At 29.3% G+C, this 57,671-nt stretch carries 51 protein-coding genes, 1 tRNA gene, 1 pseudogene and 1 riboswitch (2 of these 54 cut by a window edge); of the genes and pseudogenes, 10 read left to right on the top strand and 43 right to left on the bottom strand.

What is annotated here, in order from left to right; translation table 11 throughout:
* Both L3B96_RS16935 and L3B96_RS16930 read right to left on the bottom strand, forming a co-directional pair.
* On the bottom strand, positions 1 to 2,087 hold the 5' portion of the coding sequence (locus tag L3B96_RS16935) for an efflux RND transporter permease subunit (RefSeq protein ID WP_238948154.1). 988 nt of this gene lie to the left of the window's left edge; only the first 2,087 of its 3,075 coding nucleotides appear in the window; its start codon is at positions 2,085 to 2,087; its stop codon lies off the left edge, out of view.
* Between the two features lie 11 nt (positions 2,088 to 2,098).
* Entirely contained in the window at positions 2,099 to 3,391 is a 1,293-nt protein-coding gene (locus tag L3B96_RS16930) for an efflux RND transporter periplasmic adaptor subunit (protein ID WP_077830258.1), read from the bottom strand.
* 261 nt (positions 3,392 to 3,652) lie between these two features.
* On the opposite strand from L3B96_RS16930, the gene L3B96_RS16925 reads away from it, so the two are divergent.
* Positions 3,653 to 4,807 carry a sensor histidine kinase gene (locus tag L3B96_RS16925; RefSeq protein WP_077830259.1) on the top strand — a complete coding sequence of 385 codons (1,155 nt, stop codon included), beginning with the start codon at positions 3,653 to 3,655 and terminating at the stop codon, positions 4,805 to 4,807.
* A 31-nt stretch (positions 4,808 to 4,838) separates the two neighbouring features.
* The gene (locus tag L3B96_RS16920; protein ID WP_238948153.1) at positions 4,839 to 5,501 is read left to right on the top strand and encodes a response regulator transcription factor; all 663 of its coding nucleotides are present in this window, start codon (positions 4,839 to 4,841) and stop codon (positions 5,499 to 5,501) included.
* Between the two features lie 782 nt (positions 5,502 to 6,283).
* On the opposite strand, the gene L3B96_RS16915 is transcribed toward L3B96_RS16920, so the two are convergent.
* The 6 genes and pseudogenes from L3B96_RS16915 to L3B96_RS16890 form a co-directional block, all read right to left on the bottom strand.
* Positions 6,284 to 7,630 carry a radical SAM protein gene (locus L3B96_RS16915; RefSeq protein WP_077830262.1) on the bottom strand — a complete coding sequence of 449 codons (1,347 nt, stop codon included), beginning with the start codon at positions 7,628 to 7,630 and terminating at the stop codon, positions 6,284 to 6,286.
* Between the two features lie 33 nt (positions 7,631 to 7,663).
* Positions 7,664 to 7,882: pseudogene (locus L3B96_RS16910) on the bottom strand (DUF2975 domain-containing protein); the annotation flags it as partial.
* A gap of 84 nt (positions 7,883 to 7,966) precedes the next feature.
* Positions 7,967 to 8,176, bottom strand: a complete 210-nt coding sequence (locus L3B96_RS16905; protein ID WP_017209228.1) for a helix-turn-helix transcriptional regulator — start codon at positions 8,174 to 8,176, stop codon at positions 7,967 to 7,969.
* 56 nt (positions 8,177 to 8,232) lie between these two features.
* Complete coding sequence (locus L3B96_RS16900) at positions 8,233 to 8,709, bottom strand: DUF2975 domain-containing protein (protein ID WP_077830263.1); 477 nt, start codon at positions 8,707 to 8,709, stop codon at positions 8,233 to 8,235.
* Positions 8,710 to 9,099: 390 nt separating this feature from the next.
* A complete protein-coding gene (locus L3B96_RS16895; protein WP_238948167.1) occupies positions 9,100 to 9,798 on the bottom strand; it encodes a LiaF domain-containing protein in 699 nt (232 codons plus the stop codon).
* 2 nt (positions 9,799 to 9,800) lie between these two features.
* A complete protein-coding gene (locus L3B96_RS16890; RefSeq protein WP_017209231.1) occupies positions 9,801 to 10,256 on the bottom strand; it encodes a LytTR family DNA-binding domain-containing protein in 456 nt (151 codons plus the stop codon).
* 265 nt (positions 10,257 to 10,521) lie between these two features.
* Here L3B96_RS16890 and L3B96_RS16885 point away from each other — a divergent pair, with 265 nt between their 5' ends.
* Entirely contained in the window at positions 10,522 to 10,986 is a 465-nt protein-coding gene (locus tag L3B96_RS16885; protein WP_238948152.1) for a redoxin domain-containing protein, read from the top strand.
* A 200-nt stretch (positions 10,987 to 11,186) separates the two neighbouring features.
* Here L3B96_RS16885 and L3B96_RS16880 read toward each other — a convergent pair whose 3' ends face one another.
* From L3B96_RS16880 to L3B96_RS16855, 6 genes are all read right to left on the bottom strand, one after another.
* Complete coding sequence (locus tag L3B96_RS16880) at positions 11,187 to 11,864, bottom strand: cell wall-binding protein (RefSeq protein ID WP_238948151.1); 678 nt, start codon at positions 11,862 to 11,864, stop codon at positions 11,187 to 11,189.
* 309 nt (positions 11,865 to 12,173) lie between these two features.
* Positions 12,174 to 14,057, bottom strand: a complete 1,884-nt coding sequence (gene ftsH, locus L3B96_RS16875; protein WP_238948150.1) for an ATP-dependent zinc metalloprotease FtsH — start codon at positions 14,055 to 14,057, stop codon at positions 12,174 to 12,176.
* Between the two features lie 90 nt (positions 14,058 to 14,147).
* On the bottom strand, positions 14,148 to 14,831 hold the full coding sequence (locus L3B96_RS16870; protein ID WP_238948149.1) for a zinc metallopeptidase: 684 nt from the start codon (positions 14,829 to 14,831) through the stop codon (positions 14,148 to 14,150).
* Between the two features lie 371 nt (positions 14,832 to 15,202).
* Positions 15,203 to 16,090 (bottom strand): fructose bisphosphate aldolase, encoded by an 888-nt coding sequence (locus tag L3B96_RS16865; RefSeq protein WP_238948148.1) that lies wholly within the window; start codon positions 16,088 to 16,090, stop codon positions 15,203 to 15,205.
* Positions 16,091 to 16,237: 147 nt separating this feature from the next.
* Positions 16,238 to 17,068, bottom strand: a complete 831-nt coding sequence (locus L3B96_RS16860; RefSeq protein WP_077830270.1) for an SUMF1/EgtB/PvdO family nonheme iron enzyme — start codon at positions 17,066 to 17,068, stop codon at positions 16,238 to 16,240.
* 283 nt (positions 17,069 to 17,351) lie between these two features.
* Positions 17,352 to 17,996: a glycoside hydrolase family 11 protein gene (locus L3B96_RS16855; RefSeq protein ID WP_238948147.1), complete on the bottom strand. Its 645-nt coding sequence runs from the start codon at positions 17,994 to 17,996 to the stop codon at positions 17,352 to 17,354.
* Between the two features lie 739 nt (positions 17,997 to 18,735).
* On the opposite strand from L3B96_RS16855, the gene L3B96_RS16850 reads away from it, so the two are divergent.
* A complete protein-coding gene (locus tag L3B96_RS16850; protein WP_017209239.1) occupies positions 18,736 to 19,053 on the top strand; it encodes a hypothetical protein in 318 nt (105 codons plus the stop codon).
* A gap of 402 nt (positions 19,054 to 19,455) precedes the next feature.
* Here the strand turns inward: L3B96_RS16850 and L3B96_RS16845 are convergent, their stop codons facing one another.
* From L3B96_RS16845 to L3B96_RS16835, 3 genes are all read right to left on the bottom strand, one after another.
* A complete protein-coding gene (locus L3B96_RS16845; RefSeq protein WP_238948146.1) occupies positions 19,456 to 20,073 on the bottom strand; it encodes a DUF5105 domain-containing protein in 618 nt (205 codons plus the stop codon).
* Positions 20,074 to 20,321: 248 nt separating this feature from the next.
* Positions 20,322 to 20,406 (bottom strand) — tRNA-Ser (locus tag L3B96_RS16840).
* 13 nt (positions 20,407 to 20,419) lie between these two features.
* Positions 20,420 to 20,590, bottom strand: coding sequence for a Spo0E family sporulation regulatory protein-aspartic acid phosphatase (locus L3B96_RS16835; protein ID WP_238948145.1), 171 nt, complete (start codon positions 20,588 to 20,590; stop codon positions 20,420 to 20,422).
* Between the two features lie 291 nt (positions 20,591 to 20,881).
* Between L3B96_RS16835 and L3B96_RS16830 the strand changes: the two genes are divergently transcribed.
* On the top strand, positions 20,882 to 21,022 hold the full coding sequence (locus L3B96_RS16830; protein WP_155715502.1) for a hypothetical protein: 141 nt from the start codon (positions 20,882 to 20,884) through the stop codon (positions 21,020 to 21,022).
* A gap of 207 nt (positions 21,023 to 21,229) precedes the next feature.
* Here the strand turns inward: L3B96_RS16830 and L3B96_RS16825 are convergent, their stop codons facing one another.
* The 3 genes from L3B96_RS16825 to L3B96_RS16815 all read right to left on the bottom strand — a co-directional run bounded on the left by L3B96_RS16825 (position 21,230) and on the right by L3B96_RS16815 (position 25,001).
* On the bottom strand, positions 21,230 to 21,397 hold the full coding sequence (locus tag L3B96_RS16825; RefSeq protein ID WP_017209243.1) for a hypothetical protein: 168 nt from the start codon (positions 21,395 to 21,397) through the stop codon (positions 21,230 to 21,232).
* Positions 21,398 to 21,674: 277 nt separating this feature from the next.
* The gene (locus L3B96_RS16820; protein WP_238899668.1) at positions 21,675 to 23,396 is read right to left on the bottom strand and encodes a methyl-accepting chemotaxis protein; all 1,722 of its coding nucleotides are present in this window, start codon (positions 23,394 to 23,396) and stop codon (positions 21,675 to 21,677) included.
* A gap of 125 nt (positions 23,397 to 23,521) precedes the next feature.
* A riboswitch (cyclic di-GMP riboswitch) is annotated at positions 23,522 to 23,605 on the bottom strand.
* A 460-nt stretch (positions 23,606 to 24,065) separates the two neighbouring features.
* A complete protein-coding gene (locus L3B96_RS16815) occupies positions 24,066 to 25,001 on the bottom strand; it encodes an NAD(P)H-dependent oxidoreductase (protein WP_017209245.1) in 936 nt (311 codons plus the stop codon).
* 317 nt (positions 25,002 to 25,318) lie between these two features.
* Here L3B96_RS16815 and L3B96_RS16810 point away from each other — a divergent pair, with 317 nt between their 5' ends.
* On the top strand, positions 25,319 to 27,844 hold the full coding sequence (locus L3B96_RS16810; protein WP_238948144.1) for a helix-turn-helix domain-containing protein: 2,526 nt from the start codon (positions 25,319 to 25,321) through the stop codon (positions 27,842 to 27,844).
* Between the two features lie 403 nt (positions 27,845 to 28,247).
* Here L3B96_RS16810 and L3B96_RS16805 read toward each other — a convergent pair whose 3' ends face one another.
* The 16 genes from L3B96_RS16805 to L3B96_RS16730 all read right to left on the bottom strand — a co-directional run bounded on the left by L3B96_RS16805 (position 28,248) and on the right by L3B96_RS16730 (position 46,361).
* The gene (locus L3B96_RS16805) at positions 28,248 to 29,801 is read right to left on the bottom strand and encodes an ABC-F family ATP-binding cassette domain-containing protein (RefSeq protein ID WP_238948143.1); all 1,554 of its coding nucleotides are present in this window, start codon (positions 29,799 to 29,801) and stop codon (positions 28,248 to 28,250) included.
* Between the two features lie 152 nt (positions 29,802 to 29,953).
* Positions 29,954 to 30,229: a CD3324 family protein gene (locus L3B96_RS16800; RefSeq protein ID WP_017209248.1), complete on the bottom strand. Its 276-nt coding sequence runs from the start codon at positions 30,227 to 30,229 to the stop codon at positions 29,954 to 29,956.
* Positions 30,230 to 30,503: 274 nt separating this feature from the next.
* Positions 30,504 to 31,721 carry an HD domain-containing phosphohydrolase gene (locus tag L3B96_RS16795; RefSeq protein ID WP_238948142.1) on the bottom strand — a complete coding sequence of 406 codons (1,218 nt, stop codon included), beginning with the start codon at positions 31,719 to 31,721 and terminating at the stop codon, positions 30,504 to 30,506.
* Between the two features lie 68 nt (positions 31,722 to 31,789).
* Positions 31,790 to 33,181: an ATP-binding protein gene (locus L3B96_RS16790; RefSeq protein ID WP_238948141.1), complete on the bottom strand. Its 1,392-nt coding sequence runs from the start codon at positions 33,179 to 33,181 to the stop codon at positions 31,790 to 31,792.
* Entirely contained in the window at positions 33,165 to 33,881 is a 717-nt protein-coding gene (locus tag L3B96_RS16785) for a response regulator transcription factor (RefSeq protein WP_012059244.1), read from the bottom strand. The genes L3B96_RS16790 and L3B96_RS16785 overlap by 17 nt, the downstream gene beginning before the upstream one ends.
* A gap of 629 nt (positions 33,882 to 34,510) precedes the next feature.
* Positions 34,511 to 35,977 carry an FMN-binding protein gene (locus L3B96_RS16780; RefSeq protein ID WP_238948140.1) on the bottom strand — a complete coding sequence of 489 codons (1,467 nt, stop codon included), beginning with the start codon at positions 35,975 to 35,977 and terminating at the stop codon, positions 34,511 to 34,513.
* A gap of 47 nt (positions 35,978 to 36,024) precedes the next feature.
* On the bottom strand, positions 36,025 to 37,086 hold the full coding sequence (locus L3B96_RS16775; RefSeq protein WP_238948139.1) for an FAD:protein FMN transferase: 1,062 nt from the start codon (positions 37,084 to 37,086) through the stop codon (positions 36,025 to 36,027).
* A 228-nt stretch (positions 37,087 to 37,314) separates the two neighbouring features.
* The gene (locus L3B96_RS16770) at positions 37,315 to 37,494 is read right to left on the bottom strand and encodes a (2Fe-2S)-binding protein (protein ID WP_012059247.1); all 180 of its coding nucleotides are present in this window, start codon (positions 37,492 to 37,494) and stop codon (positions 37,315 to 37,317) included.
* A 154-nt stretch (positions 37,495 to 37,648) separates the two neighbouring features.
* Positions 37,649 to 38,269: a nitroreductase family protein gene (locus tag L3B96_RS16765; RefSeq protein WP_238948138.1), complete on the bottom strand. Its 621-nt coding sequence runs from the start codon at positions 38,267 to 38,269 to the stop codon at positions 37,649 to 37,651.
* Between the two features lie 81 nt (positions 38,270 to 38,350).
* Positions 38,351 to 39,052, bottom strand: coding sequence for a pirin family protein (locus L3B96_RS16760; RefSeq protein WP_238948137.1), 702 nt, complete (start codon positions 39,050 to 39,052; stop codon positions 38,351 to 38,353).
* A gap of 254 nt (positions 39,053 to 39,306) precedes the next feature.
* Complete coding sequence (locus L3B96_RS16755; RefSeq protein ID WP_012059250.1) at positions 39,307 to 39,753, bottom strand: MarR family transcriptional regulator; 447 nt, start codon at positions 39,751 to 39,753, stop codon at positions 39,307 to 39,309.
* Positions 39,754 to 39,920: 167 nt separating this feature from the next.
* Positions 39,921 to 41,366: an FAD-dependent oxidoreductase gene (locus L3B96_RS16750; RefSeq protein ID WP_238948136.1), complete on the bottom strand. Its 1,446-nt coding sequence runs from the start codon at positions 41,364 to 41,366 to the stop codon at positions 39,921 to 39,923.
* A gap of 184 nt (positions 41,367 to 41,550) precedes the next feature.
* Positions 41,551 to 42,489, bottom strand: a complete 939-nt coding sequence (locus L3B96_RS16745) for a DUF2935 domain-containing protein (protein ID WP_077830277.1) — start codon at positions 42,487 to 42,489, stop codon at positions 41,551 to 41,553.
* Between the two features lie 271 nt (positions 42,490 to 42,760).
* A complete protein-coding gene (locus tag L3B96_RS16740; protein ID WP_238899658.1) occupies positions 42,761 to 43,492 on the bottom strand; it encodes a TMEM165/GDT1 family protein in 732 nt (243 codons plus the stop codon).
* Between the two features lie 740 nt (positions 43,493 to 44,232).
* A complete protein-coding gene (locus L3B96_RS16735; RefSeq protein WP_238948135.1) occupies positions 44,233 to 44,736 on the bottom strand; it encodes a GNAT family N-acetyltransferase in 504 nt (167 codons plus the stop codon).
* A gap of 374 nt (positions 44,737 to 45,110) precedes the next feature.
* Positions 45,111 to 46,361 carry a polysaccharide deacetylase family protein gene (locus L3B96_RS16730; protein WP_238948134.1) on the bottom strand — a complete coding sequence of 417 codons (1,251 nt, stop codon included), beginning with the start codon at positions 46,359 to 46,361 and terminating at the stop codon, positions 45,111 to 45,113.
* A 177-nt stretch (positions 46,362 to 46,538) separates the two neighbouring features.
* On the opposite strand from L3B96_RS16730, the gene L3B96_RS16725 reads away from it, so the two are divergent.
* Positions 46,539 to 46,859, top strand: coding sequence for a hypothetical protein (locus tag L3B96_RS16725; RefSeq protein WP_238899655.1), 321 nt, complete (start codon positions 46,539 to 46,541; stop codon positions 46,857 to 46,859).
* A gap of 199 nt (positions 46,860 to 47,058) precedes the next feature.
* Here the strand turns inward: L3B96_RS16725 and L3B96_RS27485 are convergent, their stop codons facing one another.
* A complete protein-coding gene (locus tag L3B96_RS27485; RefSeq protein ID WP_343073101.1) occupies positions 47,059 to 48,099 on the bottom strand; it encodes an ATP-binding protein in 1,041 nt (346 codons plus the stop codon).
* 18 nt (positions 48,100 to 48,117) lie between these two features.
* On the bottom strand, positions 48,118 to 48,396 hold the full coding sequence (locus L3B96_RS16715) for a hypothetical protein (RefSeq protein WP_238948133.1): 279 nt from the start codon (positions 48,394 to 48,396) through the stop codon (positions 48,118 to 48,120).
* 352 nt (positions 48,397 to 48,748) lie between these two features.
* Here L3B96_RS16715 and L3B96_RS16710 point away from each other — a divergent pair, with 352 nt between their 5' ends.
* On the top strand, positions 48,749 to 49,150 hold the full coding sequence (locus L3B96_RS16710) for a ferritin family protein (RefSeq protein WP_238948132.1): 402 nt from the start codon (positions 48,749 to 48,751) through the stop codon (positions 49,148 to 49,150).
* Positions 49,151 to 49,633: 483 nt separating this feature from the next.
* Complete coding sequence (locus tag L3B96_RS16705) at positions 49,634 to 50,680, top strand: galactose ABC transporter substrate-binding protein (protein WP_238948131.1); 1,047 nt, start codon at positions 49,634 to 49,636, stop codon at positions 50,678 to 50,680.
* 219 nt (positions 50,681 to 50,899) lie between these two features.
* Here the strand turns inward: L3B96_RS16705 and L3B96_RS16700 are convergent, their stop codons facing one another.
* The 3 genes from L3B96_RS16700 to L3B96_RS16690 all read right to left on the bottom strand — a co-directional run bounded on the left by L3B96_RS16700 (position 50,900) and on the right by L3B96_RS16690 (position 52,359).
* Entirely contained in the window at positions 50,900 to 51,730 is an 831-nt protein-coding gene (locus L3B96_RS16700) for a GNAT family N-acetyltransferase (protein ID WP_238948130.1), read from the bottom strand.
* A gap of 230 nt (positions 51,731 to 51,960) precedes the next feature.
* Entirely contained in the window at positions 51,961 to 52,125 is a 165-nt protein-coding gene (locus tag L3B96_RS16695) for a hypothetical protein (RefSeq protein ID WP_238948129.1), read from the bottom strand.
* 6 nt (positions 52,126 to 52,131) lie between these two features.
* Positions 52,132 to 52,359, bottom strand: coding sequence for a hypothetical protein (locus L3B96_RS16690; protein WP_238948128.1), 228 nt, complete (start codon positions 52,357 to 52,359; stop codon positions 52,132 to 52,134).
* Positions 52,360 to 52,556: 197 nt separating this feature from the next.
* Between L3B96_RS16690 and L3B96_RS16685 the strand changes: the two genes are divergently transcribed.
* Positions 52,557 to 53,624 (top strand): galactose ABC transporter substrate-binding protein, encoded by a 1,068-nt coding sequence (locus L3B96_RS16685; protein WP_238899651.1) that lies wholly within the window; start codon positions 52,557 to 52,559, stop codon positions 53,622 to 53,624.
* Between the two features lie 354 nt (positions 53,625 to 53,978).
* Here L3B96_RS16685 and L3B96_RS16680 read toward each other — a convergent pair whose 3' ends face one another.
* Both L3B96_RS16680 and L3B96_RS16675 read right to left on the bottom strand, forming a co-directional pair.
* Positions 53,979 to 55,988, bottom strand: coding sequence for a PAS domain S-box protein (locus L3B96_RS16680; protein ID WP_238948127.1), 2,010 nt, complete (start codon positions 55,986 to 55,988; stop codon positions 53,979 to 53,981).
* A 101-nt stretch (positions 55,989 to 56,089) separates the two neighbouring features.
* Positions 56,090 to 57,671, bottom strand: partial view of an EAL domain-containing protein gene (locus tag L3B96_RS16675; RefSeq protein WP_238948126.1) — the 3' portion only. The gene runs 173 nt beyond the window's last position; the window shows 1,582 of its 1,755 coding nt (coding positions 174-1,755); its start codon lies beyond the right edge, outside the window; the stop codon is at positions 56,090 to 56,092.

Here is a 57,671-nt window from a genome sequence, read left to right as displayed (position 1 = left end):
ACTTGTGGTGTACCAGATTTACTGTTTGTACCAACATCCCTTGCATTAGGATCTTTAGCCATTTCTCCTGCCATTTTATCTGCAAAAGCCTGAAGTGCATCCCTGTCATCTCCTACAAGGTTGTAAGCTACATCCTTTCCTCCTCCACTTCCAGCACTTACTGTAATTTGAGTTCCTGAAATGCCTTTTAAATCTGCTCTAAGTTTATCTGCTATTGCCTGAGAACTTTCCTTACGTTCCTTTTTATCAACTAACTGAATTTTAACTGATGTCCCAGATTTTTTTACTGTAGAATACATAAACTTTACTTCTGGATATTTACTAATAACAGCTTCAAGCTGCTTAGTTTTTTGAGATGCAGCATCTAATGTAATTCCTGAATCAAAGTTAGCACTAACACCAACCTGACCATTGTCAGTTACCGGCATATTTTCAAATCCTAACAATGTAGCTAATCCAATACTTCCAACAAACATTATTCCTGCAATAATTAAAACCAATGCTCTTTTATGCAAAGTATATGCTAATAAATGTGAATACTTCTCTGCAAAAACATCAAATTTTTCATTAAACCACTTAAAAAACTTACCAATAAATGTACTACTTTCTTTTCTTTCTTGCTTTAACATCTTTGAAGACATCATAGGAACAAGGGTAAATGATACGAACAATGAAACAATCATACTAAACACAACTGTAAGTGCAAATTCAATTACGTATTTTCCTATTATTCCTTTTACCATTGCCATAGGGAAAAATACTGATACAACAGCTGAAGTTGTTGCTATTACTGCAAATCCAATTTCTGATGTTGCTTCTTTTGCTGCCTGCACAGGCGTTTTCCCCATATGAAGATGCCTTACAATATTTTCTATAACAACTATAGCATCATCAATTAAAAGTCCTACGGCCAGTGATAAAGCCATTAATGACATTGAATTTAACGTAAAATTCATAATCTTCATACATGAGAAGGTACTAATTACTGAAATTGGAAGTGATGTTGCACTTATAAGTGTACTTTCCCACTCATTTAAGAACAAGAATACTATAATAACTGCTAATATACATCCTTCAACGATAGTATTCATAACTTCATTTACACTATCTTCTATTGATGTTGAATTATCACTAACAATATCCATCTTTACACCTTCTGGTAAAGATGACTTAACCTCATCAAGTACTTTCTTAATTTCTTTTGCTACTTCAACAGTATTCGCACCAGATTGCTTAACTATATCAATACCAATTGCCTGGTTACCTTGAAAGTATGCAATACTAGTTTTATCTTGAAATCCATCTTCAACTTTTGCAATATCTTTTAATCTTATTTCTGTATCATTCTTTTTTGTTATTAAAATATTTTTAAAGTCCTCTATTTTTTTTATTCTACTATTTGTTGTAATAGAAATTTCGCTATTTCCATCAATAACTTTTCCAGTTGATTGATCTACATTATCTTTTTTTATACCATTTAACACATCACTTGGTGATAAACCATAAGTCAATAACTTATTGTTATCAAGTTTTATATGAATTTCTCTTGTATCCTCACCAGATACATCTACCGACCCAATTCCAGATACGTTATACAATTTCTTAGTGAGCACATTATCTATAAAATCTGACATTTTTTTAGTATCATCTGAACCATAAACTGCAACAGATAAAATTGATGAAGCTGATGAATCAAACTTAGATATAACCGGATCATTTATATCTGTTGGCAAATCCCCTCTAACAGATGAAACCTTATCTCTAACTTCCTGTGCTGCTACATCAGCATCTTTACTCAAATCAAATGCTATTGTTGTTTGAGATGCTCCTTCACTTATATTAGACTTCACTGTATCTATTCCTGAAATTTTTCCAACTGCATCTTCTATCTTTTTTGTAACTTTAGATTCAATTTCTTCAGGAGTTGCTCCTGGCTCTGTAACCATAACTGTAATATTGGGCATCTCAACATTTGGCATATCGTTAAGTGTAAGCTCTTTATAGCTCATATAACCTACAATAGTGAGGGCTATCATTACAACTGTTATAAATGCTGGTCTTTTAATACTTATATTTGCTATTTTCATTTGTATCCCTCCTATTTATATGCTGCTTCTGCATTATTACCATTTTTATCTGTAGTTTCTTCTTCGGAGTTATTTTCACTTGAAACAACCTCTATTTCATCGCCATCGTGGAGAGTTGCAGTATTGGTCCATATTACTTGATCTCCCTCTTTCATGCCTTCTGTAATTTCTACATTATTTTCATCAGTTTGTCCAACTGTAACTTTTTGTTTTGTAGCTTTTCCATTATTATTTATGAAAACTGAATAATCACCTTCACTTCCAACCAAAGCTGTAATGGGAACAGTTATTATTTCAGTTGTGTTTGATGTTAAAAGCTCCGCTTTTCCATAAACCCCTGGATATAATGATTTATCACTATTATCTATTTTTATCTTACAATTAAATACTCTAGTTGTGGCATCAGCAGATAAATCTATACTTTGAACAGTTCCATCATAGGTTTTATCATTTCCATCAACGGTTACTGTAGCTGATTGTCCTATCTGTATACCACCTATTTTTTCTTGTGGAACCTGTATTGTTGCATATACAGAGGATATATCATTTATTGTTGCAAGAGCTGTTCCTGACGATGCTATTTGCCCTACATTCATACTTTTACCGCTTATTACACCGCTTATTGGTGATTTAATTACTGTATTAGCTAAATCACTTTGATTTTTAGCTAAAGTTACCTTTTGTACTTCCAAATTTGCTTTATTGGTTTCAATAGTTGCCTGTGCTGATTGAATACTTGCATTTCCAGAATCGTAGTCAGCCTTCGCTGAGTTTAAAGTTTTTTCTGCTGCTTCAAGATCTGTCTGCGATATAGCTTTACTATCAAAAAGCTGTTTTTGCCTGTCATAATTACGCTGAGCATCATCAACATTGATTTTATATTTTTGCAAGGCTATCTGTGATGAATTTAGTGATTGCTCTGCTGCTTCAACTTGTTTTTCATATACTGTTATTTGAGCCTGTGCAGTCTTTATACTATTTTGTATATCTTGATCGTCTAACGTTGCTATTGTATCTCCTGCATTTACATATTGTCCATTTTCAACCGATACCGAAACGATCTTTGCTGCTATCTTGCTTGTCACTGTACCTTGTTGAATTGCTTCTATACTAGCTTTATATGTATCACCTGTATTTTTTTCTACTGTTTTAACTGTCTGCACTTCCACAGCTGTTTTGTTTACAGAAACTTGAGTAGCTTTAACTTTTTTACTTGCTGACAACTTAGATTTAACTACAAAAATTCCGCCTACTACAACGGCAACAACTACTGCGTATATAACTATTTTTTTTACGTTCTTCATTCTCATCCCCCTAGTTTCTTATATATAATATTGATGCTGCTATTGTTAATTTTACTAATTTATTTAATTGGGATTCTTTCATAATTAGTCACCTCATATATTGTGGAAAATTATTCATAGTTAAATTTTATTGATAAACTACTTTTAATAATAGTTACTTTAGCCACCAAAATGTATATTACTTTAGTAACATATTTTTATATAAGAATAATGCTATAATATAAAAAGAATACTTATAGCAAAGTAGGTGTTGTTAATTAAATGGAAAATTTCAGAAAGAGTATTATAATTTCAAAGTTAATTTTGTTATTATCAATATTTATTAGTATTTATTTCAAATATTATAGTTCTATTTTCATTATGCTTTTACTATTTGGTATTACTTCTATAGTAATAATTAATGATTATATAAGAACTTTTAAATTAAAAAATCAAAGTAAATATAACTTAATATCTATGCTAACTAGTATTTTAGCTACAGCAGTCTTACAACATTCTATACCCGGAATTAGAAGCACTATTTGTATGTATAGTTTATTGTTTGAAATTTTTCAGTTAGAAAAAAAACTATTAAAGTTTTTTTTACCTACACACTGGTTAATATATTTTTTAATCACTATATCAAACGGTGAAATTTATTCTAGCCATGGAAATATATACTTAAACTTAGGTATTAATTTATTATCTTACTTTGGTACATCTGGAATGTTATACAACCACAAAATACTTGCAATAGAAAAGGACGAAATAAAACATCTAAATGAAAAATTAAAATTAGCTAACATAAAACTTCAAGAATATGCTTCTAGAATAGAAGAAGTTACCATTTCAAATGAAAGGACACGGGTAGCGCAAGAACTTCATGATTCATTAGGCCATTCACTAATGGCTCTCACCATGCATCTAGAGTTTGCCAAAAAAATTTGTACTACAAAACCACAAAAAGTTGAGGAAGTATTATCACAGTCTGAAAAGATAGCAAAAGGTAGTATTAATAATCTTAGAAAAGTCGTTACTTTACTTAACTCCGAAAGTGAAATTATGGATTTAAACAGTTCAATAGAGAAACTAATAAGAAATTTTTACTTAGTTAGCAATTTAAAAATTTCTTACATAAAAGACGAGAGCATTAATAATTTGAGTGGAATTATTAAAACTTCATTATATAAAACCATACAGGAATCCGTAACTAATAGTCTAAAGCATGGAAATTCAACAGAAATAGATATAAAAATAAAAACATCCAATAAAAACGTAGAACTTATTATTACAGATAACGGAGTAGGATGTAATAATATTCTTAAATCAAATGGATTAAAAGGAATTGACAATAGAATAAATTCTTTAGGCGGTAGCACCTATTATTTTAGCCATAATAATTTAGGCTTTGGCATAAGAGCATCTATTCCCATATAAACATATAAATGAAATGAGGTAAATATAAGATATGATAAATGTTATTTTAGTCGATGACCAAAAAATAATACGCGAAGGAATTAAAATGATCCTAAGCTTAGATGATAAAGTAAATGTTATAGAAGAAGCCGAGAACGGTCGCCATTTACTTGAAATTCTAGATAACGGCATACTCCCAGATGTAATTCTTATGGATGTCAGAATGCCAGTAATGGATGGAGTTAAAGCTACTAAAATCATTAAAGAAAAATATACAAATATAAAAGTAATAATATTAACTACTTTTAATGAAGATGAGTACATATTTGATGGAATTAGAAACGGTGCAGATGGATATATATTAAAAGATGCTGGTTCTGATGAAATAATCAAAGCAATAAAAACAGCCTACAATGGAAATATACTTCTTAATCCTGAAGTAACAAAAAAAATAGTTGCAGCTTTTAATTCAATGTGTACTACTGAGCAAACTCCAATCCAATCAAATGAACAAGAAAGTAAATTAAAAACACTTACCCAAAGAGAGAGAGATGTTGCCAAGCTAGTTGCTCAAGGTAAGAGTAATAAAGATATTTGCCGTATACTATTTCTAACTGAAGGTACTGTTAAGAACTATTTAACAAAAATATTTGAGAAGTTAGAGCTAACTAACAGAACTGAACTAGCGCTATTTATTAATCAAATAGATGTATAATATAATTATTAAGCTTACTATTGAAATGGCAATCCTTATGTAGCATTTCAATTATAAAATCCTTCATTTAAGTAAAAGAACGTTAGCTAATAAAATATATTTTTTCTAAATATTCAATTGTGGCGGCATACTTATCTTTATTTGCTGTGAAGAATAAAAGTAGTTGGATTGGAGTGATATAAATATGAATTGGATTGTAAAATTACAAGAGTCAATAGTAAGGTTTACTGATAGATTTGTAATTTTAAAAAAGGTATTAATTCTGTGGGATATACTGTATGTTGGTGTTATTGGACTGAATAGCTATATTCTGCTAATTTATACAAACTCTAATGAACACAAAATGATGTATGTGATGTGTGCTATGGCTTTTGCATACACAGTGGTGTTAACCACCGTTTTTGTGAAATTAAGAAAAAATAAAAGAATGAGAAAAGTATTATACTCAGTAAAAAAAATATTTCGAGTAATTTACACGTTAACATATCTTACAATTATAATCCTACACTTAATACGACTTGGATTGTTTGAATCAATCTCAAATATTCAAAATATAGATGTCATATACAATATAGTAATGTTTCTCATCATCACTTTATTAGGTGCTCTATCTCTTTGGTGGAAAAAAATATTAAAATTTATTTTAAAACCAATTAATAAGTAATTTATTTAAGCTAAATTTATGCTTAGTTAAATAATCAAATTGGCTTTTACTATAAATGGCACTTTTATAATGCCTAACAATGTCAGGCATTAATTTCATCCATATACTCATCTACCAATTACTTTATCCTATAAGCAACCCATCTGGAAAGCCTTCCTATAACTTCAAAGGAAACAATATTACATACCAACTCAGTTAGCTTTCCAAACTTCCTATAAAGTAAATTAAAAGCTAAAAATGGAATCCATTGTTTTTTAGATTTAGGAAGTCTCTTTATTATATTCTTAAACGTATATACTTCTTTATATATCCATAGATAGCCATTATATAATTCTTCTGCTGTCATATTCTTTGGTTTGTATACAACATGCGAAGTATTATAATTAGATAAATTATAATCTACTATTCTATTTTTCTTTAATAATGATGAGTATAACTTTGTGCCAGGATAAGGAGTCATTATATGAGAAGTTACTGTTTCTATTTTATTTTTAACTATCCACTCTAATGTGCTCTTAAATATTGATGCATCATCTTCATCTAATCCAAAAACAAAGCTTGCATTTATCATTATTCCTCTTTTATGAATCTCATCTATAAGCTTCTCATATCTGCTTACACTATTTTGAACCTTATGTACGCTTTCTATTGACTTACTATTTATACTTTCAAACCCTATAAAAAGGCTTTGGCACCCTGATTCTTTCATCTCATCTAATAGATCACGCATATCCACTATATTAGATGTAACTGCTGCATTCCATTTCAACTTTAGAGGTTTTATTTCTTTTAATAATTCCTTAGTCCATTTAGGATTTCCAATAAAATTATCATCAATAAACATAATATGTTTTGTTTTTAGTACTTTAATGTCTTTAATTACATCTTCTATGGGCCTATTAATATAAGTTTTAATGGAATTAGTGCAGCTATTATAGCAAAAATCACATTTAAAAGGACATCCCCTGCTTGTACTAATTATATTAGTATATAAATATTTCTTATTATCTATCATACTATAATCAGGAGATACTATTTCGTTTCCATTAATATTTTCCATATCATAATATATTTTTTTTATTGAATTATTTTCTGTATCCTTAAGAACTTTCTCCCAAACCCTCTCAGCCATTCCTATAATGATTGCATCAAAGCTATTTACAGCTCCTTCTGGATCTGCTGTTATATGTATACCTCCTGCAATTACTTTTACCCCACGCTTTTGGAATTCCTTTGATATTTCTACTGCCCTATTCATAACATCTACAGTAACAGTTATAGCAACTAAATCAACATTTTCATCAAAATCTATCGTATCAACATTTTCATTTTCAATAATAATCTCATGTTCTTTAGGTGTAAGATTTGCTATTGTGAGTAGAGCTAATGAAGGAGACATTCTGGTCTTTAATTTTGTATCCATGGGCCTTGGTAGCATTGCAGGTTGAATTAATTTAATCTTCATATATTGCCTCCTTAACTAAAATTCACTTAACATTTAACTGATTCTATTGCTATGACATCTTTTTTCAAAAATATTAGCAAAGACTGCACTCATACTAGTGGAAAAAATGACTAATAATGCAAATAGTATTATTCCTAGGGCATCGTCTCCATCTGCCATGAGAAATAAGAGTGGCATGGATATCACATATAAAACACTGATTGTAATTCCACAGTATCTTATATTCTTTAAAGCCTTTATAGATAATTCTGATAAGACTTCGTTTCATAAAAAAAACTCCTGTATTCCTTATCTTTTATATAAAAATCATTACTATTTGTATCTCACTTTTAATCTTTATATATCATTTCTAAATTCTAAAATATCACCTGGCTGACAATCTAAGGCTTTGCATATTGCCTCTAAAGTTGAAAATCTAATAGCTTTTGCCTTGCCATTTTTGAGTATAGAAAGATTTGCCATTGTTATTCCAACTTTCTCAGTAAGCTCGGTCACACTCATTTTCCTTTTAGCTAGCATAACATCAATATTAATTATAATCGCCATATTATTTTCCTCCTGTATTCTTCATTCTGTACATTAAGATTATTAATCTTTACGCCTTACACTGTTAAATCATTTTCTGATTTTATGTCTATGGCTTCTTTTAAGAGCCTTTGAAGAACAGCAGAGAAAACTGCGATTACCAATGAAGCAAAGATAGGTATCATTCCAATTATTATTAAACCTGGAGCATCGTCTTTCTCTGCTAACAAGTAAACAAATGGAATTACCACCACATATAATGCAGATATTATAACTGCACAGTATTTTATATTCTTTAAAGCCTTTACAGATAACTCAGAAAACGCTATGTTTTTATCAATATACCCTAAAAGCTTTAAAGTCTGATACAATGCAGCAAAGAACGGCACAACTGATACAAGCATACCTGCTAAAATTGGATATATCATATTTGCATAGTCTGGATTTATTGGATTATTAGTCAATCGAATTGCCCCAAATATACATAAAGCAAGAACTGGAACTCCGATAAGAATAACAGCTATCTTTAAAAAAATCGTTGAATATCGTTTCATAAAAAGCACCTCACTTTTAAATTATATATATAAGATATCACATCATTTATCGTTTTTCAATAAATTTTTATTAATTTTCATTATTTATTTGTTTTTAAGCAAAAAAAGACCGGATCATCAACTCAATTGTAAAACGAAATGCCATTTTGTAAATCTAAATGCAATGTTTGTAATTGACAACTGAATATTTGTAAATGAAATGCAGTTTTTGTATGCGAAAAGCAAGTTTTGAATGTTAATTCAAAAACGAGATTAAAAAGCCTAATGGCCATATCTGAGCACAAAAAAGAACTACATCATTCGTGAATGCTTTGCCTTCATGGGTAGTTCCTAAACAAAAAAAGTGCTATATCTCATGATATTTAGCACTTTTTCTTAACATCTTCTTATTTATATATAAATTATTTCTACTCCTGAAAAACTAACATCTCCAACTAACGTTAATGTATTTGTCGATCTCTCATTGTTTCTATTTTTTTCATCAACAGAACCTAAAAATACATTAGTCTTATTATCAACCTTCCAAGTTCTTGGTATATATAACTCTACTCCTGAAAAAGAAGCATTAACTCTTACTATAGCATTTTCGCTGCTCATAACTGCATTGTCAAAATACACCTTCATAGCTCCAAATGAACAGTTAAGATCAGCTTGTTCAAATTCATTTGTATTTATATATTTAATACAAGCTCCAAATGAATTTCTAAATATAATATTACCTTCATCTTCTATGTCAATTTTTTCGAATTTATAATCCTCATGAACATGATTATGATGAATCCAATTAACATGTTTATGAAAAATCATGGAAAGGCCTATGCTACCAAATAGCGCTGCTATAAGCACAGTCCAAGGAGTAATAGCTGTAATTCCTAATTGTCTAGCATAGATTATACAAATAAATGCAATTGGAAATAGAATACCTGAAAAGTTAAGATGAGGTATACTTTTCGCAATGACTACTACTAAAAAAACTGTTAATATTAAACTAAATGCATTTATATCTGGGAAGTATCCAAGTTTACTTATAACCATAAAAATACCTGCTAGTATAAATAAAATTCCCCAGAAGACTCTTTCTTTTTTCATCATTATTTCCTCTTTTCTAATAATTTAATTTTTAATGGCTTGTAATAATATCTTGAAACATACACCTGTTTGTGAGTATTTTGAAATTCAACTCTGCTTGATGATGATATGCTTTTTGTTATGGAGTAAATATGATTTGTATTTAGTATTGTTGATTTTGAAACTCTCATAAAATATCCTGGCAATAATTCCTCGAGTTCATATAGCTTATACTTTACGTTATATATATTATTAATGGTATGTGCACAAATACCGCTTTCTTCAGTTTCAAAAAACAAAATTTCTTCCAGTGAAAGATAATACTCTGTTTCTCCTTTGTAAAAGGTTATATGCTTTTTTTGTGACAGCAGCTCACCAAGCACAATTTGGATATTTCTAACCTCTTCATTTAATTCATTACATTTAATAATAACTTCATTTTCTTTAATTTCATTATCAAGTTCAACCCGTATTTTCATATTTTCACTCCCCACATCTTTATTATATTGGCTGACTTTTACGTTGTAAACACGATAGCAGTAAGTGGTTAGTTATCACTTGTAAGTGGTATATTTTTATATACTTTGTGCATGGTCTTTGATTTTTCTAAAGCTTCACTTATTATTTATCTAGAATAATCTTTAGAGAAAATAACTCTTTTATACCTTTTCTTCTTAATTTTCATAAAAATTATTGTTTAGGGAATTCTATATTAAGAGAATTTAAAGAGAAAGGAAGATTATAATGACTCCAATTACAATGGGTGCAGATGCACCAGATTTTAAAGCAAAGGATAATAAAAAACAGGATATAAAGTTATCTGATTTTAAAGGAAAAAAAGTACTTCTTTCCTGGCATCCTCTAGCTTGGACACCAGTATGTACAGATCAAATGCGAGCATTAGAAACTAATTTTGAGAAATTTCAAAATCTCAACACTGTTCCACTTGGATTCAGTGTAGATTCTCAGCCTTGTAAAGAAGCATGGGCAACCGTTCTCCAAATTAAGAATGTTAGTCTTCCATCAGATTTTTGGCCTCATGGTAAAATAGCTTGTGACTATGGAATATTTGATGAAACTAAGGGAATATCAGCGCGTGCCAACATAATCATAAATGAAGATGGTAAAGTTCAATGGATAAAAGCTTATCCATCAGAACAACTTCCAGATATAAATGAAGTTTTACAGATTTTATCTAATAACCAATAACATATTAATGGAATTATTAAATGACTTGCCTATGATTTAGTAATGTTGTAATTGCATTTATGTATTATTCTTTAGCATATTCTTTAAGCATGAATTATAAAATTGTACACACTTAAAAATCCAAGGCTGATGAACCTTGGATTTTCATAATACAAATATATCTATAAACTCTTTAATGAAAAAATCAACTTTACTTAAAATTATTTATCTTTGTCTAAATCACGCCAGTTACCATCATATCCATAGCTATCAAGCCACTTATAAGTCTTTACTATTTCATTATTCTTTATTTGGTATATTGAAAGTCCTCCTTGATGTGGTACGCAATATACATTTTCACTTGTCTTCCCAACCATGTATCCACAGAATTCTGAATCATGAGAGCCTGTAAGGCTAAACACATATACATCCTCTACTGGTAGATTCCATTTATCGCTGGCTATGAACTTTTTAATATTCCCTTCAAGATATCTTTTGGTCAGCCTAGCTCCATAAGCATCATTCATTTTTGAAATATAATTACTGTCTTCTTTTAATATTAAATTTCTTGCTTCCTCAGCTTCTTTAGATGGTTTAATCCAAATTCCATCTTCATCTAATTCATATCCATCAACTACAGTACCATGTGCCATAGCTCCATCTTGATAAAAATAATGCCAAGTATCATAATAATTATCTTGCACCCATCCTGTTTTCATATATCCATTTGAATCAAAATAATACGTCTTTCCATTAATGTCTCTCCATCCCTTAGCATATGAATTTCCTTCTGAATACCACCAGCCATTATTATCTTGTCTCCATTCAGCACTAGCTCCAGTTGGACTTAAAACTAATACTGAAATTATCACTAAAGCACCAGATATTAACTTTCTCATTTTATTTCCCCCATATTTATTCATAACATGATTTTATGTTATTTATTATATTTATAAAATATTACTAATCATATTTTATGAACATTGAATGAAATTTATGAGCTTAAGCTGGTTATTAAATAATTATTATCACCTTGCTTTAATTTCACATACCTTTCTCTAAGATTGGCATTATTCCAGCATATTCTTAAGAATATATATGGTTTAGAATATATATTCTAGTATTCTTCAGAATATATACTCTAATATTCTGAAGAATATTTATTTTTTGAGTATCATAAAAATTTTTATCAGGAAACTTTCTTAATTTTAAACATTAACTGGCTCATCTATTTGAATTGAGTTTAGAATTTTCATAAATTCATCACCCATTATGGTTTCTTTGAAAATAAGATGCGATGATATTTTACCCAAAGCCTCCATATTAGCCTTTAAAAGATTTTTTGCCTTTTCGTAGGATTCATTGATTATATTCATAACCTCACGATCAACTTCAGCAGATATTTCATCTGAACAATTTCTTACTGGTCTGCCATCAAGATATCTGTTTTGAATTGATTCAAGTCCTATCATACCAAATTTTTCTGACATTCCATACATTGTTACCATTTGTCTTGCAATACTAGTAGCTCTTTCAATATCATTTGAAGCACCTGTAGTTATTTCATTAAACACAAGATCTTCAGCTGCTCTTCCTGCAAGTAGAACAACTATCTGTTCTAGCAATTCATCTTTAGACATAAGGTACTTTTCTTCCTCTGGCATCTGCATAGTATATCCAAGTGCTCCCATTGTTCTTGGAACAATGGTAATCTTATGAACTGGCTGAGTCTTTTTCTGAAGCGCTGAAGCTAATGCATGTCCAACTTCGTGAAATGCAACAAGGCTTTTCTCATTCTCAGTCATTACTCTATCCTTTTTCTCTTTACCTGCAATTACAGTTTCGACTGCCTCAAATAAATCATCCTGCCTAACTGTATCTCTACCCATTCTTACTGCTCTTAAAGCAGCTTCATTAACCATGTTTGCAAGATCAGCTCCAACAGCACCAGCAGTAGCAAGTGCTATCTCTTTTAAATTAACACTTTCATCCATTATTATATTCTTGGAGTGAACCTTTAATATATTTTCTCTTCCTTTAAGATCTGGTTTATCTACTATAACTCTACGATCAAAACGTCCAGGTCTTAATAGCGCTTTATCAAGGACTTCTGGTCTATTAGTGGCTGCAAGAATAACAACTCCCTTTGAAGAATCGAAGCCATCCATTTCAGCAAGTAACTGATTTAAGGTCTGTTCTCTTTCATCATTTCCACTTATATTACCTTCTCTACTCTTACCTATTGCATCAATTTCATCAATAAAAATAATACATGGTGCTTGCTTTTCAGCTTGAGCAAATAAATCCCTGACTCTTGAAGCTCCAACACCTACAAACATCTCTACAAAACCTGACCCAGAAAGTGAGAAAAATGGAACCTTTGCTTCTCCTGCTACGGCTTTTGCAAGTAATGTCTTACCTGTACCTGGAGGTCCTACTAAAAGTGCGCCCTTAGGCAGCTTAGCTCCTATCTTCGTATATCTTTCAGGTTTGTGAAGAAAGTCAACTATCTCCTTAAGAGATTCTTTAGCTTCTTCCTGACCTGCTACATCTTTAAAAGATACTCCTGTAGCCTTTTCAACATATACCTTAGCATTGCTTTTTCCGACGGACATAAATCCTCCTCCGCCTCCCCCAATTTTATTACTTAAAGACTTCATAAACCAATTACCTAACATATAGAATATAGCAAAAGGTATAATCCACGAAAGTATAAAACCGATAATTGGAGACTGAGTATTTTTTACGGGGGTAGTAAACTTTACATCTGCATTATATAGTTTGTCTACAAGTTGGGGATAATCTAAGTTGCCAGTATAATATAATTTTTTATTTATAGCTGAAGCATCCTCATCACTTTTTGGTGTTATAACAAGCTTGTCACTATAAATCTCAACTGATTCTACTTGTTTATTATTTACCATTGTAAGAAATTCACTATAATCAATTTGTTTATGATTTGACTGAGAAATCAAATTTATAACTATATTTATTACTAATGTAATTATAAGCGCTGCTATAATGTATTTCGGTAACTCCTTTTTATTGGGTAATCCATTTTTATTAGGCGACCCTTTTCTATTTTTAAACATTAACGTTCCTCCTTTAATATTAACAAATTACAGCCTTAACTAAATGGCCTGTATTGTATGACTTTAATACGATCCATGCCGGATAACCTATTATTCTCTATCACTGCTTCCCATGAATAAAAATACAAGGTGAAGTAAATTTGCAACAGCAGTTATTGCAGAAGCAACATAAGTCATAGCTGCTGCATTTAGCACCTTTTTTGCAGGCGCCATTTCATTGAAACTAAGTATCCCTTGTGATTCCAACTCTGATATTGCTCTTTTGCTTGCATTAAATTCTACTGGTAGAGTTACAAAATAAAATGCTACCGCACCAGTAAAAAACACTATACCTAGTTGTGCAAGCAAAGGAATTTGAAATATTAATCCAAAAATCGCCATATATGGTCCTGCCATTGAACCTATATTTGCAATTGGTACAAGCCCACTTCTTAAAGAAAGTGGTGCATATTGTACTTTATGTTGTATTGCATGTCCTGTTTCATGAGCTGCAACACCTATGGCTGCAACAGAATTGCTGTAATATACGGATTCAGATAATCTTACTACCTTTTTTCCAGGATCATAGTGATCTGTTAAACTACCTGCTATCGGAACTACAGCTATATCATAAAGTCCATTTCTATCAAGAATTCTCCTTGCAACATCTCCACCAGTCAATCCTCTAGCATTACCATAATTGCTATACTTGTCAAAGGTTCCTTTTACTTTAAATTGACAATAAAGCGAAAAAGCCAATGCCGGTAAAACTAAAATAATATAATAAATGTCCATGTTTATCCCTCCAATATATTTATTTCATGGTTTTAATTAAACAAAAAAGACCTTTGATCTGATTCAGTAACAACTAAATCGTATCAAAGGTCTTGCTTTCCATTTGGAGTATAGAACCAGGCATTTTTAATTGCCGGTTGTTGGCTCTATAGCTTATAAGCTACTCCCCTAAGTTATATGAAGTATATCATACCTTATTATATGGTGTCAATACATATTAATTCACAAATTTCTATTTTGTTTTAATTTTCACTACATTCCGACATTTTATAAATGTAACTAATTATTTTGGCACTAGAGAAAGAGTTCACTCCTCAATAAATAGTCACATAGTTTTATAAAACTAATTAATCACAATATATATTATTAAATTATTTTATTGATGCCTCATAGATTTCCTTAATTGATTTTGATATTGTTCCATTAAATTCTTCTTCAGTTTGCTGAGCAGTGAGCCCTTGAGATAAAGCTCTTGAAAAACTGGCAATTAATCCATGATTACGTCCGAGTCTTTCGTTTGCTTCTGCTTGACTATAACCACCTGATAAAGCTACTACTCTGACAACATGTGGATCATCTATTAAATCAATGTAGAAATTATCTTGAGTTGGTATTGAAAGTTTAAGCATCACTTTTGTTTCTTCATCAAGTTCTGATAATTGCTCTAAAATTTCAAGTTTTAAAAGTTTTTCAGATTCTTCCTTATCAGTGCTATGGATGTCAACTTCTGGCTCAATAATAGGAACAAGACCTGCTTCTACAATCTGTTTACCAATTTCAAATTGCTGATTAACTAACATTTTAATTCCTTTAGCATTTGCTTCCTTAATAACTGAGCGCATTTTTGTTCCAAAAATATTTTTTTCTACTGCCTGTTTTAAAAGGTCATCTAAATTACTTATTGGTTTCATGAGTTGGACACCATTTTCAATTTCAGTTAAGCCTTTATCAACCTTTAAGAAAGGGACAATATTTTTTTCCTTCCAAAGATAATCAGGTGTATATTGATTGTCAATAGTACGATACATTGTATCTTCAAATAATATAGCACCCAAAATATATTCTAACGTAAATGCCGGACTCTTTATTATGCGTTTTCTCATTTCATGTACTAATCCAAACATTTCATCCTCATTAGAATAACTGTTTTCTTTAATCCCATACTCAAGTAACGCTTTTGGAGTACTGCCACCACTTTGATCTAAAGCTGCAATAAACCCTTTACCTGTATGTATTCGGTTCATTTGATTTTCATTCATCTAATTCTCCTCCTTCTCTTTATCTTAGATTAGAATCATGTCTTACTTTTTATTATAGTGTCTTTCTCTATTAATTATGCGTTTGCTAATATCATAAATTTAAGTACATCTCTAATAATTATCATTTTTAGCTATAGCTCTTATCTCTTACTTACTTCGACACACTCGAAAACCTTGATCTGGAGCCTTGCCACTTGCATCATACTTTCCTCTAAACGCTGCCTCTCCACAAGTAACATCGCCAATCCAGCCTCCGCCTTTAGTTACTTTCACAGATACGCTGCTAATATCCAAACCTTTATACCAGTCCCAACACCATTCTCTTACATTGCCAGACATATCATATAGTCCTAATTCGTTCGGTTTCTTCATACCTATAGATTTTGTTTTGTTATTATTATTTTGTATTTCAGGCCAATTCCAATTCCCTGTTAAATACTTATCTCCAGCATTTCTACAATACCAAGCTACTTCATCTGCATTGTTGCTTCCACTGTATATATAATTCTTACTCATCTGACCTCCACTTGCAGCATATTCCCATTCTTCCTCTGTTGGCAAGCGATAACCATTAGCTCCTTCATTAATCATTATTATCCATTTTATATCATCATTATTATTTTTATTATCAGGATCCTTTTTATCTTTGTCTATATTGTAATACGGCTTCAGCCCCTCTTTTAGACTCCTTTTATTGCAGTATTCAATAGAATCATACCAGCTCACCATTTCTACAGGTAAGTTATTACCTTTAAATTGTGATGGATTACTTCCCATGATTTCACTCCACTCCTTTTGAGTAACTTCATACTTACCTATATAAAAATCCGATAACTTTATGTTTTTTCCATAATAGTTTGACTTTGTATTTACAAAATCTCCACCTTTGACCAATACAAGATTATCACTTATTTCTTTAGAACAAGCACTGACAAAAACCATTATTATCATTAAAAGAAATATTAATAATTTTCTCATTAATATACCTCCTTCAAATTCATATAAAATTTATGTGAAATAATATCTCAAAGTTAATTTTACTAACTGAATGTTTAAGGCCGTTCATCTTTCGAGAAACGACCCCTGAAATATTAAGACTTATTAATCAAGCCTTAAAGGTAATATTTAAGCAATATACAGGTAAGTATTTTCAATCTATAAATCTGCTAACTATAATTCTAATCAGCCTTAAAAATGAGTAAAAATTTTTTAATAATTTCAAATCACTTAAGTATAAATCATCTTCATATTTCTAGACAATCTATTCCCATACTGTTACATTAGCACTTCCACTACTTTGATATCCTTCTGTTGCTATCATCTGATAAGCCCAACTAGAACCTAAAGTCATTCCTTTACTTCCCCATGCATCAGCGTGATTTTTCATAGTAATGGTATTATTAGTACCAATTGATCTCTTAGATTGTCTAACACTCCAGAACTGTTGGAAAGTTGTAACTCCATCGATAGAAGGTGCATTAGTTCTAGTAGCAGTATATATATCGTATGTGCCTCCATCACTAGTTACAGTACCCTTGTAATTTCCAGTCGGTCTATAAGTTCCCCAGTCATCAACAACGTAATATTCTATAAGTGAGTTCCTTGTCCATCCATATAATGATAAATAACCATTACCTGAAGGTGCAAATTGACCAGCATTATAGTTTATTACTCTAGTGTATGATCCAGCATTCCAGCCTTTACCAACAACAAAGTTGCCGCAGTTACTCCAATTAACGCTATAATTACCGCCAGATCCATTAACTGCGTTTACTGTTCCACCACCGTCTGTCCAATTTTGCCAATAGTCTGTTGCTGCTGCATATGCGTTTACGTTTACAACAGAAAGTGCAAGAGTGCAACACATTAATGACGCTAAAAATAATTTTAATCCTCTTTTTTTCATTTTCATTTCCCCCTTTTGATTATAACCTTTAAGTTACATTACACCATAAAATAGTTTTATTTCTTCTACTTTCCTGTATACTACTTGAATATTACCGTTTCTTTTAATCACTCACTTTCACTTTTTTATAATGTGCTGACATTTTCAGTGTTTACCCCAATGATATTCTGTTAATAAGTTACTTAAGATTTAATAATAATAAAATTAATTTTCTGAAAAGAACTTAGAGTTATTAGAATAATTTTAAAATTAGTTTAAATCGGTTACATACTTATTTTATCCATTTTACATTTAATAGGAAATATAATAAATTATGTATTTTATATAAATTTATATACACATTTCTGTTTATGGCTTACATAAATCAGCACAATATAAGAAAAGTTCATTAAAATCTAATAATTTATTGCAGAAATATTCATATCTAAATCGAAATAGCCTAATAAAATCTAAAAAGACTAAAAATTCAACATAATCTGCAATCACTATAAATAAAGCTCAAAGAAATGATATAAGTCCTTTGAGCTTTATTATTATTTATAAATTCACATATAGGTGATTAATTATTATCCAAACTAATGAGTAATTGAATACTTTTTTATGAATTACGCATAACTAATGTTGGAATATATTAAAATGATTAATTCTATTAAGTAAATTACTTAATTCAGATCCTTCAAAGGAACTTATTTCACTAGTAAATTTTGCTTTAAATGTACTATGGAAGGGGAAATATCTTATGAAAAAATCTACTATAGTGTTTTTTATATTTTTATTATTGTCATTTACTAATTTAGCTCAAAATACCAGTGCTGCTCCCATAAGTTTAAGTCAAGGTATTTATAATGTACGAGATATTAATCTACCAATAGGTTCTCCTGTGACGGCTAGAATTAATGACCCTAATGGCAGAGTTATTATTTTCGTCATTGATAATAATCAATACATGAGAGAACTTACAAGGCTAGATTCTCAATCAAACGAACAAACTCTCAAACCTTTTAACTATGGCTATTCAGTTATAATTTTTGGGAATACTCCTGTTACTTTCTCCTAAAAACTTTCCCAATTCATATACTTTAAATTTTTTACACAATAGCAGCAATATAATTTCAAAACCAAAAGCAGCAGTTAAACTTTTTGATCTACTGCTTTTAAATGTATTTACTCAAAAAAGAACATTTTATGCAGGCGAATATGATCTATTTTTTTATTCTTTTATAGTATTAACCATAGTAAAATATACTACTATAAAGTTATCCACAAATTTAATTGCATTATAATTTCCTAAAGAATAAAAAAATGCAGTCAAGTTAATGACTGCACTTAATGGGATCTAAAGTAAAAATTGAAGATAATTCAACTTTCACAACTACATTTTATCACATTTATTTATAAATTTTAAGAAATAAATAAAGCAGTAGAAAAATTTCTTCTAACTACTGCTTTTTGTTTTACTCTATTGGGCAATTGCCTTCATTAATGTTACAACATCATCTTCACCCGGTAACCAAGCACCGCCTTTTTTAGTTAATGTTATTGTTACTGTCTGTGGTTCTTCTTTTAATATTCCAGAAGCCATACTGCCCCCTATAAGCTTAAAAGCTTCTGTATATATTTGTTGTTTAGTCATTGAAGGGTTTTCAGTAACTTTTTTCATTATTTCACTTTGGCCATTTTCAGTGATTTTCTTCATATCAAACCCTTTTATTTTAACTTGAACTTTTGATGTGTCCTTATCTGTTGATGCAGAAACCACTTCATATTCCACTTTAGTTAATCCTGTAATAATATCTTTCTTAAAAGAATTTTTTATATCATCTGTTAGAATGCTTTCATCTAAACCTGAGTTTCCAAGGGCCATCATCATTCCATCATCAAAGCTACTTCTAAATTCAGTATAATCTTCTTCCTTCATCCCTATCTTGTCCATATTAGTTTTATCATCTTTTAAAAGTAGATCTAAAAATATTTTAGCACTTTCTTCTGGAGTTGCTTTTGTTCCGCAACCTACTAGCATTATTGTTAACATCATAACAGCTAACAATATGGTAGAAATTCTTTTGATTTTTTTCATTATTATTCCCCCTAAAATATAGTATTTAATTTCATATAGCAATACATTAATTACTACATGGTTAATATTTTATTATATTTTCCAATTAATTTCAACATTTATTTCATATTAATTCAATACTTGGGGATATATGTAACCGGTTAAGTTAAATAATAAAGAGGCAAACTAGAACTTCTTAACTAGATCGCCTCAATTGCTTTATTCACATTTCGCTATAAGCATATATTACAAACTATAATATAAGTTGTTGGAAAATACAGGACTCGAACCTGTGGAGCTTTTACGCTCACTAGCTTAGTAAGCCAGCCCATTAAACCACTCTGACAATTTTCCATATAAGAGTATATTATTTAATTGTTCTCCTTAGCAATTCATTGTACTCATTCAGTGCAAAATTTAATCTTCTACAAGCACTAATCACCTCCCAATCTAATAAATTTTCTTCATCGCTCATAATTTTGCATAAGGCTTGCCTCATTCTACTAATCATCATCTCTTTTTCTTTTAAATATTCCAAATATTTACCCCCTTTACTTTTTTATTAGTATAACCCTTAAATAGTAAAATTCATGTATCACTTGTTACATAAATATGTTTTAGCTAAAATATTCATATTATTTACATATATTCTATGTATAACCTCAGAACTTCAAATGTAATTACTTAATATTATGAACGCATGAAAGTTATATATTTCTGGATTAATAACTCCACATCTGTTTTATAACCTAATTTTCTATTGTTCTCTGTATATATTGTTTAACATTTCTTAAGTGTATCTAATATATTAAAAGTAAATGAGGTGTTTATGATGCCAAATAATGAAAATGAAATATTTTATATAGTTGGCGCCATACTTACTATATTAGTAAACGTGCCAGAGATTATAAGACAAATAAATATTAATTTAAAGTTCAATGAATCTATAAAGCACCATAAAATACTATGATTAGGATGCCAAAAAAAGCGCTTAGAATAATTCTAAACGCTTTTTCCTTCCAAAATAAATCCCTCTATAATTTAGAATTTTGTCTTAGTTAAATACAGAAACATTTATTTTACTAGCTATATTTAATAATAAAAAGCATTACCTCTAATTTAATGTAATACTACAAATGTATATTTTCTTATTTACAATTAATAGATATCCTAGCATCTATCTTTTTCTTGATGATATTGGGTAATTGTAATCTTGGGTAAAATGATATCTGCCTGGATTTTCTGGTTGATTTCCCGAATCTTTTTCTTCTTCAAATTCTGCTGCTATATCTTGTCTTAAATGTTTTTCATAATATACTTTTTCCTTGTCGGTTAAATTCTTCATACTTGTATCACCTCCATTTTTATTGTTTTCTTTTGTATGATTAATATACTCTAGTATAAAAACTGCAATAAAATAGACACTTACAAGTTATACGTAAGTGCCTAGATTATTTAGAATCAGCATTTAGAATATTGAATTACTTTAAAAAATAAATTAACTATAATCATTAGATTATTTAAATTTTATATTTAAATTGATTCCTTATCACATTCCTAGTTTATACATCTTCGATATATATCAGCATTATTTCTCTTATAAATAAGTATTTTTTAAATAACTATATTTTAAACTTAGCTATAATCCTTCTTAACTCTTCAGACATTTGAGATAGAAGTTTACTAGATGAAGCTATCTCCTCAACAGATGCTAATTGTTCCTCAGCAGCTGCCGATATTGTTTGAGTCTCATCAGCTATATTACTACTTATGTTTTTAATATTATTTACTGAATCAACAGATTCTTTAGTTCCAACAGTTACTTCAGTGATAGAATCTGATATTTCATGAATCTGACTAGATATTTCTATTATCATTTGAAGGATTTCCTTAAAACTTATTCCTGCAACATCAACGACATCTGCTCCTGTTTTAACTTCTTTTGAGTTTTCATTCATAACAGCAACTGCACTATTGGTTTTATTTTGCACATCATTAATAATTCCAGCTATTTCTTTAGTTGCCTCTTGTGATTGTTCTGCTAACTTTCTAATTTCTTCCGCTACTACACTAAAACCTTTTCCTGCTTCCCCAGCCCTTGCAGATTCTATTGCCGCATTTAATGCTAGAAGATTTGTTTGCTCTGATATACCTTGGATTGTATCAAGTATTTGTCCAATTTTCACTGATTTCTCTTCAAGCTCGCTTATAATAAGCGATGTTTCACTAGTCTTTTTCTCTATTATTTCCATTTGATTCATTGCCTTCTCTACAGCATCTTCACCAGCATTTGCTGATATTTTTGCCTTATCTGTTAAAGATGAAACAGATTTTGTATTTTCAGATACTACATTTATCTTATTAGATATGTTTTCAACCACTTTGTTTGTACTATTAGCAAAAGAAAATTGCTCATCTGCTCCATGTGCCATTGTTGTTACTGCGGATGCAACTAGATTTGATGCATCTGCTGATTGCTCAGCACTTGCTGTAAGCTCTTCAGATGATAATACTAACTGCTCAGATGTATTTCCTAATTGTTTTATTAGTTCAATAATGTTTTTGGTCATCTTATCTAAAGCATTAGTTACAACACCAAATTCACTCTTATCCTTAAGATTATCTTCTTTTATCTCTATAGAAAAATCACCTTGGGATAAAGCACCTATAAATACTACAAAATCATTTAATCTCTTTGTGATACGTTTTGTTATTAATATTCCCAATAAAATTATTAGAATTGAAGCTATAATTACAATGCTTAAAAATGTTACTGTTGCAATTTTTAAATTTGTTTTATCCTGAGAGTTTATTTTTTCAGCAATTTGTCTATTATGTTCTCCAAGTTCAACTAAATCAGCTAAGAAAGTATCAGCATATGATTCAACGTTCTTCTCATAGTATTCGTAGGCTTCTTGATTTTTGTTTTCACCAGCTAAATCTAGTGCTACTTTTCTCCCCTCCCTATATTTAGCTAAATTACTATCAATCTTACTGATCTTATCAGCCTCAAAATCATCTAATTTCAATTTTTTATAAAGAGCCATATAATTGTTAAATTCTTCGGCACGAGCATTTATATCTTTTGTTAAATTACTATTTTCATTTTTATCAGTAGTTACCATAATTCTAAAAATGTCAGCTGAAATGGCCCTTGCATGTACTCTAGACTCACTAAGCCATTCACTTGATAGCAGTCTTTCACTATACATGACCTCCATACTTTTACTAGACGTTTGTAAAAAATAGTAACCGGTTATTCCCACTGCAAATAATCCTACTAAAGAGCAAATTATAAGTAAAGTTAATTTTTTACCTACCTTTAAATTATTAAGCCACGTCATTTTATTGTCCCCCTTATCTTCATACTAGAATCTTAAATATAATTTCATTATTACAATATATTTATTAGAATGATTAATTAAAAATAAAAAACCAACAAAAACTTAATATATTTATGTATTACTAAGTTTTAATTGGTCGGTTGCACAACTAGCTCCAAATTCTCAAAGCGCCCAGATATAGAGAATTTTTCATCGCTTCCAATTGTTCTATTTTTTATAAATACACTTACCTAATATATAGAAATATTATCATATTCATGTAAGAAAATCAATGATTCTTAATATAAATTGTCGAATTTCATTCCAATAATATCCTAAGTTGCCATTTAAACATACTCGTTTTAGATGTCCTTAATTAAACCTCTCTTATCATTATAACAATAAAACTTTACTCTGTTCTAGCACTTAATAAATTCATTAAGCCAAAATAACCACCTAAATTCTGGGGCTTTAATTAATATGAATATTTCGTTATTATTGAAAGTTCAAAATAGATTATATATAAATATTTAAAAGGCTAATACTATTTTAATTTAACAGCACTAACCTCTAATTTTTCCATGATAATAAAAATCTTTTTAGTCGTGGACAGAATATTAATTCGAATAAAATGATATTTTTATTCTAAAGCTACTCATTTCGCTCCTATTTTATAAAATAATATTCCACCTATTTTTCTGGCTTAATTGATGTAATAAAATTTTTATAATTTTCTAAACGCTTCTTATACTCTTCTGATTTCCTTAAATTCATAGTTGTTTCAACTGTCTTTTTAATATCATCAGCATGAATAAACTTTCCTGACAATGTATCATGAGCGTGGCTTAATTGTTCTTCTGGAAATTCAAATCTTACTCTACCTTCAACTATCTTAACTTCACCTTCAATACCACATAGGCAGCAGACAGCATGTGTAGATTCTCTATCTAAGAAGAAATTTCTACTATGGCAATGTGGACATACGCCTTCTTCACCCTTATAAGAAGCATTTTCAATGTCTTTTGCAGCTTCTGCAAGATTCTTTCCTATTTCATGGACTTTTGAAACTTTCTCATCATCTACGATTATTGCAGTTGACCATGGAAAAACTTCATTATTTATAACTTTCCACATAGGAGTCAATGCTTGGATTCCTGAATCACATTGGAATGCTGTAACCCAATCTGAACCTCCAATTCCTATATAAGAAACCACCTTATCTTTTAGAATTCTTGGATCTGGAGCTTTACCGCCTGTTTCCTCTGCAATCTTAGTAGCTACAACATTATTCCCTCTATCCATTCTTGGCCCAAAACGATCCCTAATTGTTAAAAATGCACTTGGAGCACCTTTACAAAAAATAGGGTTTGCAAAAATTATTCCATCTGCATCTAACATCTTATCTAATAACCAATCAAAGTCATCTTTTAAGGCACACATATTTCCCTTTCCTGTCATAAGTGAGTTAACACAAGCTGTACAGCCTGTACAAGGTTTTATATCTAAATCCAATAAACGAACAAATTCGATTTCTGCCCCCATTTCCTTCGCTGCTATTAAAGCTTCTTTACACATAGCATCATTATTACTATCTTTTCTTCCACCTGAAATACCTAAAATTTTCATGTTTTATACCTCCAATTATTGCGTTAATGTAAAATCTATACACAACGTATCATTCGTTACTATTTTAGCATTCAACAATTATATAAAAAATTAGGTATTATATTTTATTAACTGTAAATTTCTATTTATTTTTTAATAAAGATTATAACTTCGCAAGCATTCATTAAATTTTAACAGTAAAAATATTAAAATTTTACATAATCATTTTCATCTTGCTTTATTATATGTTATAATCCTTTCTTGATAATGCTATAAATTTATCACATCATATATTAGATGAGTTAAAATTTATATATTATCTCTTATGGAGGTATTTTATGAATATAAATCAGGAACTTATAACTTTTAAAACCTCGTCTCCCATGGAATTTTCCGTTCTAGCAATTGAAAACCTAGAACGCTATTGGCATAAAAGCATAGAGCTAATATATATATTAGCTGGCAGCGTTCGAGTTCAGTGTCGTAATATGCAATATACTTTACATGAAGACGATCTTATTCTTATAAATATGTTTGATGTACATTCCTTATATGGGAAAAAATGTGAAGTATTATCACTAAAAATTGATATTTCTGCATTGGACCCTGAAATTTCTCGCTTTGCCCAAAATAGGTTTGATTGCAATTCATCTATAGAAGCAGATAAAAAGAAATTTATACGATTAAAGCGCCTTCTTGCCTTAATTGTAAAATCTAATGTTAACCCAGACGAGAATGTTGAACTTTTGAATAAATCATATATCTATGAATTGTTATATATATTAACTAGCACTTTTAAAGTGGAGGATTCTGCAAATTCTACCGATATAAATAAAAATTCAGAGAGAATAAAAAATATATTACATTATATAAGCGAAAATTATAGAAATAAAATTTCTCTGAATTCTTTATCAGATGAGTTTTATCTATCTATGCCATATATTTCAAAGATATTTAAAGATTTTATAGGCATTAGTTTTAGTGATTACCTAATAGAAATAAGACTTTCTCATGCAATGAAAGATTTAACTGATCCTAACTTAACAATTGAATATATTGCAGAAAAAAATGGTTTTTCTAATACACGTTCCTTTGTTTCTTCATTCAAAAGCAAATACTTCTGCCTTCCAAGTTCATATCGAAAAAATATGGATGCATATGATCTTGGCACAAAAAAGAAAATTACGGAAAGTGTAAATTATTTTGCTTTACGCCATAATACTTCATTTAATCGTTTAGTAGATTATCTAAAACATGACGTTATTATTCCAGAGGCGACTAAACACCATACTACAATATGTGAAGTAAATCCAATTGATATTTCAATAAAGGGAGTTCAGTTAAAGCATACATTTAAAACTCTTATCTGTATTGGAAAGGCAAAACATATCTTAATTTCTGAAAATCAAGATATGCTCCGTGAAATGCAAAAAGATATTGGATTTAGATATATCCGTTTTCATGGATTATTCGATGATGAGATGATGTTTTATTCTGAAAATGAAGATGGTGAATCTGAACTATGCTTTACTTATATTGATTTAGTAGTAGATTTTCTTCTTTCAATTAAATTAAAACCTTTTATGGAACTTTCATTTATGCCAAAACAACTTGCACTGGATCCTTCTCGTACAATGTTTTTTATTAACTCGATTATTAGCCTTCCTAAAAGCATAGAAAAGTGGACTTATATTATCGAAGAACTTATCAAACATTTAATTTCCCGCTATGGCAAAAAAGAAGTTGAATCTTGGCCGTTTTTCTTATGGAATGAGCCTGATTTAATAGAAATGTTTGGCTTTGAAAATAGCAATGATTTTTTTATTCTTTTTAAAGAGACATTTACCTCATTAAAGAATATTGATCCTTGCATTAATTTTGGAAGTTCACCTGTTTTCTCTAACACATTGGCAGGTTCAAATGACTGGATGGACACTTTTATGAATTTCTGCAAATCAAATAACTGCATACCAGATTTTTTAACTATGCATTTTTATCCTATGAGTTTTCCAGATGGTGATTCTACTACTCTTTCGAAAAAACTTCATTTAGAAATGCAAAAATATCTTGTATATGTAGAATCTGAAAATTCTTTAAAAGAAAATATTCAATGTATTAGAAAAAGAATCAAAGAAAAGGATTGGAAAACTGAAAAACTATACTTAATAGGGTGGAATTCTTCGATTTCTAATAATGAACTGATAAATGATACCACCTATAAATCAGCTTATATTGCAAAAAATATATTAGAAAATTATGATAATCTTGAAAGTTTCGGTTATTGGCAATTATCTGATTTTACAGAGGAAGTAAAAATGAAAAACGAATTGTACCATGGTGGACAAGGTGTTTTCACCTATAACGGAATAAAAAAATCTCATTATTATGTTTTTAAAATGCTTAATAATCTTGGTGATATATTGCTTCAAAAAGGTGATGGTTTCTTTATAACTACAAATGGATCTTCGATTAAAATTATCTTATATAATTACCAGCACTATTCAAAACTATATGCAGCAGGTGAAGTGTTTGATATGACTTTTACTAATCGATATACACCATTTCCAAAAACAAATATATTAAAAGTAATTCTTCCATTTATAAATCTTTCTGAAATCTGTTATGAGCTAACTGAGACTATCGTTAATAAGAATTATGGAAGCTCTTTTGATAAATGGCTTGAATTAGGTGGATTGCCATTACAAAATAAGACTGATATTGATTATCTAAAATCTGTATCACTACCAAGAATTCAAAAGAAAATCATCAATACTGAACATAATTCACTAACAATAACTGCCGAACTAGAACCACATGAAGTACGATTAATAGAATTAAAGCCCATTTATAGAAATATTAATTAATCATTTTTCCTTTAATTGACGCCCATCTCTTAAAAAGTAGTTTTATAAACCTAATGACCAAAAAATCCTAAGTAGAATTAAAAATCTAATTCTACTTAGGATTAATTTATGATTTTGTTCCTTTATCTCTTATAATATTCTAATCTAGAACAATTACCTATTCAGTAATTACTTTTCTATATTCTAGTCTTAATTAAGTACTTACTGGTCAAAGTTTTAAATTTTTGATTCCCAAATAGATTCGTCATTTGAGCCATAGCTAAGAAATTCACAAGAACCAGCAATATCATTCTTTGAATAACCAAACATGGAAATTGAACTTTCCAAATACTCATATACTGCTGTTACTAGCCATCCATCTTCGTTTAAAAATTGTTGTATAATTATTTTCTATTTAAAACTTTTATATACTAAAACTCCCCCACTCTTCACAATCCCATATATCTGTAGCAATATCTTTATAAAATTCCGGCTCATGACATACTAAAATCATACTTCCTTCATATTCTTTTAATGCACGCTTTAATTCATTTTTAGCATTAATATCTAGGTGATTTGTTGGTTCATCTAATACTAATACATTTGTATATTCATTAATAAGTTTGCATAATCTGACTTTAGCCTGCTCTCCTCCGCTTAATATATTAATAGGGCTATCTATATGCTGCCTTGTTAATCCACACCTGGCCAATTCTCTTCTTACCTCCGTTTGAGTTAGGTGAGGAAACTCACTCCAAACATCATATAAAACTGAATTAGTGCTATTCCATGCAATTTCCTGCTCAAAATATCCTATTTTTCTATGCTCACTTAAAGTGATTTCACCATTTATAGGTTTTAGCATTCCAAGTAAGGTTTTTAGCAGAGTAGTCTTTCCTAATCCATTAGCTCCTGTTACTGCAATTTTTTGTCCTCTTTTCATTTTTAAGTTTAAAGGTTTGCTTAAAGGTCTGTTATATCCGATAATCAAGTTGCTTACTTCAAGGATTATACTTTCTGGCATTTTTACAGTTTTAAAATTAAAATGAGGTTTTATAATTTCTTTTTTTATTTCTATTCTTTCAATCTTATTAAGTTTCTTTTCTCTTGATTTAGCTTGCTTTGAAGTTGAGGCTCTTGCTTTATTTTTTCTTATATAATCTTCAAGCTTTTCTATTTCATTTTGTTGTTCTTTATATTCAATCAATCTCTGTTCTTTTCGTATTTCGTATAGTTTAATAAAATAGTCATAATTCCCTTCATATCTTGTTAATACTTTGTGCTCAAGATGATAAACTACGTTTACCACATTATTTAACAAAACATTATCATGCGATATTAATATAAATGCATTTTCATAATTTACTAAGTAATTTTTTAGCCATTCAATATGCTCTTCATCTAAATGATTAGTCGGCTCATCCAGTAATAAAATATCTGGCTTTTGCAAAAGTAATTTAGCGAGTAAAATCTTAGTTCTTTGCCCGCCACTTAAAGTTGAAACATCTTTATCTAAAAGGTCCTTAATTCCAAGACCTACTGCAGTTGCCTGTATTTTTGAATTGATACTGTAAAAATCATTTTTATCTAATATTTCTTGCATAATAGCAATTTTATTTAAAGATTTTTCCATATCCTTCTCACTCATATTTTGAAGATCAATATATAGACTATTAATTTTACTTTCTATATTAAATAAATTATCAAATGCTTCTTTTAAGAAATTTAACGCATTAATTCCTTCTTTCAAATCAACCAATTGATCCATATAACCAATACTGAATTTATTATTCCATTCAATAGTGCCTTTATCTGGTAATATTTGATCAGTAATTATTTTCATAAAAGTCGATTTTCCTTCTCCATTAGCACCAACAAGGCCAATATGCTCTCCTTTTAATAACCTAAAAGATACATCGTTAAATAAAATCCTATCGCCAAATGAATGACTCATGTTTTCAATTGTTAAAATACTCATATTTTACATCTCCTTGTGTCCTCATAATAAATGATATCATCATGTAATATGAAGACCAAGTTTAAGAATAAATCTGTAATGTTTATAATCATGCTGAAAAAAAGCATATTCTCCATAGTAATGACTGTGAAAAATATGCCTTTTCTCTTATATTAAGTAGAATTTTTTTGTTTCCTTATTATTCTTCTAATACTACCTTCAGTTAAAAAATACTGCTCAGCTAAAATTTTAACGGACATTCCAGATGAATACTTATTAAAAATTTCTTTATCTCTTGCACTAAGATATCTTTTAGTCTCAGTATTTTCTCCCCATGATTTTTTATTTTCATTTTTTCTTGGTATATATATATATCCACCATCTGTATATTTTTGAATTAGTTCAATTATATTATATGGCAGTATATTTTGCGCTTTTTCATATTTCATAATTTCTTCGCTCCACTCTACATTTAATATCTAAATGAAGATGCAAAGACCTATTATAATATGAAAAACTTACTGTTGATATATTGGCTCCAGGCAAAAGTTTTTCACATATTATAATCTTTGCATGGAGCTAACTACTATTACTAGAATCATAATGAATTCACTTCCTTTTTATTCTATAATATTATATCACAATAACTTGTGTCAATTTTGACGCTTTGAACCTCAAATGTAATCCGTATTCCTAAATCATAAGAAGATACTTCATTATAATTTAACTCAACTTACTAAAAACATAATCAATATCTTTAGTTATTTTAGTATCTATAAATCCATTGTCCATCATACTTTTTAGTATTTCCATTGCTTTTTCGTGGGATAATCCTTCTCTATATGGTCTTTCCTCTGTAAGTGCCTGATAAATATCAAGACAAGTCATAAGACGCGAATTAAAATCTAATTCTTTGTCTGTCATACCAAAAGGATATCCCTTTCCATTTAACTTTTCATGATGATTTGAAGCCCACTCAGTTATATCCTCAAATCCTTTTATTTCTTGAAGTGCTAATCTAGTGTACTCTGGATGTTTCATTATAATTTTAAATTCCTCATCAGAAAGTTTATCTGGCTTGTCCAATACATCATTTGGCACCGCTAGTTTACCAATATCATGAAGATCTGCAGCAATAATTAGCTTCATCTTTTCTTCCTTCTCTAAGTTATAGAAATCTGCCATAATAGCTGCCTTCTCTGATAAGCCTTGAGAATGCCTTTGAGTATAGCTAGATTTAGAGTCAATAATCTTTGACAACACATTAGTTATACCATGAATCTCTTCAAATGATAATTCCAGGCTATGCTTTGGAATTCTTTTTTCTAATTCTATACTAATAAAACTATTTTCTAAATTCATCCAGAACTTTTCCTCTTCAGTAACTTTAAAAAACGCTTTTACAATTCTTGAAGAAAATGATATATTTTCTTGATTCCTTACAAATTCACAAACTTTGTTTTGCATATTGTGATTATTATTCTGCAAATCAAAGGTCTTTTCTAAAGCATCAGCAATTGCTATAATTTGCGACATTAGAGGAATTTCTTCTCCCCTTAATCTAAAGAATCCTGTACCATCATACCTTTCATGATGGTACTTTATTATATTTTTCACATTAGTAAGCAATGGATAGTTTTTAATATTACTTTCTCCAATTGTACAATGTTCTTTTACCCCTTCTAATAACGCTGCATTTTTTAATTCTTTTGTAGCCAATTTTTCATGCAGGCTATATTCACTTAACCCATTGTCATGAAGCATTGCAAGTGCAGCTACATCATGGAGCTCTTCAGAATTCAGACCCAGTTCTTTAGCAATACTAATTGAAATATATGCAGTTCTTTTTCCATGGTTAGATGCCATCCCGAGAATATCCATCTCCACAAAGTCTAAAGCAAATGAAACAGCCATTAGAAATTCATTTAACCTAAATAACATAATTCTCCTCCTTGTTACATCAAACTTATCTTTTGTATAAAAAAAAGCGAAAATAGTATAAAAATATTTTATACTATTTTCGGTACTTTTACCACAAAATTAGTTCCTTTACCAATTATGCTATCTAATGTTATATTTCCACCATGTGCTTCAATTATAGACTTAGAAATCGTAAGACCTATCCCTGCTCCACCTGTTAATTTATTTCTTGATTCATCTGCTCTATAAAATCTCTCAAACACATAAGGTAAATCATCCTGAGATATTCCTATCCCTGTATCCTTAACGCTTATTTCAATATAATTGTTATCTTCAGATATATTAACATCCACTTTACCACCTTTTTGAGTATATTTTAATGCATTAGATATTAGATTAACTACAACTTGGCTTATTTTATCTTTATCTAAATATCCAACAATATCTTTCTCATGAAAAATTAAAGATACACCTTTATTTAAAAATTCTTTTTCGAAGTTTAAAACTATATTTTTAACAGCCTCACCAATATTAAATTCCGTCTTATTTAAAACGAGATTTTCACTTTCATACTGTGCTAACTTCTCCAAATCTCCTACAAGACGTTTAAGTCTTAGTATCTCTTCATGGCAGCTTATAAGCCTCTCTGGAGTTGGCTCCCATATTCCATCTATCAGCGCTTCCATATGACTTTGAAGGGTAGAAAGTGGAGTTCTAAGTTCATGGGAAACATCTTTTGTTAGTCTTTGCCTTAATTTTTCTTGTTCATTAAGAGAATACCCAAGACTATTAATGGTGGCAGTTAGTTTGTCTAGCTCCTCAACATTTGATTTCTTCTCAATCTTTTGACTATAATCCCCTTTTGAAATCATCTCTGCTATATTTATAACCTTCAAAATTGGTCTGCTTAATCCTTCAGCCATTATCAATCCCAATATTAATGCACATAATAAAGAAGCTGCTCCAACACCTATAAGTATTTTATTTAGTGTTTTTGAATACATTATGTCATTTTCATCATAATAAAAAGGGCCATAATGACCTATACTTATATCTCCTACTTTATTAGAATTATTTATTATTGGATATTCATCTTTAGAATATTCACTTTCCCAGGTTGGAAAAATCTTTTCCATTGTACTAATCAAACGATTTTTAACTTCTTCACATTTAATATTATTGTAAGTTTCAGCATCCCATATTACTTTATTTGATGCATCTTTTACGGTAATAAATAATCCATTTTCAATTGCACCAGCGCCAATACTTTGAATTGCTTCAACATTAAAATTTGAACTATTGCTATACTCACGACTTATAGCTGCAACAATAATTTTATTGTCTCTTTGACGTTCTTGAATAACATAATTTTTAAATTGATTTACAAGAAAGAAATGTGAAAGGATACTAATAAGTGCTACGCAAATCATTGTTATAAATATGTATGAAAGTGAAAGTCTGTTTCTAAGATTTTTCTTCATTAAATTCTCCTCCAAACCTATAGCCTGTTCCATGGACAGTAATTATATACTGTGGATCCTTAGGATTGGTTTCAATCTTTTGTCTTATATTTTTAACGTGAGTATCTACATTACGATCATATCCATCATAATCATCTCCAAGTGCCGTACTTATAAGCTCTTCCCTTGTAAAAGTCTTGTTAGGATACTTAAGTAAGGTCATCAATATTTTATACTGCCTTGAGGTAAGCCCTATATTCTCTCCATTTTTCCGTATTTCTTTCTTTAACATATCTATTACCAAATCATTATCATTAAATGAAATTTCATTAGATAAAGGTACAACTTCTTCATTAAGTCTTCTAAATATTGCATATATTCTTGCTATAAGCTCTCTTGGGCTAAAAGGTTTAGTTATGTAATCATCAGCACCCATATGTAATCCTGAAATTATACTCTTTTCATCAATTTTTGCTGTAAGCATTATAATTGGTACTCTAGATCTTTTTCTAACTATACTGCAGATTTCTTCACCTGTCATATCTGGCAGCATTAAATCTAGAACTATTAAATCTGGATTAATCCTTTCAAAGACCTCTAATGTTTGATTTCCATCATATGCTTCAAATACAATTGCACCTTCTTTTTCTAAATATGATTTTATAACTTCAACTATCTTATTCTCATCATCTACTATAAGAACCTTTTTCTCTTCCAGCATATTTTATCCCCTATCTGATTTTAAAATTATAAGTTAAATGTTTAATAATTTTTACCTTATATTACTTTTATTTAAGAATACTATAGAAATTTTAATTTAATTTTTGCAAAGGCTGCTTTTACTTAAAAATATCATATGTAACTTAGTTATTTGAAATTCCGGTGTTGCACTAAATATAATAATTACAGCTTATGTTGTAGAAATTACAAATAAACTATTCTTAGATTCAATTCCTAGTTTGTCATTTACTTTTATTTAACTAGATGATTTATCTTTATTTATATATCAAATTAAGATTATATCCTAGCCTATTTCATTCTGCCACGATATAATCTTAATTCATAATTCCCTAATTAACAATAAATAAGAAGCTCTATATTTTATCTTTTATTATTTTTTCTACTTCATTTAGATAATCCTTGCGGGTTTCATCAGAAACATAAGGAACTGCACCAAAAAATCTATGTCCAATTACTTTTATACCATTTAAAATTGATTCCTCCTTAAATTTAAATACATTCTATTTTCCATTGAAAAAATAAATATATTCTATTCTTACTAGATGTCTATGAAGCATCTATTTAAATGAATATTTACAAAAAAATTAAATTATGTCTGTATTTAAAGAATTAATCATTTCTTATAGCTTGATTTAGTGCATCATTTACTGCCATCATAATTCCCTTACTTGTCATTGTGGCACCAGATACTGCATCCACCTCTGTAGATTGTTTTTCTATAATTTCACTCGGAATTACTGCTAAAGCTTCTTTTCCTTTTGTTTCATTGTTAGATACTATTTCTACATTTGTAATTTTGTCATCTTTTACTGTAACTGCAACTTTTAACTCTGGGCCCTTACCTTGTCCAATTCCGTCATAAGTTCCATCATTATATTTTCCTTGATTATTAGATGTTAATGAAACATTGATTTCCGCTTGGCTTAAAGCATTATTTACTGCTTCCATAATTCCTTTACTTGTCATTGTAGCTCCTGATACTACATCAACGTCTGTAGATTGTGTATCTACAATTTTGCTAGGGATAGTATTTAAGGCTTCTTTGCCTTTTGTTTCATTATTAGATACTATTTCTACATTTGTGATTTTGTTATCTTTTATAGTAACTGCAACTTTTAAATCTGGATTCTTACCTTTCCCTACTCCTGTATATGTTCCATCTTTATATTTCTTTTGCTCTGATTTGTTAATATCTGAACTACTAGCAACAGTATTATTTGATGAATGATTAGGGATTGTATCCTTCATAACACCACCTAAAGCATTTACTCCAGTAAATGCAGCAATAGCTATTGCACTAGGAAGTAATGGACTTACATCTTCACCTAAAATATTTACTTTAGTATTTTTTCTAGGGCAAACATCTATACACTTAAAACAATTTATACATTCTCCACTGCTCACCTTATCCATTTCATAAAGCTTTATTCCCATTGAACAATTATTTGTACATATTCTACAAGGTCCACATTTGTCTCTAAGTTTCTTTATTTTTAAAATTCTAGCCTTCGATAGGATTGAAAAGACAGCTCCAAGCGGGCAAAGATATCTACAGAAAAATCTTTCTATAAAAGCTGCTCCAATTGCTATTATTGCAAGTATTATAAATCCTCCTGTATAACCTGCTATAGCACCCGAAATATTATCAAGCTGTGCAAATGCATCCCAAGGACTATAACTATCAAACGCTGTACTACCACTTGTCCAAATAACTACTATTATAAATAGTAAAATAACATATTTTAAATATTTTAATATAGAATCTACTTTTTCATTTACTTTGAATTTTGTTTTAAATACTTTTTTTGATACCATGTAGATAAAATCATTAATAGCTCCAAAGGTACAAAGCCATCCACAAAAGAATCTCCCAAGTACTATGGTTATAATAAAAATTGTAATCATTGCTAATAATTGAGGCCATACTGATATTACATCAAAATTTCCTTTAAGAACCATTGAGTATAGCTTTTTAAATTGATTAAAAATCACTGCAACTAATTCTGGCATTAAAATTAAAAATATAATTTGAGAAATTAATCTCAATCCTTGTAACCTTGATATTGCTTTTTTCATCGTCTCTCTCCCATTCTACTATCCATGTTAATAAATTTGTTTTTCTCTTATAGGCTATCCTTGTAATTAAATTCTGTATTGGTTATCTTAAAATTATTTTTTATTCCTGATGTTGCATATACTTCTTTATTTTTAGTAATAAAAATGGCATCAATTCCTTTTAAAGATTCTATTAGTTTGATACTCTTTTCAAGCCCCATAATATAAACCCCTGTAGATAGTCCATCCCCATCAATGGAGTGATCTGAGATTATCGTTGAGCTTATAACCTCACTTTCAGAAGGATATCCTGTTTTAGGATCAATTATATGGTGATATATCTTTCCTTCCTTAGTAAAATATCTTTCATAATTTCCTGATGTAACTACAGATTTATTTTCCACACTAATAACTCCAATATGTTCTCCACGAGTATCAACAGGGTTTTGAATACCTACTTTCCATAAAGTTTTATCTGGCTTTGTGCCCAAGGCATAAATATTTCCACCAAGATCGATTAAAGCGCTTTTAATCCTGTTATTCTCAAAAACTTTCTTTACTTCATCTGCAGCATATCCTTTAGCTATTCCGCCAATATCAATTGCTTGCTTTGTATGTTTTAAACCTATTGAATGGCTCTTTTCATCAAGAATTATATCTTCATAATTTACGAGTTTAAGATTACTTGTAATTTCACTTTTACTTGGTATTCTAGGATTATCACTTCCTATACGCCATAGACTTACTATAGGCCTTATAGTTGGATCAAAAGTCCCTCCTGATAACCTGCTGTATTCTACTGCTTTATTTATTACAAAGTAAGTATCTGTGCTCACAGCTTGATTTGACACTCCAGCATTTTTATTTATCATGGAGACCTCACTAAATTCTTTAAATACAGACATTTTATTTTCTATAATATTGAGTCTATCCATAGCTTCCTGAATGGCTTTTTCTCCATTTTTTCCATCCACTCTTAATCGTATTATTGTACCAAGTCCATAAAATTCTCTTACAATAGTTTCTTCACTTTCTTTATTATTCTTGTTAACTACATAAGCTGCAATAACTATAATAAAAGCTCCAATAACAATTACTAAGAATATATTTTGCTGAATTAATCCAATCAATTTTTAATACCCCCCAGAATATAAGATTTTACTTTTTTAAAACTATCAAAACCTTTGTGTTTCCTCCAATCTATATTTACAATTTCTGAACGTATTCTAACATTTATTTGTGTGAATTTTATGGGGATAGTAATTTTTTAAACAAAAAGAACCACCACATAAAGATATATTTGTATCTCAATGTAAGTGGTATCAATGTTTGTATCATATCTATTCTTATTTTTGATGTCACTTTCCTAATAATTCATCAACTAATGCTTTATTGTTTTCTACGCAATGCCCACAGCCAGTTCCAACTTCAGTTTTTTCTTGAACTTCTTCAAATGATTTTGCACCATTAGCAATAGCATTCTTTATGTCTTTTACTTTAACATTTTTACATCCGCATATTACTTTATCATCATCCATTATATTGCCTCCTTAGTTATTATTAGCTTAAATATAAAACTTTTTTACACTAAATAGTTTTAACACTTTTATTTTTATTATGTATACTAATAGTGAAATTCAAAGCTTTTACACCCCAAATCCAATATTAATATTTTGGGTGTAAAAGCTTTGATTAATAAAATTTCACAAATTCAGCAGCAGGCTTTCTATATCCTCTAATTTTATTACTACTCTTGTCCATTTTTCCCATAGTAATCATTAAAACCGGAACTTCATTCTCTGGAATATTTAATAACTTACCAATCTTCTCCTTCTCAAAATAAATCATTGGGCATGTATCCCAGCCTTTGTCTTTAGCTAATAACATAAATAGCATCGCTGACAATGAAGCATTTCTTATAGCTTCTTCATGCTTAAATTCTTCTCCCCAACCTTCATAAAGACTATTAATAGTATTAAGCATGATTTCATAATCAGTTTTATCAATCATTCCAAGCATCATTGAGCCTTCATAAATTTTATCTGCTGATAAGTATGCGTTTTTATCACCTGTTACAATTATAGTTGCTGAAGCAGTTTTTATTTTGTACTGTTTAAATGATGCATCATAAACTTTCTCCATAAGCTCCTTATCTTCTACAACATAGTACCTAGCATGTTGCAAATTAAAAGCAGAAGGCGCCAGTGAAAGTTCTCTAAATATATCATTAAAATCTTCTCTAGGTATTGTAATATTTTCAATAAATTTATTAGCTGATCTTCTTTCTCTTACAATTTTTAAAAAATCATTCATTATTACCCCTCTTTTTATTCTTATTTTGTTTATGAAGTTCAACCAACATCCCTCTGAATATTAGTTGAACTTATACAATTCTTAATTTTCTTTCTTCATTTCTAAAATCAAAATATGAGATGTCTCTTTGGCTTTGATTAAAATATCTTCCTCAACTATTTCCATTCCATCTCTATTATTTAATTCAATGTCATTTATTATAGCACCACCTTCTATTTGAACCAAATAGGACTGTCTCCCTTCATTAACTTGAAAATTAATTTCGTTTCCTTTATCAAGTTCTAGGGAATAAACATTTATATCTTGATTTATTTTTATTGGTGCATTTCCATTTTTACTCGAAACCATATGAAGCCATTTATTTTGTCTATCTCTCCAGTCAAATCTATAATCTCCATAATTAGGCTTATAATCTTCCTTATCTGGAAATATCCATATCTGTAAAAATCTCAACTCATCTTTCCCTAAATTATGCTCGCTATGATATACGCCTGTGCCAGCACTCATGTATTGAACATGACCACGAGTTATTGTATTTTTATTTCCCATGCTGTCTCCATGTGTAAGTTCACCGTTAACTACATATGATATTATTTCCATATTTCTATGTGGATGAGTATCGAATCCAGTATTAGATTCAACTAAATCATCATTTATAACTCTTAAAACTCCAAACTTTATATTATGTGGGTTATAGTATTCTGCAAATGAAAAATGAAATTTGCTTCTTAACCATCCTAGATTACTACTGCCCATATTTCCGCTTTCAATTTTTCTTAACATTTTTTACCCTCCTCCATTTTATCTAACTCTATCAAATTTTAGAACATATTCGCAAAATATAATTTATGAATAAGCAATAGATAATAGTAAATATTTAAAATGTATTACTAATAAACTCAAAGAGTTTTTTCTACTACTCCTACTTCTTCACTCTTTTTTTTTGCTCTATTATAAAATCTGGTTAACACTTCAGTACTAATCAGTTAATTACTAATTAGTACTATTTATTTAAAAATTAAGGTGTAAGTTCCACTTTATACACCTGATAATTTCTTTAACATATTTATTAGATTCTTCTTCTCTTCAACACTTAAAGTGCTAAAAATTTCATTTAAATTATCTACATGTTTAGGGAAGAGTTCACTCATAAGCTTTCTTCCTTTTTCAGATATGCTTATTAAACTTGCGCGTCTATCCTTAGGATCAGGACGTCTATCAATCAAATCATCTTTAGCTAAGTTATCTATAACAACAGTCATATTACCACCAGTTGAAAGAGTTTTTTCTAATATTTCACTGACTCTTAAATCTCCCTTATGATACAGTACTTCAAGTACCCCAAATTGTGAATAAGTTAATCCTCCTTCTTTGATAATCTTAAGTTCTCTTTTGTTAACACTTTGTATGCATCGGCTTAATGCTATAATAGTTTTTAAATTTAAATCATTTAATTCTCCATAAGTTACTTTATTCTTATTCATGGATATAATATTATTACTAATTAGTAATAATGTCAAGGTATCATATCAAAATAGTTTTCCAAACTAAAAAAGCCATCTAAAATTTAAATATTTTAAGACAGCTTCTTCAACGTATAAACTCTATGTATGTTAAATAATATACTTATGCTATTATCTATAACATATTACTACACTTCATGAAGGCATTTATTAGTAGGACTTTCAATCCAGATTCCCTCATAATTGTATCTTGAACCATGGCAAGGACAGTCCCAAGTCAAATCATCAGCATTCCATTTAAGTTCGCAGCCTAAATGAGCGCACTTTGTTGATACTGTATATACTTTGCCTTCATTATCCTTATAGACACCAGCCTTTTGACCTTTATATTCTATAATGCCTCCATGACCATTTTCAATACTACTTAAGGTTTCCTCTGGAATATTTATCCTCTCCGCGATAAAGTTTTTTGCAGTTATGACAAGATCCTTTGCAGCATTTTTCATAGATGCTGACATGTCAAATCTTCTTGGCGAGAATATTTCAGAGAAGTCATTTTCCTTTTCAAGAATTATATCGCTTATTATCATTGCTGCAACCATTGAAGTTGTCATTCCCCATTTTTTAAATCCTGTTTCAACATAAATATTAGGGGTTTTAGATGAGTAGTGACCTATATAAGGTATATTGTCTAAGGTCATACAATCTTGAGTCGACCAATGATATTTTTCTGTTGCATTTGGATAAAATTCTTTAGCAAACTTTCTTAATTCCTCGTATGCTCCCCCTTCTTCATTTTCCCCAGTTCTTCTGGCTGCACCATCAAGTATTAATAGATTCTTATAATTTCTAAATGAATATGTATTTTGATCAATACCTTTATACATTCCCTTAACATCTTGCGCATTTTCTAAAGCTATAGCATATGCTCTTTCTTGATGCATTCTCATAAAATAGTAACCTGGAGTATTTAAGAATGGGTAATGTGATGCAACTACTATTTTATTTGCTTTAATTTTCATATCATTTTTTGTAACTACAGTATTATCCTCAGTAATATCAAGAGCTACTGTATTTTCATAAATAGTTAACTGTTCTGAAATTGATCTTAAGAATTTTAGTGGGTGAAACTGTGCTTGATTCTTAAATTTCAATGCCTTTTTAGCTTTTATCGGAATATTTACTTCATCTACAAGCTCAGCATCAATTCCTAATCTTTTCGCTGCATTATATTCGTCCTCAATGTCCTTAATGTTATCTGAAGTATACAAGTAAGCATCTTTATGCTCAAAATCACAATCAATTTTTTCTGCATCAATTATTTCCTTGTATTTTCTTATAGCAAGCTCATTAGCTCTTGCATATTGACTGGCACTATCTTCACCAAATTCTTTTATTAATTTATCATAAATTAATTCATGCTGAGATGTTATTTTAGCAGTTGTATTTTTAGTAACTCCTCCTGCTATACTTCTTGCATCAATTACAACAACATCTCTCCCACTTTTATTTAGCATATATGCTGTGAGCAATCCTGCCATTCCAGCCCCTATTATAAGAATATCACATTGAATATCTTGATTTAAAGTTTCTCTCTTTCTAAAATTAACTTCATAGCTCCATACACTTTCCATGTAAATCACCTCATGCTTAGTATTCCATTTTTTTAGATACTATACACAGATTTCTATTAGTTCCCACAAATAATCTCGAAACTATGGATTACAAAAAAACTGGAATATAAATTCCTAAAGAATAAAAAAAGCTTCTAGCACATCATAAGCAATTGTGCTAAAAGTTTTATTGAAGATACAATTACTAGTCTATATCTTCAGCCCTTTTGAATATTTTGAGCAAGCGCAAATAGTGATTAGCTTCACGTAGCGTATGATCTCCCAACAATGGTATTATTATAGACTTAATCTTACATTCTACTAGACCTTGAGTACCTTGTGCCTTAAAATTTCTTATAGACTTGGTTGCTTCTAAGCTTTCATCTGTAACTTTAGAAATTGGAATTGATTTATTCATAGCTGCTCTTGCTTCTCTAGTTAATATATCAAATTGATGACCAAAGTTATTTGCTGTATTTATTAGCTCATCTTCAGTTGGATCTAGCAATCCTCTTATAAACTTTGAATGTTCAGCCATAATTCTATTCCAAAAAGCCTCCTGTTCATAAGCTTCTCTCTCTATATCAATTTCTTCATGATTTTGAAGCCTTTGAACTAGCATAAAATAAAACTTTGCTTCTCTTAAGATGTGGTCTATAAGCAAAGGATAATTAACTGTAAATATCTTGCATGATAAGACATCTGATAATAATCTAGATTTAAACCTGATTAAACCAGCTGTCAATTCCAATGCTCTATTGTTAATTGCAAATACTTTTTTCTCTAGTTCTTCATGATTATGTCTGCTAAAAGAATCACTCATTAATTCAGCTTCCACTTTAGTAATATTAGTGGCGATTTTTACTCCTGTAAAATATGCCGATGCTTTTTCGGCTTCAAGTGTAAAAGGAGTTACTACTTCACCAGATTGTAATACATCACCGCCTACAACACCTTCTGAAACAGTAATTGCATCATATAAAAGATTGTCAAATCCCATCCTAAAAGCATCTGCTTCTTCTATATAATTTGAATTCTTTGGCGTAAAGCCTATTTCCAAGAAAAATGAATGTTCCTTCATAATTCTCGCAAAGAAAAGATGTAATTCCAAGGATTGTCGTATAAAATTACCAGTTGATAACACGTTAATTTCTCCCATACAATAATTAAATATCAATTTTATTATATTATTTTTCCCTGCTAACTGTTACTTTCTATAATACTTTTTGAATTAAAAATTGTTTGGTCATAATGAATTTACCTATAATAAATTAGAAGATGGCTTTAATTAAATATGCATTCAAATATATTTAAGAGTGGTCTTTATAAAATAAATAGAGCTATGATAACCTTCCATAACTCTATTATAGATTTCTATTGATTATGTTTTACATTAATTGTTGCTTAATTTAATATTAAGCTCTTTTCTTAATTTCTTCTTCACTTTCAATATCTAGCAAATCATCTTTCCTAGATATTGCTATATCACATGCTTGACCAAAGTATGCAAACTTTACTCCGAAAAGATAAATCAGTAATCCCATAAGAGCTAAGTATAAAACAATATATAGCGGTCCTAAGAACGCTGTTGGAACCGAATTATACAAAGTTAATGTTCCAAAAAATATGAAGATTACGCCTGCTACCCATTTTATATATATATCTGGTACATGCTTGCACATCCATGCTCCTCCTAAAATTCCTATACCATCTGCAATAAGCATTCCTACTGTGGTTCCCATTAAGATAAAAATTGGCTGTTGATTTTCTGCCGCTATAGTTATTGTCATAAGCTGAGTCTTATCTCCCATTTCTGCTAAGAAAAATGCAATGGCTACTGTAACAATAGGACCAAATTTTACTTTCTTGTTTTCTTCATCATCTAATTTATCTCCACGTATTGTCCAAAGACCAAAGGCTAGAAAAGATACTGCTGCTATAATTTTTACTAAATCCATTGGAATTACAGAGCTTAAGTAACTTCCAACTGCAACTGCTAATGCATGATTTAAAATAGTTGCAATTAGCACTCCAAGTAATACTTGTTTAGCTTTGTATTTACTTACCATTGCCATTGCCAGAAGCTGCGTCTTATCACCCATTTCTGCAACTACCACTAATAATAATGCCTTAATAAATGATGCCATTTTAATACCTCCAAATTATATTATTTATTAACCCGAACTCTCCCTCTTTGTGTACTTTTTCATCAATTCAAACTTGTTTTAGTTTAGTTTTTAATTCCTAGCCAAACTTGTCCAAAAGTATATTCCCAGCCATAAGGATCAAATATACTAATTATTAAAGAACAAAATCGCAGGCGACTGTGGAGCCGGAGATTTTTTCACGCATCTGCCTTTTCGAACGCATGTGAGAAAAATTTGGCAGGCGAATAAGATTTCTTTTTTATTCTTTTTAAGATACAAAAACTAGTCAATAAACCTTTTTTTAAATTATCCACAGATTTTATTGTAATATAAATTCTTAAAGAATAAAAAAATAAAGACCTTCAGCACAATAACGTGTCCTAATATAAGAATTTTAATGAACTAGATCAAAACTCTTATATCAAAACACAAATATTGCGCTAAAAGTCTCACTTAACTAAAATTAGTTACGATAAAGCCAGACCTAAGGTCAGTATGTTGACTTCATCACCTTTTTAAAGGCAGTTACTCCCTCTTAACTTTAAATCAAATTTTCATTAAATTAATTTTACAGCAAGTTCCATTGAGTGTCAATAAATCCATAAATTTATCTTTTTCTACACTTCTAGGATTTAAGGCTATAATCTTCCACCTATAAATTAGCATTGCTATCTGATACTACTAATCTCCAGTAGTGCTTGTCCTCATTATTTAAAGAAAGAGCAGAACTATCTTCAAAATTACAGTGTTCTTTCAAAGGCTATTCTTTTATTTCCATCTTCTAAATAGATTACTCCACAATATTGGAATTTATTTTTCTTAAGCAACTTTTGCATAGATATATTTTCTTCATGTGTATCTATTTTTATGCTATGTACCCCTTTACTTAAACAAAGCTCCTCAACATTTTTAATAATTTTAGATGATAAGCCTAATCCTTTATAAGTGTTATCTACAGCTATCCTATGAATAACTGCATATTGGCTATTAGTAATCCATTCACCTTCATAAATAGAATCATATGTTTTTTCTCCGTCAAAAGAAACCGCTGCCGTAGCAACAATATTATTGTCTTTTAATAAAATATAGCTATGTTTATTAGCAATGTCATTTCCTATTGTTTCAGGATTAGGATAATTATTCTGCCATTGATCAATTCCTTGTTCTTTAAAGTAAGCTTGTGCCTGCTTAATAATGTTCATTATATCATCTATATCTGTTTCAACCGCTTTTCTAAATCCCATTTCTATTCTCCTTTATACAACCAAATTCATTTGTATTCAATAAACACAAAAATATATACTAAAATTAAGTTTCTTCTCTTCATCAAAATCATTAAAGCTTACCTAAATTTACAATATTTGAAGTTTCAATTATCATTAGTGTATCCTAATTCACTTCAAAGCTCAATTATATTTTCATATAAACTTGCTAAAGCCTGGACTATTCTTGTGTAATACTCACCATCATAAAATCGTACGATAAAAGATAAGCGTAAATACTACCCAAAATCATTTAGTAATATTTGCACTTAGATAATACCAAAGTATATTAAATTATTGCTTATTAATATCCATTATCACTCATTTACTCGAGTTTCATTTTTAATTTTAAAATACTATCTTAACTTAGAATATTTGTGCGAATTTAAAAAACTATAGAATAATTTTTTAAATTCATATTTCTTACTATTTAGATTTAAATCCGTAATTTTTGTAAAGTTACCCCCCTTATAGTATAGTGCTTTTGCTATTTGATGAAGAGGTGAATTTTCTGAATAACCACTCAATTTATATCTGCTAATACCAATTTTAAGAGTTATATATTCAAAATCAATATATGGATGATAAAACAAACTAGCGAGCGTAGCTTCACCTAAGTTATTTATTCTATTAATCATTTTATCAATACCATCTTTTTCTTCTACATAGCCTAACGGTGTAGGTATATACAAAGTTCTATAATTTCTAGGACTTTTAACTATTATATCTCCCCAAATGCCTACAAATGGTTCATAAATAATATCAAAATATTGTTCAAATATGCTTTGTTGAAATGCAGTGGCTGCATAGTGAGGTGTCTCAAAAAACTTAACAGGTAATTCTAATTTCTTTGCAGTGTTAATAGCCGCTTCAACTCTTTTTCTTATACTTTTTTCATCATTATTTCTTTCATCACTAAACTCAGTACCAACCGCGCTTACTTCATCACCATACTGGTGAGTATAGCCATGTAAACCAATTGTTCCATTTCTGTTTAATAAATACTCCATTGTAAATAGAAAGTTAGCATTTGGCATACTATAATCTTTTGATATATCATTATCAATTCCATTCTGGGGATCAACAAATCTTGGTATCCATGCTATATGAAATGGTATGCCCGCTGAATACATATAATCCGCAACTACTCTAAGCTTTTCTAAGTTATCAGAATCTAAATATTCACCGCCTGCTGTTATGTCTTCAAATCGAATTAAACCAACTCTTCCATAAATATTTTTGCGATTCCTATAATTAATTTTATCCCAATAAAGTGAAATAGTGCTCCTACTATAATCCCACTTAGATCTTATGCTTAATATTCTGCACATGTCAAATAACGATATATAAAATGCACTATTAATCACAGTAAATTTATAATCACTAATGCAATAATCTATACATATAGATGACTTCTCCTTAAACTTTATATCTATTTTACTCCCATTAATATTAATTTTGCCTCCAGTCTGGTTAACAAATTCTAAAATGGGCATAAAATAGCGATTAATATTTTTATATATAGAAGTATTAAACTTTATTGATTTGCCTTCAAAATTTATCTTCAGATCATCTTCAACTAAAAATATTCTTTTATCACAAAGCATTTTTCTTCACTTATTACAATATTGCTTCACAAATATAAAGTATGTTTACAAACTCATAATGCCACTTATACAATATTTTAAAGATAATATAAAAAGAATATATTTTTTCTAGATTCACATAATAAATTCAACATATTTAAATTTTATAACATTAAACTGACGAAAGGGGTTCTTGAATTGAAGAGATTTATTTCAATATTCTCTATTTTTTTGCTTCTGTCATTTACTATTAGTACTGCTGCAGTAGCTGATATAAATCAACCACGAACTTTTAAAGAAGGATTTTATAACATACGAGATCTAGGCCTTATGGAAAATGTATCTTATAACGTTCAAAATTTATCTGAATATAGAGGATTTATGGTTGTATTTGATTCTGAACAGAAAATACAACAAGCTATTTCCTTAGATCCACGCTCTCAAAAGTTTCCACTTAAACCCATTCGAAATAATGATAGAATTGTAATATTGGGTCAAGGCGCGTTAACTTTTTCTTAAATAAAATTACATTTCTCAATTATCGTTTATAATTAAGAGTATATTTTCTTTAAATACTGTACATAATTAAAATGCAATTTCATAGAACAAAAAAGAGATAGCTTTATTATTATCTACCTAGTTTAAATGCTATCTCTATTTCTTTTTATTTTTTAGTTTAAATTGCTACATTCTAGCCAATCACTTCTTAATTTATATCTTATATGAATTTATGAAATTCAAGTATTGAGTTCTCAATATTTTTAGCTATTGGCAATTTAATAAAGAACGTAGTTCCTATGCCTAATTCTGTTTCAAACCATATTTGACCCTTATGAATGTTGGTAACAGTATGATATGCCATAAATAATCCTAACCCTGTACCACCACTTCTTCTAAAAGAAAAAGGTTCAAATAAAGTTTCACTTAAATCTTCTGGTATTCCCCCCGCTGTATCTTTAATCTGAATTATCATGAAATCTTCATCTTTTTCTACTAAAATCTCAATCTCTCCACCATCATCCATAACTTGTACTGCATTATTTATAATATTTTCAATTGCTCTCTTTAGCAGCTTTTCAGACATATTTATGTATTCATCTAAATTATTATAGAAAGATAACTTAATTTTTTTATGTTCACAAATTGGCTCAAAATAACTTATAATATTTTCTATTATCAGAATTACCTTCTGAGGCATAAGTTTTTCTGGCTTAAATATACTCAAAAGTTCAATAATCATATCATTCATCTCATCAGCCTGTGTTATTATCCTGCTTAAATAGTTATCAATTCTAACTTTATCAGAAGTTATCATTCCTAATTGCCCTAATCCTCTAATTACTGATAATGGATTTTTTAGATCATGAACTGCTGTTGCTATCAATTCACTCGTTGCTTGTAAATTTATATGTTCTCCTGAAGATTTGTCGTTGCTATTATTTATATACGTAATTGTTGCTTCAATCGAATTTGCACAAGCTACTAATATATGAAGCCTTTCTGGTCTTGCATATTTAACAGGTACACTTATATCCATTGCACCAATAATTTTATTATCATACTTTATGGGAACACCAATACATGCACATCCACCATAAGCAATACCATAATGTTCTATTCCATAAACAAGAACCGGCTCTCCTATTGCTAATGCTGTACCTGCACCATTATTCCCTATATCTTTTTCTGACCAACTTGAACCAATACATAATCCTGCTTTTTTCCCTCCTAATTCTTCTGGAGTGCCTCTATAATCAATAATCCATCCATCTTTGTCTTATAAAGCTACAATATGCGGTATTCCGCTCAGACTCATTGATAAAGAATCCATATATAACTTTGAAACTTCAATAAGCTGTGAATTTTCTTTTATCTTTTTCTTTAAATCTTTATCTAATAAAAACTTAAATTTTATTTTTTCAGGCTTTATTCCTAATTCACTGCATCGTTTCCATGATTCTAATGTAATCTTTCTTACAGTAGGATTACTATTTACAATTGATATAAAACTCTCCCACTCCTCTAAACTATCATTTGTTTCTCGTAGACATTCCATTCCTACACCACCCTAATATTTGTTTTTCGAATTTTAAATAAATACATTGATAGTATTCGACATTTGGTCCAATATTCCTCTTTTACCATTTAAACACCAAATTATATTGTTTTTAATTGTATGCACTTTATCTAGATAGAAAGAGAACATGTCTTTTCATTGATATTAAAGTAAATATGCATCCAAATTAGTAACTCGTTTTCTAATTAAGATTAACTTGAAATATTATGGGAATATATATTTAATGGAGATTAAATTCTATTGACATTGATTTATTAAAATGTTAATCTGATTTCATTCAATTTAATTACATTATATTATATTTTAATCAATTTTAATATGGAGGTTTGTTATGAGTTTAATTGGTTTAACTAAAGGCACAGATTTAGAAGAAAAAATTAATGAAATGTGGAAGGCAGAAGCAATAGGTGCTGCAACTTATCAAGCTTTTGCGATAGTGGCTCAGGAAAGAGGTCTATCCGAATTAGCAGATGAACTAAAAAAGATTTCTGCTGATGAAGCTCGTCATGGCGGATTATATGCAGCACTAAATGGTCATACAAATGAAAATTTACGTGATGCTTTGAGTTCAATGTCTATTGGTGAAATCTCTGCAGGAGAAAAAATAAAAGAATTATCTAAAATTCTTGATAAATCAGGCCTTAAAGAAGCAGCTCAAGCTGTACATACTGCTGTCGAAGATGAGTGTAGACATGGTGAGATTTTAAAAGGGTTAGTTGAAAAATATTTATAGTGGATAAAATAATATAAATCTAACCTATAATTAATTTATCTATAATAAGCTCTATAAAATATAAGTTTAATTCAAAATACAAAAAATATAATAACACTAAACTTGAGCTTTTGATTTGAAGCTTGAGTTTAGTATTATTTTACACAATTATTTTTTGATTTTCATAACTTCTCTCAATTTCTTTTTTCTGAAATACATATAAACAATGATTTCGTTCATGATTATCTAAAATTCTTAAACATTATTTCAAAAATCTTATTCTCATTATTAATATCTATAATTATAGTCCTATATAGTTTTCCCACTGAAAATTTAAAATTTCAATTTAATTCTTATTGTTTTTATTAAGTCAATTTAATCTTTCTAAAGTTTAGCTACAAACATAATTATAAATTTTATGCCATATGTACAGGTTCGAATAAATTTTATAAATAAAGAAAGCCTATGAGTATATAGTTAAATTAAAACATATGGAGGATTAAAATGAATGTATTAAAAAAATCTAAGTTGATTATTATAGTTATTTTATTATTATCAAATATAATTCCATATAATATATATGCTTTACAAAACACCACTACTCAACCTCAGCTTAAAGTAGCTGTATTTATAAATAATTTTGAAGATTCATTTCTTTATGAGGTAAAGAAAAATTTAGAAGATATTCAAATTGAAAATTCAGGTAAAGTTCAATTTACTTTTTTTGATGCAAAAGAAAATCAAAGTATTCAAAACGAAAGCATTGAAAATGCACTTAATGAGGATTTTACCCTTTTTGTAATACGTCCTGTTAGTAAAAGCCTAAACGATATTGAAGGTACTTTTAATAAAATACAGCAAAAGAATATTCCATTAATTATTTTATACGAGAAAACTCCATCTATAGTAAACTTACTTAGGCCTTACCGCAATAGATCTATTATAATTAATACAGATCTTGCTCAATCTGGTATTCTTGAAGGTAAAATTCTCGCCAATGCTTGGAATGCAAATAAAGGGGTTTTAGATAAAAATAAAGATAATATAATGCAATATATTCTTATAAAAGGCCCATCTGATAGCAATATAACAGCTCTAAGAAACAAATATTCAATTCAGGCAATAAATGAATCTGGAATAAAAACTCAGGAAATTTCATCAGTCACCTGTGATTTTCTAGAAGAATGCGCAAGAACTTCTGTAGAATCACTGTTTTTAAATTACAGTAATAAAATTGAAGCAATAATTGCTAATAGTGATTCCATGGCAATAGGTGCTGTTAAAGGGCTTCAAAAATATGGATACAATAAAGGAGATCCCTCTAAGTATATTCCAGTTGTTGGAGTTGATGCCTTACCAGAGGCACAAGAACTAATTTCAAAAGGATTTATGACGGGTACTGTTAAGCAAGATCCACGGGAACATGCAAATGCAATTTATTCTATAGGAATGAATTTAATTTCTGGTGCTCCTCCTCTCAGCGGTACTAATTATAAATTTGATGAAACTGGAGTCGCAATTGAGCTGCCTTATTCTGAATATGTTAAATAATAATAAGTTCCTTAATTGTAAATTTATACACCTTTATCATTTATGCATATACTTGTTCTAAAATAATATTTTTATAAGTCCCTTATCTTTAGGGGCTTATTTTTCAATTACTTTTACCAATTCATAATGCTCTATTTCAACAATAAGAAATGAGCTCTATGATTATTAGCTAATTCCTTTTTATTAGTTTGCAATAAAAAATTTTTTAATTAAAAAACTTTATAAATCATTACTCTCGAAATTAAATGATATTTGCGTAACCTTTCCACATTCAGTAAATCCCACATTTTTATATGCTTTATTAGAAGCAGGATTTCTTAAATCTGTATAAAGAACTGGAGTTCTATGTTCACTAAGAATAATTTTACATAATTCAGATACAATTTTTGCTCCAAATCCCTTACCTCTCATATCTGGTATGGTATATACCCCATTAATTCTAACATTTCGCTGTGAACTGTGAGCGATACTTGCCATAGAAATTGTTTTACTATCACATTCCCAAATATATAAATTCTTACTTTCAATATACATTTTTGCAGTTTGTAACTGTTCTTCTGACGTAGTTTCCTTACCAAAGCAATCATAGACAAATCCAGATAAAAATTCTGAAATAATAGTAATATCATTTATCGTAGCTTGTCTAAGGTGTCCCTTAATCTGCTTTGCTTCAATTACAGATGGACACTGAAATGACTCCATTTGCAAAGAAATAGAATAATTTTTATGCTTAACTTTAGAATAATGTTCAGCTAACAAGATTGCTATATCTGGCTTAGCTACAAACGTCAGCATGCCTACATCTTTATATAATTCAGTAAAATCATTTTTTAATTCTTTAATATCATCATTTGTAATATTATTTTCTGTCCATACCCAAGCTGGATATTTAAGCGCCGACTGTCCAATTATTATACTTCTATTCTTATTTGTAAACAAATATGGAGACTCACTTTCTCTTACTAAATGTAGTAAATTAAACTGAACTTCGTCATCAGTAAATGGTTTGGAATCCAATATGCTATCATTTCCTTGAAATCTCATTAACATTAATATACCCCCATAAAAATTTTATAAATTTCTGCCTAACTTTAATTATTGATAATATATATATTGCAAAAATAATTCCTCATCATACTTCTAAAAATATTGCAAGAATTTTAGAAGTAATTGTGAAATGTGCATTGTGAATTGCAACATATATATATTACGTATAATATTTTTTTAATTTGATACTATCTGCAAATTAGCAAATCAATATGGACACCTATAAAGTTTTACTAGTACGCAATGGTTTGTAACTCATTAATAAACTTATCTAAGAAGATATTTACTTTATTTTTGTCTGATTGAGTTCCATATAAATTAACGCTAAGTGTTGCCACGTTGTCAACTATTGATATAACTAACTGAAAATATGGATTATATTTGATTGAGCCTGTCATATAATCTTAGATAATTTCAATATCATCAAATGCAAGCTGTTTTTCATCAATTATCCCTATATTAGTAAAAGCAATAGGTGGATTCACAAATTTTTTCTCAATTATTCCTCTTGCAATCTTATAGGGAAAAATACCGAAAACTTTTTCTAGCATAGCTATCCTTTTAGCCTTAAAAAGATATTGCAGAATATCCCATGCCTCTGCTTTATAATTTTTATAATAATTATTTAGCATTTTACACCTCTATCATAAAATATACTCAGTATTATTTTACCATTTATATATAATTATAACATGCTTGCTCAATGATATATTATCTAATTTTTATTGCACTTTTTATTTTATAATCTTAGAATAAATTTTATATTTATACCAAACCTAATGATGAGTATTATGATTTAAAACAGTTACATGAGTTGGAGGATCATTTGATGAAGACATTTCAAAAAATAATAGTATTCATTCAAATTGTGTTAATTATATTCATACTAATAAATATAGCTCAAGTTAATACATTTGCTAGTTCAAGTTTAAATGTTAGCAATAGTAAAGTAGCTAATGTTGCAGTATTACTATATAGTTTTGATGATCCCTATATGTTAGAAATTAAAAAGAGTTTGGAGAATATTGAAAATCAAAATAAAGATAAAGTCCACTTTACTTTTTATGATGGAAAAAATAATATAGCTGTACAAAACGAAACAATAGATTCTCTTCGCAAGAGTAGTATTGATTTATTTATATTGAAACTAGCTGATACAAAAGAAGAAACCATAAAAAACATCATGCTTAATCTAAAAAATGTTCCAATTATTTTTATGGAAGTTATTCCCGAAGTTGTATCAAAAGTTTCCAAACTTTACAGTAAAGCTGTTTTTCTGTATTCAACTTCAAGCCACGAAGGTGTTTTGCAAGGTAAAATTCTTGTAGATAAATGGAATACTGATAAGAAATTTTTAGACAAGAATAATGATAATATTTTGCAATACATTTTGCTAAAAGGTGAAGCTAATAACCCATATGCTATTGAAAGAACAAATGATGTTATTTCAACAATTAATGGAGCCGGGATACAAACAGAACAGCTTGCTCTAGTAAATGCCAATTGGTTTAGAGAATTAGCTAAAACTTCAGTTGATAATCTATTTCTCAAATATGATGGTAGAATTGAAGCAATAATTGCTAATAATGATGCAATGGCTTTAGGCGCTATTGAAGCACTACAAAAATATGGATATAACAAAGGGAACAAAAATAAGAATATAGCCGTTGTTGGAATTGATGGTCTGGAAGAAGCCAAAAATTTAATAGACAAAGGATTAATGACTGGCACCCTTATTCAAGATACGAAAATGGTAGCTGAAGCCTTTTATAATATTGGAATGAATTTAATTAACAATGAACCCCCTATAGCAAATACACCTTACAAACTAGATAATGGAGTAATTACGATTCCAGAGTCTTATAAGCCATATACAGGTCCAGTTAGTAGTTCATAAGCAGTCTAAAGAATTTAAAAATAGCGAGTATACTTTATAAGTAGACTCACTATTTTCTTAACTTAAATACGTTGCCCAAACAGCATTCTACAAACTACTATATATAAAACTTACCATTAGATTTAAAATTCATTTTTTCCTATCTCTTTTGCTTATAGCAACCAAAGCACATCCAATAGCAGCACCTACTGCAATTAAAATAGAATTACTCATTAAAATTCTCCTTCAAACTCCTATTTATAATTGACTATAACATATTTAAAAATATATCACGATTTACTCATCGAAAGCAATGTTTTCATTAATCGCTGATTAAATTATAAATCGAATGCCATTATTTCTCTTTCATAAATATTATATAAATCTTAAGATAACATTCCTTAATGTATTCATATCAAATGGTTTAGAAATATAGTCATCCATTCCAATTTCAATACATCGTTCTCTGTCTCCATTCATAGAATAAGCTGTCATAGCTATTATATTAACATGTTCTTTTGTCTTTATTTCTTTTTCTCTAATTATTCTAGTGGCATCGTATCCATTTAATTCTGGCATTTGAATATCCATGAGTATTAAATCAAATGTATTTTCTTTTAGCTTTTCTAACGCCTGCTTCCCATCATATACATACTCATATTCATATCCCAATCTATTTAGCATTTCACAAGTTATCTTAATATTTATTTCGTTATCTTCAACTAATAATATCTTTTTATTTTTACTTGATGCTATCCGAGTATTTTCTGCATTTAAATTATCATTATTTATATCCTCTGCATAATTCAATAAAAATTCTGCTGTAAAATAAAAGGTGCTTCCTTTATTTTCAATACTTTCAAACCATATATCCCCATTCATTAGCTTTGCAATATCTTTTGAAATAGCAAGCCCTAGCCCCGTTCCATCATATTTTTTAGTGTAAGTCATATCTTGTTGGACAAATTTTTTAAAGATATCATTTTTAAATTCTTCTTTAATCCCAATACCTGTATCTTTCACTGAAAATTCTAATGTTAGCTTATTATTTGTAGTATTTAATTTCCTTACCTTAAACATTATTTGACCCATTTCAGTGAATTTAATAGCATTATTAATAATATTTATAAGTACTTGATTTAATCTAATTTCATCTCCTATTAAATCAAAGTTTATATATGGATCAATATAGTAAAATACTTCTAAGTTTTTTTTACTGCATGCTATAGATAACTCTTTAGTAATCCTATCTAGAGTTTTTTTCATATTAAACGGCTTTAATGTAAGTTCAAATTTCCCTGACTCTATTTTAGAAATATCTAAAATGGTATTTAATATTCCTAGTAACAATCTTGATGAATTACTGAGCATGTCTAAATATTCTTTTTGATTATTATTAAGTTCAGTTACCTTCAATAAGTCTATAATTCCTATTATTCCATTCATAGGAGTTCTTATTTCATGGCTAATATTTGCAAGAAATTCACTTTTAGCTTTGTTTGCTTTATCCGCTTCTTCCTTTGCTTTTTCTAATTCCTGATAATTACTTCTTAGCTCTTCCTCTATTGCTATAAGTTCTTCATATAGAGCTGATATCTCTTCATATTTATCTCTTAACTCTTTTTCCACTTTTTTATTTTCTGTTATATCTCTAGTGATATTAGATGCTCCAATTAAATTTCCTTCAAAGTCGTAAATAGGTGAAACTGTTATTGAAACATCAATTAACTGACCATTTTTCTTTCTTCTCTTAGATTCGAATCCCCTAATTCTTTCTCCATTTTTTATCTTTTTAATTATTTCATAAAAATCATTAATTTTCTCATCAGGAATTATGATAGATATGTGCTTTCCAATCACCTCTTCTTTTTTGTATCCATAGATATTTTCAGCACCTATATTCCAACTTGTTATAATTCCATCTAAAGTTTTTCCTATAATTGCGTCCTCAGTATTTTCAACTAAAGAAGCTAATCCCCTAATTTCTGCTTCACTTTTCATTCGGTTTGATATATCTCTTATTATACTTAAAACAAATCTATCATTACTAATTTCTATTCCTATTGATTTGACTTCTACTGGAAAACTAGTACCATCACTTTTAAAGTGAATAGTTTCAAACTCAACATCACCCGATTTAGCTTTTTCAAACTGCATGATTGCAAGTTCGATTCTTTCTCTATTTCTTAATTCAAATATATTCTTAGAAAGTAGTTCTGCTTCAGTATAGCCATAAGTATCCACTGCCTTTCTATTAACTTCCAATATATTACCTTGACTTGAAAACAAAATTATTATGTCATTAGCATTACGTATAGCAGCTTCATATATTTGCAAATAATTATACTTTTTTTTATTAATATTTTCATTGGTTTCACTACTCATCTATCACCCCTCCTTAAATTCCGTAAATTAAATAACAAACGAATAAGATAGCATAAAATATAATTGTCGTTAGTATAGCATAAGCAGGCTTAATAGTTCATTTAATCATTTTTTAGCATTTTCTCAAGTTCCTCTTCACAAACTGGTTTACTGAAATAATATCCCTGAATTATATTACATCCTAAATTCATTAATTCATTAAGTTGCTCTTTAACTTCAACCCCTTCTGCTATAACCTTATACTTTAAACTTTTCGATAAGCTCAAAATACACTCTATTACTGCTCTGTTCTTATCGTTCCCAATATTATCGATAAAAGATTTATCTATTTTCAAAGTATTTATAGGTAGGATTGTTAAATAACTTAGAGATGAATATCCAGTTCCAAAGTCATCAATTGAAATATTTATACCTTTTTTTATTAGTTCATGTAAATCAGCAATTTTCTCATCATCTAATTCAATTAAAGTACTTTCGGTTATTTCTATTTCAATTAAACTTAGAGGAATTTTATTTTCTTCACAAGTTTTTATTATTTTGTCTTTAAAATCTCTTTCTTTTATTTGAACAGGTGAAACATTTATACAGATATTATTAAATTCATATTTCCTCTCCTTAAGCTCTCTAATTTTACGGCATGCTTTCCCAAATACCCAATCCCCTATATCTACAATTATTCCAATCCTTTCAGCTATTGGTATAAATTCAACTGGAGATACAAAACCGAGCTTTTTACTATTCCATCTCAATAACGCTTCAAATGCAACTACCTTATTATCTAATGCATCAATTTGCGGTTGATACACAATGGAAAATTCATTTTTCTTAATTGCTTCTTTTAATTCATTTTCAATTATTATTCTTCTTGTATATAACCTACTTAGAGCTTGTTCGAAAAAGGTGTATGTGTTTTTTCCATCTGCTTTAGACTTATACATTGCTAGATCTGCAAATTTTAGTAGATCATTCATATTATTGCTGTCTCTTGGGAAAATTGATATTCCCATGCTTGTTGTAATATACAGATGGTTTTCATTAAGTTCGAATGGATTCCTGCAATATTTTAAAATTGTATTACACATATCTTTTACTTTTTCTATAGAATTAATTTTTTCTATAATTACAATAAACTCATCACCGCCGACTCTGTACAACTTCCCGTAGTCCTTTATACACACATGTAATAATTGTGAGAATACTTTTAACATAAGATCACCATAGTCGTGTCCTAAGGTATCATTAATCGATTTAAAATTATCTAGGTCTATGAAAATTATAGCTCCTTCCTGATTCAGTTGAATATTTTTATCTAAGATATTTTTTATATCCATTAGAAACATATCCCTATTAGGAAGATTTGTAAGAGAATCATGATACAAATTATCTGCAATTCCTTTTTCTCTTTCCTTTTCTTCAGTTATATCATTTACCAATCCAAATATACGAGTTACACCTTCATCTTTCTCTTTTATGCCATTTCCTTTAAACAATACCCACTTCAATTTATTATCTTTAGTAATAATTCTAAACTCGCTCACATATAAGGTCACTTTATCTGCAACAAAAAAATTTAAATCAGTCAATGCATCCTCTCTATCTTTACTTATAGCTACTTTCTCAATACAATCAATTAAACTGCTAAAATCTTTTGAGTTATAACCAGCAATTTCTTCCCATGCATCA

This window comes from Clostridium sp. YIM B02569, from assembly GCF_022320765.1.
GTDB lineage: Bacteria > Bacillota > Clostridia > Clostridiales > Clostridiaceae > Clostridium > Clostridium beijerinckii.
The sequence above is the reverse complement of the archived record's forward strand: the minus strand, read 5'-3'. Positions and strand labels throughout refer to the sequence as shown.

Bases quoted from the DNA above. Each gene is read 5' to 3' on its own strand.
- L3B96_RS16930 (WP_077830258.1), bottom strand. From the start codon at position 3,391: ATGAAGAACGTAAAAAAAATAGTTATATACGCAGTAGTTGTTGCCGTT.
- L3B96_RS16925 (WP_077830259.1), top strand. From the start codon at position 3,653: ATGGAAAATTTCAGAAAGAGTATTATAATTTCAAAGTTAATTTTGTTA.
- L3B96_RS16920 (WP_238948153.1), top strand. From the start codon at position 4,839: ATGATAAATGTTATTTTAGTCGATGACCAAAAAATAATACGCGAAGGA.
- L3B96_RS16915 (WP_077830262.1), bottom strand. From the start codon at position 7,630: ATGAAGATTAAATTAATTCAACCTGCAATGCTACCAAGGCCCATGGAT.
- L3B96_RS16905 (WP_017209228.1), bottom strand. From the start codon at position 8,176: ATGGCGATTATAATTAATATTGATGTTATGCTAGCTAAAAGGAAAATG.
- L3B96_RS16900 (WP_077830263.1), bottom strand. From the start codon at position 8,709: ATGAAACGATATTCAACGATTTTTTTAAAGATAGCTGTTATTCTTATC.
- L3B96_RS16895 (WP_238948167.1), bottom strand. From the start codon at position 9,798: ATGAAAAAAGAAAGAGTCTTCTGGGGAATTTTATTTATACTAGCAGGT.
- L3B96_RS16890 (WP_017209231.1), bottom strand. From the start codon at position 10,256: ATGAAAATACGGGTTGAACTTGATAATGAAATTAAAGAAAATGAAGTT.
- L3B96_RS16885 (WP_238948152.1), top strand. From the start codon at position 10,522: ATGACTCCAATTACAATGGGTGCAGATGCACCAGATTTTAAAGCAAAG.
- L3B96_RS16880 (WP_238948151.1), bottom strand. From the start codon at position 11,864: ATGAGAAAGTTAATATCTGGTGCTTTAGTGATAATTTCAGTATTAGTT.
- ftsH (WP_238948150.1), bottom strand. From the start codon at position 14,057: ATGTTTAAAAATAGAAAAGGGTCGCCTAATAAAAATGGATTACCCAAT.
- L3B96_RS16870 (WP_238948149.1), bottom strand. From the start codon at position 14,831: ATGGACATTTATTATATTATTTTAGTTTTACCGGCATTGGCTTTTTCG.
- L3B96_RS16865 (WP_238948148.1), bottom strand. From the start codon at position 16,090: ATGAATGAAAATCAAATGAACCGAATACATACAGGTAAAGGGTTTATT.
- L3B96_RS16860 (WP_077830270.1), bottom strand. From the start codon at position 17,068: ATGAGAAAATTATTAATATTTCTTTTAATGATAATAATGGTTTTTGTC.
- L3B96_RS16855 (WP_238948147.1), bottom strand. From the start codon at position 17,996: ATGAAAAAAAGAGGATTAAAATTATTTTTAGCGTCATTAATGTGTTGC.
- L3B96_RS16850 (WP_017209239.1), top strand. From the start codon at position 18,736: ATGAAAAAATCTACTATAGTGTTTTTTATATTTTTATTATTGTCATTT.
- L3B96_RS16845 (WP_238948146.1), bottom strand. From the start codon at position 20,073: ATGAAAAAAATCAAAAGAATTTCTACCATATTGTTAGCTGTTATGATG.
- L3B96_RS16830 (WP_155715502.1), top strand. From the start codon at position 20,882: ATGATGCCAAATAATGAAAATGAAATATTTTATATAGTTGGCGCCATA.
- L3B96_RS16825 (WP_017209243.1), bottom strand. From the start codon at position 21,397: ATGAAGAATTTAACCGACAAGGAAAAAGTATATTATGAAAAACATTTA.
- L3B96_RS16820 (WP_238899668.1), bottom strand. From the start codon at position 23,396: ATGACGTGGCTTAATAATTTAAAGGTAGGTAAAAAATTAACTTTACTT.
- L3B96_RS16815 (WP_017209245.1), bottom strand. From the start codon at position 25,001: ATGAAAATTTTAGGTATTTCAGGTGGAAGAAAAGATAGTAATAATGAT.
- L3B96_RS16810 (WP_238948144.1), top strand. From the start codon at position 25,319: ATGAATATAAATCAGGAACTTATAACTTTTAAAACCTCGTCTCCCATG.
- L3B96_RS16805 (WP_238948143.1), bottom strand. From the start codon at position 29,801: ATGAGTATTTTAACAATTGAAAACATGAGTCATTCATTTGGCGATAGG.
- L3B96_RS16800 (WP_017209248.1), bottom strand. From the start codon at position 30,229: ATGAAATATGAAAAAGCGCAAAATATACTGCCATATAATATAATTGAA.
- L3B96_RS16795 (WP_238948142.1), bottom strand. From the start codon at position 31,721: ATGTTATTTAGGTTAAATGAATTTCTAATGGCTGTTTCATTTGCTTTA.
- L3B96_RS16790 (WP_238948141.1), bottom strand. From the start codon at position 33,181: ATGAAGAAAAATCTTAGAAACAGACTTTCACTTTCATACATATTTATA.
- L3B96_RS16785 (WP_012059244.1), bottom strand. From the start codon at position 33,881: ATGCTGGAAGAGAAAAAGGTTCTTATAGTAGATGATGAGAATAAGATA.
- L3B96_RS16780 (WP_238948140.1), bottom strand. From the start codon at position 35,977: ATGAAAAAAGCAATATCAAGGTTACAAGGATTGAGATTAATTTCTCAA.
- L3B96_RS16770 (WP_012059247.1), bottom strand. From the start codon at position 37,494: ATGGATGATGATAAAGTAATATGCGGATGTAAAAATGTTAAAGTAAAA.
- L3B96_RS16765 (WP_238948138.1), bottom strand. From the start codon at position 38,269: ATGAATGATTTTTTAAAAATTGTAAGAGAAAGAAGATCAGCTAATAAA.
- L3B96_RS16760 (WP_238948137.1), bottom strand. From the start codon at position 39,052: ATGTTAAGAAAAATTGAAAGCGGAAATATGGGCAGTAGTAATCTAGGA.
- L3B96_RS16755 (WP_012059250.1), bottom strand. From the start codon at position 39,753: ATGAATAAGAATAAAGTAACTTATGGAGAATTAAATGATTTAAATTTA.
- L3B96_RS16750 (WP_238948136.1), bottom strand. From the start codon at position 41,366: ATGGAAAGTGTATGGAGCTATGAAGTTAATTTTAGAAAGAGAGAAACT.
- L3B96_RS16740 (WP_238899658.1), bottom strand. From the start codon at position 43,492: ATGGCATCATTTATTAAGGCATTATTATTAGTGGTAGTTGCAGAAATG.
- L3B96_RS16735 (WP_238948135.1), bottom strand. From the start codon at position 44,736: ATGGGATTTAGAAAAGCGGTTGAAACAGATATAGATGATATAATGAAC.
- L3B96_RS16730 (WP_238948134.1), bottom strand. From the start codon at position 46,361: ATGCTTTGTGATAAAAGAATATTTTTAGTTGAAGATGATCTGAAGATA.
- L3B96_RS16715 (WP_238948133.1), bottom strand. From the start codon at position 48,396: ATGGAATGTCTACGAGAAACAAATGATAGTTTAGAGGAGTGGGAGAGT.
- L3B96_RS16710 (WP_238948132.1), top strand. From the start codon at position 48,749: ATGAGTTTAATTGGTTTAACTAAAGGCACAGATTTAGAAGAAAAAATT.
- L3B96_RS16705 (WP_238948131.1), top strand. From the start codon at position 49,634: ATGAATGTATTAAAAAAATCTAAGTTGATTATTATAGTTATTTTATTA.
- L3B96_RS16700 (WP_238948130.1), bottom strand. From the start codon at position 51,730: ATGTTAATGAGATTTCAAGGAAATGATAGCATATTGGATTCCAAACCA.
- L3B96_RS16695 (WP_238948129.1), bottom strand. From the start codon at position 52,125: ATGACAGGCTCAATCAAATATAATCCATATTTTCAGTTAGTTATATCA.
- L3B96_RS16690 (WP_238948128.1), bottom strand. From the start codon at position 52,359: ATGCTAAATAATTATTATAAAAATTATAAAGCAGAGGCATGGGATATT.
- L3B96_RS16685 (WP_238899651.1), top strand. From the start codon at position 52,557: ATGAAGACATTTCAAAAAATAATAGTATTCATTCAAATTGTGTTAATT.
- L3B96_RS16680 (WP_238948127.1), bottom strand. From the start codon at position 55,988: ATGAGTAGTGAAACCAATGAAAATATTAATAAAAAAAAGTATAATTAT.